General features: G+C 65.0%; 59 protein-coding genes (1 of these 59 running past the window's edge). 27 read left to right on the top strand and 32 right to left on the bottom strand.

Translation table 11 applies throughout. From position 1 onward, the window contains the following. On the top strand, positions 1-506 hold the 3' portion of the coding sequence (locus tag VJV41_RS18610; RefSeq protein ID WP_325336316.1) for a gamma carbonic anhydrase family protein. 22 nt of this gene lie to the left of the window's left edge; 506 of the gene's 528 nt are visible here — the last part of the coding sequence; its start codon lies off the left edge, out of view; it ends in the stop codon at positions 504-506. Between the two features lie 23 nt (positions 507-529). Beyond that, positions 530-1,522, top strand: a complete 993-nt coding sequence (locus tag VJV41_RS18605; protein WP_325336314.1) for an MOSC domain-containing protein — start codon at positions 530-532, stop codon at positions 1,520-1,522. Here the strand turns inward: VJV41_RS18605 and VJV41_RS18600 are convergent. Genes VJV41_RS18600 through VJV41_RS18580 form a run of 5 tightly spaced genes read right to left on the bottom strand, consistent with a single transcriptional unit; the run spans position 1,519 to position 6,070 of the window. Next, complete coding sequence (locus tag VJV41_RS18600; protein ID WP_325336313.1) at positions 1,519-1,935, bottom strand: nuclear transport factor 2 family protein; 417 nt, start codon at positions 1,933-1,935, stop codon at positions 1,519-1,521. The two genes, VJV41_RS18605 and VJV41_RS18600, sit on opposite strands and share 4 nt — an antisense overlap. Then, positions 1,932-2,810: a TIGR03619 family F420-dependent LLM class oxidoreductase gene (locus VJV41_RS18595; protein ID WP_325336311.1), complete on the bottom strand. Its 879-nt coding sequence runs from the start codon at positions 2,808-2,810 to the stop codon at positions 1,932-1,934. The genes VJV41_RS18600 and VJV41_RS18595 overlap by 4 nt, the downstream gene beginning before the upstream one ends. After that, on the bottom strand, positions 2,807-3,988 hold the full coding sequence (locus VJV41_RS18590; RefSeq protein WP_325336309.1) for a thiolase domain-containing protein: 1,182 nt from the start codon (positions 3,986-3,988) through the stop codon (positions 2,807-2,809). Before VJV41_RS18590 ends, VJV41_RS18595 begins: the two co-directional genes overlap by 4 nt. A 2-nt stretch (positions 3,989-3,990) precedes the next feature. Then, complete coding sequence (locus VJV41_RS18585; protein ID WP_325336307.1) at positions 3,991-5,058, bottom strand: thiolase domain-containing protein; 1,068 nt, start codon at positions 5,056-5,058, stop codon at positions 3,991-3,993. A 10-nt stretch (positions 5,059-5,068) separates the two neighbouring features. Beyond that, on the bottom strand, positions 5,069-6,070 hold the full coding sequence (locus VJV41_RS18580) for a Zn-ribbon domain-containing OB-fold protein (RefSeq protein ID WP_325336305.1): 1,002 nt from the start codon (positions 6,068-6,070) through the stop codon (positions 5,069-5,071). A gap of 68 nt (positions 6,071-6,138) precedes the next feature. On the opposite strand from VJV41_RS18580, the gene VJV41_RS18575 reads away from it, so the two are divergent. From VJV41_RS18575 to VJV41_RS18560, 4 genes are read left to right on the top strand one after another with little or no spacing between them, the layout of a single operon-like run. After that, a complete protein-coding gene (locus VJV41_RS18575; protein ID WP_325336303.1) occupies positions 6,139-7,170 on the top strand; it encodes an LLM class F420-dependent oxidoreductase in 1,032 nt (343 codons plus the stop codon). A 43-nt stretch (positions 7,171-7,213) separates the two neighbouring features. Then, a complete protein-coding gene (locus VJV41_RS18570; RefSeq protein ID WP_325336301.1) occupies positions 7,214-7,936 on the top strand; it encodes an acetoacetate decarboxylase family protein in 723 nt (240 codons plus the stop codon). Between the two features lie 13 nt (positions 7,937-7,949). Beyond that, positions 7,950-9,173, top strand: a complete 1,224-nt coding sequence (locus VJV41_RS18565) for a cytochrome P450 (protein ID WP_325336299.1) — start codon at positions 7,950-7,952, stop codon at positions 9,171-9,173. A 57-nt stretch (positions 9,174-9,230) separates the two neighbouring features. Further along, a complete protein-coding gene (locus tag VJV41_RS18560; protein ID WP_325336297.1) occupies positions 9,231-11,018 on the top strand; it encodes a fatty acyl-AMP ligase in 1,788 nt (595 codons plus the stop codon). A 126-nt stretch (positions 11,019-11,144) separates the two neighbouring features. Here VJV41_RS18560 and VJV41_RS18555 read toward each other — a convergent pair whose 3' ends face one another. Next, the gene (locus tag VJV41_RS18555; protein ID WP_414684992.1) at positions 11,145-11,951 is read right to left on the bottom strand and encodes a crotonase/enoyl-CoA hydratase family protein; all 807 of its coding nucleotides are present in this window, start codon (positions 11,949-11,951) and stop codon (positions 11,145-11,147) included. A gap of 72 nt (positions 11,952-12,023) precedes the next feature. On the opposite strand from VJV41_RS18555, the gene VJV41_RS18550 reads away from it, so the two are divergent. Together VJV41_RS18550 and VJV41_RS18545 are read left to right on the top strand one after the other, a co-directional pair. Further along, positions 12,024-13,685 carry an acyl-CoA synthetase gene (locus VJV41_RS18550; protein WP_325336293.1) on the top strand — a complete coding sequence of 554 codons (1,662 nt, stop codon included), beginning with the start codon at positions 12,024-12,026 and terminating at the stop codon, positions 13,683-13,685. Then, positions 13,685-14,815, top strand: a complete 1,131-nt coding sequence (locus VJV41_RS18545) for a nitronate monooxygenase family protein (protein WP_325336291.1) — start codon at positions 13,685-13,687, stop codon at positions 14,813-14,815. Before VJV41_RS18550 ends, VJV41_RS18545 begins: the two co-directional genes overlap by 1 nt. A 7-nt stretch (positions 14,816-14,822) precedes the next feature. Here VJV41_RS18545 and VJV41_RS18540 read toward each other — a convergent pair whose 3' ends face one another. The 4 genes from VJV41_RS18540 to VJV41_RS18525 form a co-directional block, all read right to left on the bottom strand. Beyond that, positions 14,823-15,539: an LpqN/LpqT family lipoprotein gene (locus tag VJV41_RS18540; protein ID WP_325336289.1), complete on the bottom strand. Its 717-nt coding sequence runs from the start codon at positions 15,537-15,539 to the stop codon at positions 14,823-14,825. Between the two features lie 347 nt (positions 15,540-15,886). Continuing rightward, positions 15,887-17,383: a long-chain-fatty-acid--CoA ligase FadD17 gene (gene fadD17, locus VJV41_RS18535; RefSeq protein ID WP_325336361.1), complete on the bottom strand. Its 1,497-nt coding sequence runs from the start codon at positions 17,381-17,383 to the stop codon at positions 15,887-15,889. Positions 17,384-17,407: 24 nt separating this feature from the next. Further along, positions 17,408-18,505 carry an acyl-CoA dehydrogenase family protein gene (locus tag VJV41_RS18530; RefSeq protein ID WP_325336287.1) on the bottom strand — a complete coding sequence of 366 codons (1,098 nt, stop codon included), beginning with the start codon at positions 18,503-18,505 and terminating at the stop codon, positions 17,408-17,410. A 9-nt stretch (positions 18,506-18,514) separates the two neighbouring features. Then, a complete protein-coding gene (locus tag VJV41_RS18525; RefSeq protein WP_325336285.1) occupies positions 18,515-19,693 on the bottom strand; it encodes an acyl-CoA dehydrogenase family protein in 1,179 nt (392 codons plus the stop codon). A gap of 136 nt (positions 19,694-19,829) precedes the next feature. On the opposite strand from VJV41_RS18525, the gene VJV41_RS18520 reads away from it, so the two are divergent. The 12 genes from VJV41_RS18520 to VJV41_RS18465 all read left to right on the top strand — a co-directional run bounded on the left by VJV41_RS18520 (position 19,830) and on the right by VJV41_RS18465 (position 31,750). After that, entirely contained in the window at positions 19,830-20,021 is a 192-nt protein-coding gene (locus VJV41_RS18520) for a ferredoxin (protein WP_325336283.1), read from the top strand. 4 nt (positions 20,022-20,025) lie between these two features. Next, positions 20,026-20,946: a 3-oxoacyl-ACP reductase gene (locus VJV41_RS18515; RefSeq protein WP_325336359.1), complete on the top strand. Its 921-nt coding sequence runs from the start codon at positions 20,026-20,028 to the stop codon at positions 20,944-20,946. A gap of 271 nt (positions 20,947-21,217) precedes the next feature. Then, entirely contained in the window at positions 21,218-21,982 is a 765-nt protein-coding gene (locus tag VJV41_RS18510; RefSeq protein ID WP_325336281.1) for an ABC transporter permease, read from the top strand. A gap of 61 nt (positions 21,983-22,043) precedes the next feature. Then, positions 22,044-22,886: an ABC transporter permease gene (locus tag VJV41_RS18505; protein WP_325336279.1), complete on the top strand. Its 843-nt coding sequence runs from the start codon at positions 22,044-22,046 to the stop codon at positions 22,884-22,886. 10 nt (positions 22,887-22,896) lie between these two features. After that, complete coding sequence (locus VJV41_RS18500; protein ID WP_325336277.1) at positions 22,897-24,099, top strand: MCE family protein; 1,203 nt, start codon at positions 22,897-22,899, stop codon at positions 24,097-24,099. A gap of 127 nt (positions 24,100-24,226) precedes the next feature. After that, positions 24,227-25,261, top strand: coding sequence for an MCE family protein (locus VJV41_RS18495; RefSeq protein ID WP_325336275.1), 1,035 nt, complete (start codon positions 24,227-24,229; stop codon positions 25,259-25,261). Further along, a complete protein-coding gene (locus VJV41_RS18490) occupies positions 25,254-26,312 on the top strand; it encodes a virulence factor Mce family protein (RefSeq protein ID WP_325336273.1) in 1,059 nt (352 codons plus the stop codon). Before VJV41_RS18495 ends, VJV41_RS18490 begins: the two co-directional genes overlap by 8 nt. Then, entirely contained in the window at positions 26,309-27,691 is a 1,383-nt protein-coding gene (locus VJV41_RS18485; RefSeq protein WP_325336272.1) for a virulence factor Mce family protein, read from the top strand. Before VJV41_RS18490 ends, VJV41_RS18485 begins: the two co-directional genes overlap by 4 nt. Continuing rightward, complete coding sequence (locus VJV41_RS18480) at positions 27,688-28,848, top strand: MCE family protein (protein ID WP_325336270.1); 1,161 nt, start codon at positions 27,688-27,690, stop codon at positions 28,846-28,848. Before VJV41_RS18485 ends, VJV41_RS18480 begins: the two co-directional genes overlap by 4 nt. Continuing rightward, the gene (locus VJV41_RS18475) at positions 28,849-30,564 is read left to right on the top strand and encodes an MCE family protein (RefSeq protein WP_325336268.1); all 1,716 of its coding nucleotides are present in this window, start codon (positions 28,849-28,851) and stop codon (positions 30,562-30,564) included. Then, positions 30,564-31,256 (top strand): mammalian cell entry protein, encoded by a 693-nt coding sequence (locus VJV41_RS18470; protein WP_325336266.1) that lies wholly within the window; start codon positions 30,564-30,566, stop codon positions 31,254-31,256. Before VJV41_RS18475 ends, VJV41_RS18470 begins: the two co-directional genes overlap by 1 nt. Continuing rightward, positions 31,256-31,750 carry a mammalian cell entry protein gene (locus VJV41_RS18465; RefSeq protein WP_325336264.1) on the top strand — a complete coding sequence of 165 codons (495 nt, stop codon included), beginning with the start codon at positions 31,256-31,258 and terminating at the stop codon, positions 31,748-31,750. Before VJV41_RS18470 ends, VJV41_RS18465 begins: the two co-directional genes overlap by 1 nt. Here the strand turns inward: VJV41_RS18465 and VJV41_RS18460 are convergent. The 5 genes from VJV41_RS18460 to VJV41_RS18440 all read right to left on the bottom strand — a co-directional run bounded on the left by VJV41_RS18460 (position 31,737) and on the right by VJV41_RS18440 (position 34,752). Next, positions 31,737-33,206, bottom strand: coding sequence for a trehalose-6-phosphate synthase (locus tag VJV41_RS18460; RefSeq protein WP_325336262.1), 1,470 nt, complete (start codon positions 33,204-33,206; stop codon positions 31,737-31,739). The genes VJV41_RS18465 and VJV41_RS18460 overlap by 14 nt on opposite strands. Continuing rightward, the gene (locus VJV41_RS18455) at positions 33,207-33,371 is read right to left on the bottom strand and encodes a hypothetical protein (protein ID WP_325336260.1); all 165 of its coding nucleotides are present in this window, start codon (positions 33,369-33,371) and stop codon (positions 33,207-33,209) included. 49 nt (positions 33,372-33,420) lie between these two features. After that, positions 33,421-33,780, bottom strand: coding sequence for an intersectin-EH binding protein Ibp1 (locus VJV41_RS18450; protein ID WP_325336258.1), 360 nt, complete (start codon positions 33,778-33,780; stop codon positions 33,421-33,423). A 128-nt stretch (positions 33,781-33,908) separates the two neighbouring features. Next, on the bottom strand, positions 33,909-34,256 hold the full coding sequence (locus tag VJV41_RS18445; RefSeq protein WP_325336256.1) for an intersectin-EH binding protein Ibp1: 348 nt from the start codon (positions 34,254-34,256) through the stop codon (positions 33,909-33,911). Positions 34,257-34,413: 157 nt separating this feature from the next. Beyond that, positions 34,414-34,752: an intersectin-EH binding protein Ibp1 gene (locus VJV41_RS18440; protein ID WP_325336254.1), complete on the bottom strand. Its 339-nt coding sequence runs from the start codon at positions 34,750-34,752 to the stop codon at positions 34,414-34,416. Positions 34,753-34,960: 208 nt separating this feature from the next. Between VJV41_RS18440 and VJV41_RS18435 the strand changes: the two genes are divergently transcribed. Together VJV41_RS18435 and VJV41_RS18430 are read left to right on the top strand one after the other, a co-directional pair. After that, a complete protein-coding gene (locus tag VJV41_RS18435) occupies positions 34,961-35,896 on the top strand; it encodes an enoyl-CoA hydratase (RefSeq protein WP_325336252.1) in 936 nt (311 codons plus the stop codon). 44 nt (positions 35,897-35,940) lie between these two features. After that, entirely contained in the window at positions 35,941-36,777 is an 837-nt protein-coding gene (locus VJV41_RS18430; protein ID WP_325336250.1) for an SDR family oxidoreductase, read from the top strand. A gap of 524 nt (positions 36,778-37,301) precedes the next feature. On the opposite strand, the gene VJV41_RS18425 is transcribed toward VJV41_RS18430, so the two are convergent. Continuing rightward, a complete protein-coding gene (locus VJV41_RS18425; RefSeq protein WP_325336249.1) occupies positions 37,302-38,198 on the bottom strand; it encodes an NAD(P)-dependent oxidoreductase in 897 nt (298 codons plus the stop codon). Between VJV41_RS18425 and VJV41_RS18420 the strand changes: the two genes are divergently transcribed. Next, on the top strand, positions 38,197-38,460 hold the full coding sequence (locus tag VJV41_RS18420; RefSeq protein ID WP_325336248.1) for a DUF1905 domain-containing protein: 264 nt from the start codon (positions 38,197-38,199) through the stop codon (positions 38,458-38,460). The two genes, VJV41_RS18425 and VJV41_RS18420, sit on opposite strands and share 2 nt — an antisense overlap. A gap of 4 nt (positions 38,461-38,464) precedes the next feature. On the opposite strand, the gene VJV41_RS18415 is transcribed toward VJV41_RS18420, so the two are convergent. The 6 genes from VJV41_RS18415 to VJV41_RS18390 form a co-directional block, all read right to left on the bottom strand. Further along, positions 38,465-38,779, bottom strand: coding sequence for a DUF732 domain-containing protein (locus VJV41_RS18415; protein ID WP_325336247.1), 315 nt, complete (start codon positions 38,777-38,779; stop codon positions 38,465-38,467). A gap of 72 nt (positions 38,780-38,851) precedes the next feature. After that, positions 38,852-39,328: a (2Fe-2S)-binding protein gene (locus VJV41_RS18410; protein WP_325336246.1), complete on the bottom strand. Its 477-nt coding sequence runs from the start codon at positions 39,326-39,328 to the stop codon at positions 38,852-38,854. After that, positions 39,321-40,196 (bottom strand): xanthine dehydrogenase family protein subunit M, encoded by an 876-nt coding sequence (locus tag VJV41_RS18405; RefSeq protein ID WP_325336245.1) that lies wholly within the window; start codon positions 40,194-40,196, stop codon positions 39,321-39,323. Before VJV41_RS18405 ends, VJV41_RS18410 begins: the two co-directional genes overlap by 8 nt. Then, positions 40,193-40,882: an SRPBCC family protein gene (locus VJV41_RS18400; protein WP_325336244.1), complete on the bottom strand. Its 690-nt coding sequence runs from the start codon at positions 40,880-40,882 to the stop codon at positions 40,193-40,195. Before VJV41_RS18400 ends, VJV41_RS18405 begins: the two co-directional genes overlap by 4 nt. Positions 40,883-40,893: 11 nt before the next feature. Next, entirely contained in the window at positions 40,894-43,221 is a 2,328-nt protein-coding gene (locus VJV41_RS18395) for a xanthine dehydrogenase family protein molybdopterin-binding subunit (protein ID WP_325336243.1), read from the bottom strand. A gap of 78 nt (positions 43,222-43,299) precedes the next feature. Further along, positions 43,300-44,418 carry an XdhC/CoxI family protein gene (locus tag VJV41_RS18390; protein WP_325336240.1) on the bottom strand — a complete coding sequence of 373 codons (1,119 nt, stop codon included), beginning with the start codon at positions 44,416-44,418 and terminating at the stop codon, positions 43,300-43,302. A gap of 125 nt (positions 44,419-44,543) precedes the next feature. Here VJV41_RS18390 and VJV41_RS18385 point away from each other — a divergent pair, with 125 nt between their 5' ends. After that, on the top strand, positions 44,544-45,164 hold the full coding sequence (locus VJV41_RS18385; protein WP_325336357.1) for a M15 family metallopeptidase: 621 nt from the start codon (positions 44,544-44,546) through the stop codon (positions 45,162-45,164). Between the two features lie 9 nt (positions 45,165-45,173). Continuing rightward, the gene (locus tag VJV41_RS18380; protein WP_325336239.1) at positions 45,174-46,043 is read left to right on the top strand and encodes a DKNYY domain-containing protein; all 870 of its coding nucleotides are present in this window, start codon (positions 45,174-45,176) and stop codon (positions 46,041-46,043) included. A 172-nt stretch (positions 46,044-46,215) separates the two neighbouring features. On the opposite strand, the gene VJV41_RS18375 is transcribed toward VJV41_RS18380, so the two are convergent. Together VJV41_RS18375 and VJV41_RS18370 are read right to left on the bottom strand one after the other, a co-directional pair. Further along, positions 46,216-46,689 (bottom strand): hypothetical protein, encoded by a 474-nt coding sequence (locus VJV41_RS18375; protein ID WP_325336237.1) that lies wholly within the window; start codon positions 46,687-46,689, stop codon positions 46,216-46,218. A gap of 4 nt (positions 46,690-46,693) precedes the next feature. After that, positions 46,694-48,214, bottom strand: coding sequence for a DUF4185 domain-containing protein (locus VJV41_RS18370; RefSeq protein WP_325336235.1), 1,521 nt, complete (start codon positions 48,212-48,214; stop codon positions 46,694-46,696). Between the two features lie 46 nt (positions 48,215-48,260). Here VJV41_RS18370 and VJV41_RS18365 point away from each other — a divergent pair, with 46 nt between their 5' ends. Both VJV41_RS18365 and VJV41_RS18360 read left to right on the top strand, forming a co-directional pair. Continuing rightward, on the top strand, positions 48,261-48,398 hold the full coding sequence (locus VJV41_RS18365; RefSeq protein ID WP_325336233.1) for a hypothetical protein: 138 nt from the start codon (positions 48,261-48,263) through the stop codon (positions 48,396-48,398). Next, positions 48,399-48,812 carry a hypothetical protein gene (locus tag VJV41_RS18360; protein ID WP_325336231.1) on the top strand — a complete coding sequence of 138 codons (414 nt, stop codon included), beginning with the start codon at positions 48,399-48,401 and terminating at the stop codon, positions 48,810-48,812. Positions 48,813-49,045: 233 nt separating this feature from the next. On the opposite strand, the gene VJV41_RS18355 is transcribed toward VJV41_RS18360, so the two are convergent. From VJV41_RS18355 to VJV41_RS18320, 8 genes are all read right to left on the bottom strand, one after another. Continuing rightward, the gene (locus VJV41_RS18355) at positions 49,046-49,414 is read right to left on the bottom strand and encodes a hypothetical protein (protein ID WP_325336229.1); all 369 of its coding nucleotides are present in this window, start codon (positions 49,412-49,414) and stop codon (positions 49,046-49,048) included. A 127-nt stretch (positions 49,415-49,541) separates the two neighbouring features. After that, the gene (locus VJV41_RS18350; protein WP_325336227.1) at positions 49,542-49,964 is read right to left on the bottom strand and encodes a hypothetical protein; all 423 of its coding nucleotides are present in this window, start codon (positions 49,962-49,964) and stop codon (positions 49,542-49,544) included. A 203-nt stretch (positions 49,965-50,167) separates the two neighbouring features. Then, positions 50,168-51,757 (bottom strand): peptide ligase PGM1-related protein, encoded by a 1,590-nt coding sequence (locus tag VJV41_RS18345; RefSeq protein WP_325336226.1) that lies wholly within the window; start codon positions 51,755-51,757, stop codon positions 50,168-50,170. An 8-nt stretch (positions 51,758-51,765) separates the two neighbouring features. Continuing rightward, the gene (locus tag VJV41_RS18340) at positions 51,766-52,863 is read right to left on the bottom strand and encodes an adenylate/guanylate cyclase domain-containing protein (RefSeq protein ID WP_325336225.1); all 1,098 of its coding nucleotides are present in this window, start codon (positions 52,861-52,863) and stop codon (positions 51,766-51,768) included. 11 nt (positions 52,864-52,874) lie between these two features. Next, on the bottom strand, positions 52,875-53,255 hold the full coding sequence (locus VJV41_RS18335; RefSeq protein ID WP_325336224.1) for a response regulator: 381 nt from the start codon (positions 53,253-53,255) through the stop codon (positions 52,875-52,877). Next, a complete protein-coding gene (locus tag VJV41_RS18330; protein ID WP_325336223.1) occupies positions 53,252-55,420 on the bottom strand; it encodes a GAF domain-containing protein in 2,169 nt (722 codons plus the stop codon). Before VJV41_RS18330 ends, VJV41_RS18335 begins: the two co-directional genes overlap by 4 nt. 166 nt (positions 55,421-55,586) lie before the next feature. Continuing rightward, on the bottom strand, positions 55,587-55,898 hold the full coding sequence (locus tag VJV41_RS18325; RefSeq protein WP_325336222.1) for a hypothetical protein: 312 nt from the start codon (positions 55,896-55,898) through the stop codon (positions 55,587-55,589). 141 nt (positions 55,899-56,039) lie between these two features. Next, positions 56,040-56,234: helix-turn-helix transcriptional regulator (locus tag VJV41_RS18320; protein WP_325336221.1), on the bottom strand; the 195-nt coding region annotated here is incomplete at its 5' end.

Raw genomic sequence — 56,234 nt, 5'->3', positions numbered from 1 at the left:
GCCGTTCACCGACGATCGACCCCGGCGCGTTCATCGCCCCTACGGCCACGCTGGTCGGCGACGTCCACGTCGAGGCTGGCGCGTCGGTGTGGTTCAACGCCGTCATCCGGGCCGACTTCGCGCCCATCATCGTTCGCGAGGGCGCCAACGTGCAGGATTGCTGCGTGCTGCATGCCCCGCCTGGTATCCCCGTCGACGTCGGGCCGGGCGCCACGGTCGCGCACGGCTGCGTGGTGCACGGGGTGCACATCGGCGCCCAAGCCGTGTTGGCCAACCACTGCACGGTGCTCGACGGCGCGGTGATCGGGGTGCGCAGCCTGATCGCCGCGCATTCGCTTGTGGTCGGCGGCACGAAGATTCCCGACGAGGTGTTGGTGACCGGCGCACCGGCCAAAGTCAGGGGTCCGATCGCCGGCACCGGCGCCGAGATGTGGGTGAACACCAACCCAGGCGCGTACCAAGACCTGGCCCGTCGCTACATCGACGGAATGCGGCCCGTCGGCTAACCGTGCGCCGTACCGTTGTCCGCATGCCGATTGGTCAGGTGGCCGAGCTGTGGCGCTATCCGGTCAAATCTCTGGGCGGCGAGCGGCTCGAACACGCCGAGGTCGGTGCCCGCGGAGTTCTGGGTGACCGGCTCTGGGCCGTTCGCGACCTCGAACACGACATCACTGCGTCAGCCCGTCGTCTTCCTAAACTCCTGAACGCCACGGCCCGATACAGCAGCCCAGTTTCATCGGATGCCGGCGCGGGCAACGTGCCGGAGGTTGAAATCACCTTCCCCGACGGCACGGTCATGTCCAGTAGCGACCCTGCGGTGAACGCCAAGCTGTCAGAACTCGCGGGCCGTGACGTCAAGTTGACCGCATTGCCGCCGGCTGAGGACACCAGCCTGCACAGGCTGCGTCGCGAGCACCAGACGGATGGCCTGTCGTCAGCTACGTTGCGCTCCGACTTCGGCGTCGGTGAGGGCGAGAGACTGCCCGACCTGTCGGTGGTGCGGATGGCGGACATCCTGACCCTTGGCCGTTATTCCACTCCGCCCGGCACGTTCGTCGACCTGGCGCCGGTGCACGTTTTGACGACGACCAGCCTGGCGACCATCGGCGCCGAGGTCGGTGACGATCTCGATGTACGCCGATTCCGGCCCAATATCTTTGTGGCACTCGACAATCCCGATGACGAGCTCCCGGAGTCGCAGTGGATAGGAGGTCATCTCGCGATCGGCGGAGTAGTTCTTGATGTCGCGATGCCGACAATTCGCTGTGTTGTCCCCAGCCGCGCGCAACCGGGACTAGAGGTCAATCGGCAAATCACGCGCGCGGTCGCCGCCAGGGCACAGCGGTGCCTCGGTGTCTACTGCGGCGTCACCAGTGGCGGCAGTGTTCGTGTCGGTGATGACGTGTCCGTCCAGTCTGTCTACACGCCGCGGACACGAAAGTTGCTTGGCGACGCCGCGCGCCGTACGAAGCGGCTGGCTTTTGGTCTGGCGACTGCGGCTGCGGATCGTCTGTCGCGCTAGATTTTGCGGGCGCTCGCGGTGGCGCGGTCGAGCTCCCAGTAGGCCCGCAGCGCGGTGATCTTGCCTTCGTCGTTGACCCGGTAGGTGAATACGCCTTCCGCGACGACTTGGTATCCGGCGGCTTTGATCACGATGTTGCCGACGTTGGCTTCCTCGTTGCCGCACTGGTATGTCTCGACGAAGTTGAACTCGAGCTCGCTGGGCGCAATCGCCTTGTCGTAGAAGGCCGCGATGGCCTCTTTGCCGCGATGGCCCTTGCCCTCGGGGTCGAAATGTGACGGTCCGATCGGGTCCTCGACGATCGCGTCGTCGGCGAAATTGGCAAGCCACGCCTGCTTGTCGTGGGCCATCGCCGCTTCACGCGAGCGCTTGCCGGCCACGTGTGCGGGATGGTCGGCATTGGTGACGGTCATTGCTGCCAACCCGAGTGGATGTAAGTGTCGGCGAATCGCTTCAGCGAATCCTTCTTCTTGTCCAGTGGCGCGTCGAAGCCCAGGCCGTCGAAGATCCACGGGATGACGATGTTGTCGGTGACGCCGGCCTCTGCGAGCTCGCGGTGCCCGTCGACGCCGAACTTGTCGATGCAGACCGCCTGGAACTCGAACGGCTCGTCGGCGCGGCCGTATTCGGCCCGCAGCTCGTTGAGCTCGGCGATGGTTTCGGCCAACTGAGCACCGGTCATCATCGCGCTGGTCCAGCCGTCGCCAATCCGGGCGGCACGTTTCAAAGCGACCTCGGTGTGCCCACCGACGTAGAACGGCACCGGCTTCGACGGCGCGGGACTCATCTGCAGCTTGTTGAAGTCGTAGAACTCGCCGTGGAATTCGACCATCCCGCCGTCCAGCACCAGCTTCATCACTTCGATCATCTCGTCGACGCGCTTGCCGCGCTTCGCATAGGGCACGCCGCACCACTCGAATTCCTCCGGCGCCCAGCCGATTCCGACACCCAACCCGAATCGGTTCTTGGTCAGGATTGCTACGGACCCCACCTGCCGTGCCAGCAGCAGCGGATTCCGGGAGCCCAGCTTCATCACATTGGTGTAGAACTGCAGCGTCGACGTCACCGCGCCCATCGCGCCCGCCACGATCAGCGGGTCGGCCCAGGGGGTGTCCTCATTCCACATCCGGGAGCCGTCGGCGGTGTACGGGTAATCTGCGGACTGCTTCTCCATGTAGAAGATCGAATCCGGCAGCGCGATCGAATCGAACCCGACTTCCTCGGCGGTCTTGGCGATTTCGATCAGGTCGTCGAGTGGGCTCATCGCCACGCTGCAGGTGTACTTCACGGCTTATCCGCTGGCTTGTCGGAGCTGACTACCCACATCGAGTAGTACTGCGACCCGCCGCCGTACGCGTGGCCCAGGGCCTTGCGGGCACCCTCGACCTGGTGGTCGCCGGCCTTGCCCATCACCTGGATCGCCGCCTCGGCGAACCGGATCATGCCTGAGGCGCCAATGGGATTCGACGACAGCACGCCGCCGGACGGATTCACCGGCAGTCGACCGCCGATCGCGGTCTCGCCGGCCTCGGTCAGTTTCCAGCCTTCGCCTTCGGGCATGAACCCCAGGTTCTCCAGCCACATCGGCTCGAACCACGAGAACGGCACATAGATCTCGGCCGCATCGATCTCGTCGATCGGGCTGGTGATCCCCGCCGCCTTCCACAACGCCTTGGCGGCGTCACGACCGGCCTGCGGGTTGACCTGGTCGCGGCCGGAGTAAGCCAGCGGTTCTGTGCGCAGCGCCGTGGCGTGGATCCATGCGACGGGGTGACCGTCGGCGACGCGCTTGTCAGCGATGTCCTCGTTGCCGATTACCAGCGCGCATGCACCGTCCGACGATGGGCAGGTCTCGTCGAAACGGATGGGGTCCCATAGCATCTGGGACGCCATCACCTTCTCCAGCGTGATGTCGGGCTGGTGTAGATGCGCCAGTGGATTCTTGGCGCCGTTGAGCCGGTCCTTGACCGCCACCATCGCGCCGATGTGGTTCGGAGCACCCGAGCGACGAATGTAAGACCGCACGTGTGGTGCGAAATAACCACCGGCGCCTGCGCCAACGGGCTTGGTGAACGGCACCGGAATGCTCAACGCCCACATGGCATTCGATTCCGACTGCTTCTCCCAAGCCATCGCCAGCACGCGCCGGTACTTGCCCGACTGCACCAGGCTGGCGGCCACGACGGCGGTCGAGCCGCCCACCGAGCCCGCGGTGTGCACGCGGATCAGCGGCTTACCGGTGGCGCCGACCGCGTCGGCCATGAACAGCTCGGGCATCATCACGCCCTCGAAGAAGTCGGGCGCCTTGCCCACCACGACGGCGTCGATGTCGGCCATCGTGGCGCCTGAGTCCGCCAGCGCCTTGTCGATGGCCTCGCGCACAAGGCCGTTCATCGAAACGTCCTGCCGCTTTGCAACGTATTTCGTCTGCCCAGTGCCCAGCACCGCGGCCAGTTGACCTGCCATGGCTACTTCCCTTCCAGGACGGCGACGAGATTTTGTTGCAGCGCAGGACCGCTCGTGGCATGCGCCAGCACACGTTGCGCCGAGCCGTTGAAGATGTGCTGCGCGGCAAAGCCGATGCGTTCCAGGCCCGCCGAGAACATCGGGTTGGCCGCAAGCGCGCCGCCGGACGGGTTTACCTGCGTCGACGCCGGCAAGCCGATCGCCTCCGTCAGGATGAGTTGCTGGTGGGTGAACGGCGCATAGATCTCGGCCACCTCGATGGAGCCGGCGTCGCCGCCGGTAGCGGCCTTGGCCGACGCTTCGGTCGACGGCGAGGTGGTCAGGTCCCGCGCGCCCAACACCGGGGTTTCGATGCGGTGTTCGAAACCGGTTATCCAGGCTGGGTTCTCGCGGAGTTCACGGGCCTTGTCACCCGCAGCGAGCACGATCGCGGACGCGCCGTCGGTGATCGGCGCGATGTCGTGGCGGCGGAGCGGATCCGCGAAGTACGGCCGGGCCAGCAGCTCATCGATGCTCTTGGCGGGTTTCTCGGAATCGGTGCGCTGGGCGACCGCGAACGAATCCAGCGCCACCTGAGCCATCTGCTCGGCCGTCCACTTGCCGGCGTCGAGACCGAACCGCGCCTGCAGCCCGGCGATCGACACCGAGTCGGGCCACAGCGGCGCGACGGAGTACGGGTCGGTCTGCAGGGCGAGCACGCGGCGCAGGGTGCCCGCCGACGACTTGCCGAAGCCGTAGACCAGCGCGGTGTCCACCTCGCCCGTCAGCAGCTTGATGTAGGCCTCATAGAGCGCCCATGCCGCGTCCATCTCGACGTGCGACTCGTTGATCGGCGGCACGGCACCGATCGAGTCGATCGCCGAGATGAACGAAAAAGCGCGGCCGGCAAGGTAATCCGACGATCCGGAGCACCAGAAGCCGATGTCGGTCTGCTTGAGCCCGAGCTCTTCGTAGATCGAAGCAAAGCACGGCATCAGCATTTCCACGCCGTTGGTGGTGCCCTCGGTGCGGCGCACATGCGGCGCGTGGGCAAAGCCCACGACTGCTACGTCTCTTCCGGCCTGTGTCATTGATCTGCCTTTACAGGTGGTGCTTGTAGGTGTCATAGTCCGCGTCGGGTTCGCCGGTGGGACGGAAGTAGTCGATGTTGTCGATGCCCAGGCCCCACTCCTCGCGGGGCTTCCACACCGCCTCGACCCGCATGCCCATCCGCACGTCGGCGGCCTCGATCTCCAGAATGAGATGCAGGAACGGGATATCCGCACCATCCAAAAGCACATATGCCGCGACGTACGGCGGTTTGATGCGCTGGCCGGCGAACGGGATGTTGATGATCGCGAACGTCGTCACCGTGCCCTTGTCGGGCAGCTCGATGAACTGGTCGAGCTGCTTGCCGGTGGCGGGATCCGCCTCACGCGCAGGGAAATAGACCTTCCCGTTCTTGCCTGTCCGCGCCCCGAGCAGCTTGCCCTCCTCGAGCCCCCGCAGGAACGTGCTCTCCGGAAGCGACGCGGTGTGCTGGATCTCGATGGTCGACGGCGTCACCTGCACGGTCACCGGGTCGCGTTCGTCCTTCGGCCCTCCCGGTTCGGCAACTGGGTCTTGCTGCGCGCCTAGCGCGAAGTACGCGATATCCGTGATCGCCCCGACCGGCTCGTCGACCCAGTGTGCGTGCACCCGTGCCCCGGCGCTGATCGCATCTGCCGACCCGGCGTCCACCGCGTGCAGCAGCGGAGTGTCCGCACCGTCCAGCTTGATCAGCGCGAATGCGAACGGCCGGTCCAGCGGTTGGCCCTCCAAGGGCTGCGGTTGCCAGGTCCAGGACACGACGGTGCCGACGCTGGCCACCGGTACGATTTCTGTCAATCGTTCATAGGTGACGGGGTCGAATTCGGCCGGCGGCACGTGCACTCGCCCATCCGAACCTCGCACGCCGACGATGCGTCGCTCGCGCAGGGCAGTGAAGAATTGGCTGAGGAGTGGTCCGACTGAACGGGTGTAGTCGAAGGACAGCTTCAGCGGCGCCGAAAGCGGCGGCTCATGCTGATCGATCTGCACCGGGCTGCTTTGGCTGGTGGTCACGGCATCGAGTAGAACAGGTTCTAAGAGCGGTTTCAAGCGACCGCCAAAAGGGTTAGAGAGGCGAGCTAATGAAGCTGGGACTTCAGCTGGGTTATTGGGGCGCACAGCCGCCGGAAAACGCGCCTGACCTGGTCGCCGCCGCCGAAGAGGCCGGCTTCGACGCGGTGTTCACCGCCGAGGCGTGGGGCAGCGACGCGTACACGCCGCTGGCCTGGTGGGGATCGCAGACCAAGCGCCTGCGGCTGGGCACGTCGGTGGTGCAACTGTCCGCACGGACTCCGACCGCGGCCGCGATGGCGGCTCTGACGCTCGATCACCTGTCGGGCGGGCGCCACATCCTCGGAATGGGTGTGTCCGGGCCGCAGGTCGTGGAGGGCTGGTACGGGCAGAAGTTCCCCAAGCCGCTGGCCCGCACCCGTGAGTACATCGACATCGTGCGCCAGGTGCTTCGCCGCGAAGGGCCGGTGGCCAGTGACGGGCCGCATTACCCGCTGCCGCTGACCGGTGAGGGCACCACGGGGCTGGGCAAGAGCCTCAAGTCGATCACCCATCCGTTGCGCGCGGACATCCCGATCATGCTGGGCGCGGAAGGACCGAAGAACGTCGCGCTGGCCGCCGAGATCTGCGATGGCTGGCTGCCGATCTTCTACTCGCCGCGGCTGGGTGAGATGTACAACGAGTGGCTGGACGAGGGTTTCGCCAGGCCGGGCGCTCGCCGCAGCCGTGAGGACTTCGAGATCTGCGCGACGGCCAACATCGTCATCACCGAGGACCGCAGCGCTGCGTTGGCGGCGATGAAGCCCTACCTTGCGCTGTACATGGGCGGGATGGGTGCTGAGGACACCAACTTCCACGCCGATGTGTATCGCCGGATGGGCTACGCCGAGGTCGTCGACGACGTGACCAAGCTGTTCCGCAGTGATCGCAAGGACGAGGCGGCCAAGATCATTCCCGACGAGCTGGTCGACGACGCGGCCATCGTCGGCGACATCGACTACGTGCGTAAGCAGGTCACGGCGTGGGAGGCGGTCGGCGTGACGATGATGGTGGTGGCCGGTCGTTCGCTCGAGCAGATCAGGGAGCTGGCGACACTCGTCTGATCGACTATTGCCGTGCGACTAGAACGCGTTCTAGATTGACCGGATGACTGCTTCGCAGCACACCATCGCCGGAACCGTGGTCACGATGCCGGTGAAGATTCGCAAGGCGAATCAACATATGGCGATGTTCTCCGTGGACGCCGGCGCCGCGCAGCGGATGATCGACTACAGCGGAATGCAGGTCTGCCGGTATCTGCCCGGCCGCGCGCTCGTGATCCTGATGCTCATGCAATACGTCGACGGCGACCTGGGCCCGTACTACGAGTACGGCACCAACGTGATGGTCAATCCGCCAGGGTCGAATGCGAGCGGCGTACGTGCCCTGCAGTCGGCCGGTGCGTTCATCCATCACCTTCCGGTCGACCAGTCGTTCACTTTGGAAGCGGGCCGGACGATCTGGGGTTATCCAAAGGTAATGGCCGACTTCACCGTGCGGAACGGCCGGCAGTTCGGATTCGATGTCAGCATCGACGGCCAGCTTGCCGTGGGCATGGAATTCCAACCGGGGTTGCCGGTGCCGTCGGCGTTCACCTCGCGCACGCAGGCGCACAACACGTACTCGCATCTCGACGGGGTCACGCGGGAGACACCGGGGGAGATGACGCTGACCGGGGTGCGGTACGGGCTGGGCGGTGCGCGCGTATGGCTGGGGGACCACCCGTATGCCAACGAACTGGCGGCGCTCGGCCTGCCCAAGCGGGCGCTCGTGTCGAGTTCCGCCGCGAACGTGGAAATGTCGTTTGGCGACGCGCAAGTCGTCCACTGAGAAAGGGCGGTCAATGACGGGAAGCTCGATCGCGGCTTCGCCTCCGGCTACGAAGCCGGACGTAGATCTGACCGACGGCGCGTTCTACGCCGGTGATTCGAGGTCGGTCTACAAGTGGATGCGCGAGAACGAACCGGTGTTCCGGGACCGCAATGGCTTGGCCGCCGCGGCGACGTACGCGGCGGTGATCGAGGCCGAGCGCCAGCCGGAGCTGTTCTCCAACGCCGGCGGCATCCGGCCCGATCAGCCGGGCGTGGAGATGATGATCGAGATGGACGACCCGCAGCATCTGTTGCGGCGCAAGCTCGTCAACTCGGGATTCACGCGCAAGCGCGTGAAAGATTTGGAGTCCTCGATCGGCTCGCTGTGCGACACGCTGATCGACGCGGTCTGTGAACGAGGGGAGTGCGACTTCGTCTGGGACCTCGCCGCGCCGCTGCCGATGGCGGTCATCGGAGACATGCTCGGCGTGCGTCCGCAGGAACGCGAGATGTTTCTCAAGTGGTCCGACGATTTGGTCAGCTCCTTGAGCAGCACTGCGGCCGATGCGGACGTGCAGGTGACGATGGACGCGTTCGCGGCCTACAGCGAGTACATGAACGGCATGATCGCCGAACGCAAGGAGCAGCCCAGCGACGACCTGGTCAGTGTCCTCGTGCACGCGGAGGTGGAGGGGTCGAAGCTCGAGGACCATCAGATCGTCACCGAGGTTCTCCTGCTGCTGATCGGTGGCGACGAGACCACTCGGCACACCCTGTCAGGGGGAACCCGGCAGCTACTGCTTCACCCCGACCAACACCGGCGTCTTGTCGATGACTTGAGCTTGTTGCCCAACGCAATCGAAGAGATGCTGCGCTGGACGGCGCCGGTCAAGAACATGGCTCGAACGATCACCGCCGACACGGACTTTCACGGCACTCGTCTCAAGGAGGGCGAGAAGATGATCCTGCTGTTCGAGTCGGCGAACTTCGACGAGAAGATTTTTGAGAGCCCTGAGTTTTTCGATATCGAGCGCTATCCCAACAACCACCTGGCGTTCGGCTTCGGCACGCATTTCTGCCTGGGCAACCAGCTCGCGCGGCTCGAGCTGTCGATCATGCAGTCGAAGCTGCTGAAGCGACTGCCGAATATGCGTCTGGCGTCCGACGACGAGTTGCCGCTGCGCCCAGCGAACTTCGTCAGCGGCCTCGAGTCGATGCCGGTGAAATACACCCCGACAACGCCACTCGCCAGCTAGCGCGAGGTCCGTCACAGGTCGCGGCGTCAGATCGCCGCCGATGCATACACTGCGGTCATGGCCGGGCTGTTGCAGATCGAGGACTGCCTCGACGCCGACGGCGGCATCGTGTTGCCGCCTGGGGTCACGCTCATTTCGCTCATCGACCGCAACATCGCGAACGTCGGCGACACGGTGGCCTACCGCTACCTCGACTTCACCCGGTCGGACGCCGGACAACCCAGCGAGATCACCTGGACCCAACTCGGGATCCGCCTGAGAGCTATCGGTGCGCGCATTCAGCAGGTTGCCGATCGGGGTGATCGGGTTGCGGTGCTGGCGCCACAGGGCCTTGACTACATTGCAGGGTTCTTCGCGGCGGTGAAGGCGGGAACCATTGCGGTGCCGTTGTTTGCGCCCGAATTGCCCGGCCATGCCGAGCGTCTGGAAACGGCGCTCAACGACGCCCAGCCCATCCTCGTGCTCACCACCGAGGCCGTCAGGGAACCGGTGCAAGCGTTCCTGGCGACGATTCCGCCTTCACGACGGCCGCACGTCATCAACATCGACGAGATACCCGACTCGGCGGCAGAAGCCTTCACCCCGGTGGCAATTGACGTTGCAGACGTCTCTCATCTGCAGTACACCGGGGGCGCGACGCGACCTCCTGTCGGCGTGGAGGTCACCCACCGGGCGGTCGGCATCAACCTGCTGCAGATGATCCTCGCGATCGACCTCCTTGACCGAAACACCCACGGCGTCAGCTGGTTACCGCTCTACCACGACATGGGCTTGTCGATGATCGGCTTTCCCGCGGTATATGGCGGCCACTCGACGCTGATGTCGCCCACCGCGTTCATCCGCAGGCCGCAACGGTGGATACGGGCGTTGTCGGCCGGATCCCGCGAAGGTCGCGTCGTCACCGCCGCGCCGAACTTCGCCTATGAGTGGGCCGCTCAGCGTGGGCTACCCGATCCCGGTGACGATATCGACCTGAGCAATGTCGTGTCGATCATCGGATCCGAACCCGTGAGCATGGACGCGATCCGCGCCTTCGATAAGGCGTTCGCGCCCTTCGGTTTACCGCGATCGGCCGTCAAGCCGTCCTACGGAATCGCCGAGGCGACACTCTTCGTCTCGACCATCGAGCCGAGCGCCGAGCCGACTGTGAGTTACTTCGACCGCGAACAATTGGCTGGCGATAGAGCGGTGCGGATTGCGGCCGACGCCCCCAATGCGGTGGCGCACGTGGCCTGCGGTCAGGTCGCGCGAAGCCAGTGGGCCGTGATCGTCGATGCCGAAACCGCCGAGGAACTGTCCGACGGCACTGTCGGTGAGATCTGGCTGCACGGCGACAATGTCTGTCGAGGCTATTGGGGCCGGCCCGATGAAAGCCGCGCCACCTTCGGCGCAAGGCTGCAGTCGCGATTGTCCGCCGGTAGTCACGCGGACGGTGCGCCGGCCGCAGGCGAGTGGCTCCGCACCGGGGATCTCGGGACGTATCTGGATGGTGAGCTCTACGTCATCGGCAGGATCGCCGACCTCGTGACCATCGACGGTGCGCATCACTATCCGCAGAACATCGAGGCCAGCGCGGCGGAGGCGTCGCCGATGGTGCGACGGGGCTACGTGGCGGCGTTCACCGACGAGCGCCAACGCCTGGTGATCGTCGCCGAACGCGCGGCGGGTACCGCCCGTGACGATCCGCAACCTGCGATCGAGGCGATTCGCAAGAGGGTGTCGCAGGAACATGGGCTAGCGGTGTTCGACATTCGGTTCCTGCCCGCGGGCGCCATCCCGCGCACGACCAGCGGCAAGCTTGCCCGGCGGGCGTGCCGCGCGCGCTACCTCAGCGGGAAATGTTGAAAGTGCCCGCCTGGGAGCGACAACTCAGCGACAACGGTCGACCGCAGCGGTTTGTCGCTCGAAAGTTGCGCCGAGGCGGGCAAAAAGTGGCCCGCGCGTTGCGGCGACGGATGTGGTTGAAGAGACCTAGCGCATCTTGAAGTTCGGCGACCGCTTCTCCTTGAAGGCCAGCGGGCCTTCCTTGGCGTCCTCGGAGAGGAACACCTCGATGCCGATCTTCGTGTCGATCTTGAAGGCGTCGTTCTCGTGCATGCCCTCGGTCTCGTGGATCGTCTTGAGGATCGCCTGCACCGCCAGCGGGCCGTTGTTGTTGATCACCTCGGCGATCGCCAGTGCCTTCTCCAGCGCTGAGCCATCCGGGACGACGTAGCCGATCAAGCCCATCTCCTTGGCCTCGGCGGCCGTGATGTGCCGCCCGGTCAGCAGCAGATCGCACGCCACCGTGTAAGGAATCTGGCGCACCAGCCGCACTGCCGAGCCGCCCATCGGGTACAGGCTCCACTTGGCTTCGGAAATGCCGAACTTGGCGCTTTCGCCCGCGATCCGGATGTCGGTGCCCTGCAAGATCTCCGTGCCGCCCGCGATCGCGGGGCCCTCGACGGCGGCGATCAGCGGCTTGGTGAGCCGCCGGCCCTTCAGCAGGGCGTCGATGCGCGACGGGTCGTAGCTGCCGTCCTTGAACGAGTCCCCCGGTGGTTTGGCCGTCGCTGCCTTGAGGTCCATGCCCGCGCAGAAGTAGCCGCCGGCGCCGGTCAGGATGCACGACCGGATCTCGGGATCGGTGTCGACGCGGTCCCACGCCTCGACCATGATCGAGAGCATCTCGGTGGAAAGCGCGTTGCGGGCCTCGGGCCGGTTCAGCGTCAAGATCAGCGTGTGTCCGCGCTGCTCAACGAGGGCGTCGGGGCCTTTTTCGGTGTTTTTTGGGTCGATCACGGACCGGCCGCCTTCCTGCCTCATTGCCACAGACTTGTCAGAAAATGTAACACGTTCTAATTTAGGGCCGTGGCCCTGAATATTGCCGATCTCGCCGAGCACGCCATCGACGCCGTGCCTGACCGCGTCGCACTGATCTGCGGTGACGAGCAAGTCACCTATGCCGAACTGGAGGAGAAGGCGAACCGCCTCGCCCACTACCTCCTCGACCAGGGCGTCAAGAAGGACGACAAGGTCGGGCTGTACTGCCGCAACCGCATCGAGATCGTGATCGCGATGCTCGGCATCGTCAAGGCCCGCGCCATCCTCGTCAACGTCAACTTCCGCTACGTCGAGGGCGAGCTGAAGTACCTCTTCGAGAATTCCGACATGGTCGCCCTCGTGCACGAACGCCGCTACGCCGATCGCGTCGCCAACGTCCTGCCGGAGACCCCGAGCGTCAAGACCATCCTGGTTGTCAACGATGAGAGCGCCGGCAGTGACGAAACATTCACGCGTTACGGCGGCGTCGAGTTCTACTCGGCGATCGCGCAGGGCTCTGGCGAGCGCGACTTCGGTGAGCGCAGCGCCGACGACATCTATCTGCTCTACACCGGCGGCACCACCGGCTTCCCCAAGGGCGTGATGTGGCGCCACGAAGACATCTACCGAGTGTTGTTCGGCGGCACGGACTTCGCGACGGGTGAGCCCATCAAGGACGAGTACGAGTTGGCCAAGGCCGCCGCCGAGAACTCGCCGATGATCCGCTACCCGATCCCGCCGATGATCCACGGCGCCACGCAGTCGGCCACCTGGGGCGCACTGTTCGCGGGGCACACCGTCGTACTCGCACCGGAGTTCAACGCCGACGAGGTGTGGGAGACGTGCGAGAAGAACAAGGCCAACCTGCTGTTCTTCACGGGTGACGCGATGGCGCGCCCGCTGCTGGACGCACTGATTGCGGCCCAGGCCAAGGGGAGGGAGTACGACCTCTCGTCGCTGTTCTTGTTGGCCAGCACCGCGGCATTGTTCTCGACCAGCATCAAGGAGACGTTCCTCGAACTGCTGCCGAATCGCGTCATCACCGATTCGATCGGCTCCTCGGAAACAGGCTTCGGCGGTACCAGCATCGTGGCCAAGGGTCAGTCGCACACGGGTGGGCCGCGGGTCACCATCGACAAAACCACTGTCGTCCTCGACGAGGACGGCAACGAGGTCAAGCCGGGGTCCGGCGTGCGCGGTCTCATCGCCAAGCGCGGTCACATCCCGGTCGGTTACTTCAAGGACGAGAAAAAGACCGCCGAAACGTTCAAGACGTTCAACGGCGTCCGCTACTCGATCCCCGGCGACTACGCCGAGGTCGAAGCGGACGGCAGTGTCACGATGCTTGGCCGTGGCTCGCAGTCGATCAACAGCGGTGGGGAGAAGATTTACCCCGAGGAAGTCGAGGCCGCGCTAAAAGGCCATCCAGATGTGTTCGACGCGTTGGTGGTCGGCGTGCCGGACGATCGATTCGGCCAGTGCGTCGCCGCTGTCGTCCACCGGCGCCCGGGCACCAACCCGACGCTGGCTGAACTCGACGCCTTCGTGCGTCAGGAGATCGCGGGATACAAAGTGCCGCGCAAGGTTTGGTGGGTGGATGAGATCCACCGCACCCCAGCAGGTAAGCCCGACTATCGGTGGGCAAAGGACACCACCGAGGAGCGGCCCGCCGATGATGCTCACGCCAGCCACGTAGGAACGCCGTCCTGATGCGAACCGAGCTGTGTGACCGCTTCGGCATCGACTATCCGATCTTCGTCTTCACGCCATCGGAAAAGGTTGCCGCTGCGGTCAGCAAGGCCGGCGGGCTCGGTGTGCTCGGCTGTGTGCGGTTCAACGAGCCCGACGATCTCGAGGCCGTCCTGAATTGGATGGACGACAATACCGAGGGTAAGCCGTACGGGGTCGACATCGTCATGCCCACCAAGGTGCCCACCGAGGGCACGGCCGTCGACATCAACAAGTTGATCCCGCAATCGCACCGCGACTTCGTCGCGAAAACCCTTGCCGATCTCGGGGTTCCGCCGCTGCCGGACGACGAGGCACGTAGTGAGGGCGTGCTGGGCTGGCTGCATTCGGTGGCGCGCTCGCACGTCGAGGTGGCGCTCAAACACCCGATCAAGCTGATCGCCAACGCGCTTGGCTCACCGCCGAAGGACGTCATCGACCAGGCTCACGAGGCCGGCGTCCCCGTGGCGGCGCTAGCCGGTAGCGCCAAGCACGCTCAGCGGCATGTCGACAACGGTGTCGACATCGTCGTCGCGCAGGGCCATGAGGCCGGTGGACACACCGGCGAAATCGGTTCGATGGTGCTGTGGCCGGAAATCATCGATGAGTTAGCCGCGCTTGGCCATAAAACTCCGGTACTGGCGGCAGGCGGCATCGGCACGGGCCGCCAGGTCGCAGCGGCGTTGGCCCTTGGTGCGCAGGGAGTCTGGATGGGCTCGGCGTTCCTGACGTCCGCCGAATACGACCTCGGCCACCGCAAGCCAAGCGGTGTCTCCACGATTCAAGAAGCACTGCTGCGCGCGAATTCCAGCGACACCGTGCGCCGCCGCATCTACACCGGAAAGCCGGCGCGGCTGCTCAAGACGCGCTGGACCGATGCGTGGGATGCGCCCGACGCGCCCGAGCCGCTTCCGATGCCGCTACAGAACATTCTGGTCAGCGAGGCCCATCAGCGGATGAACGAGTCCGACAATCCCGACACGGTCGCGATGCCCGTCGGCCAGATCGTCGGGCGCATGAACGAGATCCGCCCGGTTGCCGACATCATCGCCGAGCTGGTGGCCGGGTTCGCGGATGCCACCCAGCGCCTGGATGACATCCGCGACAGCTGACCCTGCGTCAGGGCGTGATCTTCGTCTGCTCGTCGATCACATCCGTTGCCGCGCCGATAATGTCGATCTGATCCTCGAGACTGTCGGCGTTGAGTTGAAGCACGTACAAACCGTCGTTGCCAGGGATCACGACCGTCTTCTGCGCAACGACCTTGGTCTGCCCGTCCTGCACCCAGGTACCGCCCAGCTGATACGCGGGATATTCGCCGAGCGTGCTGGTGGACCCGTCGTTCATCGCTTTCCAGCCGGGCAGGTTGTTCAGCTCGCCAGACGCCAGGTCGATGATCTTCTGCGGGTCGACATTGCCGGTCAGCTTGGACACCAGCGCGACGACGCTCGGCGTGTACTCGCCGGCGTTCGGCCCGGTGTAGATGATGGCGCCGTAGGCCCAGTCAGGAGTGTCCTCGCCGGCCGGCTCCCAGCCGTCGGGCACCGGCAGATCGATTGTGGGAGAACCGGGATCGCCGCGCTTGACCGGCGTTTCCTGAATCTTGTTCTCCGCGATGTAACTTGCGATCGTCGGGTTCGGCCCCGCGGCGTCCTCGTCACGCGGCGCCACCTTTGGCTTGGTCGACGGGGCCGCCTTCGTACTCGTAGAAGCGCTGGTCTTCGACGACGAGCTCGACGTGCTGGGCGCGGTCTTGCTGTCCGAGCCGCAGCCCGATAGCACGATCGCCAACGCCGCCGCTATCGCGGCAGTCCCAGTGATGGCTGTGCGTTTCACGAATTAACTCCTGTCCGTCTGATGTTCACGTTTGGGCAAACTTGTTGCGCCTTCATTGCCGTAGCGAAGCGTAGTGCAAAAGTGTGTTTGTACAGGGTGAGTAGATATACCTAATCTGCGGCAACGGCGATGACCGCAATTCTTCGGGAGCTCCCGACACCAATTTGCTTCGCATACTGTCCGACTTGTTCAGGACAGCACCGGTCGCGCCGCCCTACGGTGGCGACCATGGATACTCGCCTGACGTCGACCGTCTTTAGATCTTCACCCAGGACAAGTACCTCCGACGAGACTGCGGGCAGATCGCAAATATCGTTGATCTGACGATCTGTGCGCAGTTTGGGCGTTCAGCGGGGGATCGGCCACACCGCGTCGGTGCATTCGGTGCCCTCCGCTGAGAGCTGGCGCTTGATCACCTTGAACGTCTCGGTGCGTGGCAATTCGGTGCTGACCCGCACGAACGACGGCCACTGCTTAGGGCCGAGGTCGGGCTGGTCGGTGAGAAATACCCGAAACTTCTCGGCGTCGAATTCGGCACCCGCGGTCAACACCACCGCCGCCATCACCCGGTCACCGACGGCAGGGTCTGGGATGGCGTAGACCGCGACCTCCGCGATGTCGGGGTGACGCAACAGGACTCGTTCGATCGGTGCGGTGCCGAGGTTCTCACCGTCGACTCGCATCCAGTCGCCGATACGGCCGGCGAAGTAGGCGAATCCGTTCTCGTCGCGGTACGCCAGGTCGCCGCTGTGATACATCCCGCCGCGCATTCGTTCGGCTTCGGCGTCGGGGTCGTTGTAGTAGCCCTCAAAACGCCCTGCGTCCGCGACGTTTACCAATTCACCGGTCACGCCCGGCGGGCACGGCTCACCGGTATCGACGTCGACGATCTCGGTGCCCTGCGGCAGCGGGCCGAGAGCGCCCGGCGGAGTGTCCGGTGTGCGGGCGATCGCAATTCCGCCCTCCGTCGACCCGAATCCGTCGACGACCACAGTGCCGAACCGGCGGCCGAATCGCTCCAGATCGGCAGGCGCACCTTCGTTGCCGTACACCGCCCGCAGCGGATTGTCCGCATCGTCGGGCCGCTCAGGCGTGGCCAGGACATACGACAGCGGCTTACCGACGTAGTTCGCATAGGTCGCCCCGTAGTGCCGGACGTCCGGCAGGAATTGGGATGCAGAAAACTTGCGGCGCAACGCAAGCGAACTCCGCGACGCCACCGCCACCGCCCAACCCACCAACACTGCGTTGGAATGAAACAGTGGCATCGAGACGTAGCAGACATCGCTCGGTCCCAGCTCGAACCGCTGCGTCATCGTCATACCGGCGATCGCGACCTTGCCCTGACTGCACTTGACGGCCTTGGGTTCGCCGCTGGTGCCCGATGTGTAGATCAGCATGAACAGGTCAGCAGGGTCGGCGACCCGCGCCTCGACCGGGGCGTGCCGGGCCGCGGCCACTTCGGCAGCCCACTGCAGCGAGTCGACGTCGATGTAGTTCATGTCGCCGAGGACCGATGCGGATGCCGAATCGGCAAGTACCACTTGACAATCGGCGCGGGTGACGTCGCGGGCCAGCGCCGCGCCGCGGCGGACGGGATTGAGACCGACAGGGACGATACCCGAGAGCCCGGCGGCGACGAGCACTGCAGAGAAGAACGGCGTGTTCTGTAGCAGCACCCCTACATGCGGCGGCCGCGCCGGATCGAGACGTGCCCGCAGGGCGGTCGCCACCGCTGCGCCGTGCTGGATGTGGTCACGCCAGCTGGTGAAGGTGTCCTCGAAGTACACGCCCCGGTCGTCGATGTCGACCAGCGGGGTCAGCAGGTCTGTGACGGTGGGCAGCCCCGAGAGATCCGCGGCCACGAATCAGGCGGGTGTGTCGGCCAATTCGCGGCCGATGCGCAGCAGCTGTCCTGTCGCGCTGCCGACCGCGAACTCGGTCTGCTTGGCGGCCAGGAAGTAGCGGTGCACCGGGTGGTCGAGATCGATCCCGACGCCGCCGTGCACGTGCACCGTCGTGTGGGCCACGCGGTGTCCGGCATCGGCCGCCCAGAACGCCGCGGTGCCGACCTCGAGGTCGGCAGGCAGGTCCTCGGACAACCGCCACGCCGCCTGGGTCAGCGTCAGCCGCAGCCCCTTGACGTCGATGTAGCCGTCGGCCAGTCGCGAAGACACGGCCTGGAAGCTGCCGATCGGGCGGTCGAACTGCTCGCGCTCCCGCGCGTACTGCGATGTCAGCTCCAACGCGCGCTCGAGCACTCCGAGCTGAAAAGCGCTGCGGCCCAACGTGCCGTGCGTAGTGAGCCAGGCCGCTACCTCATCACCTCCGACGACACGGTCGCCGTCGACCTCGACGCCTCGCAACTCCAGATGCCCGACGCTGCCGTGTCCGGTGGTGTCGAGCGCGCTGACCGTCACACCCGAATCACCGGCGGCCACAACGAAAACCATGGTGCCCGAATCGGTTTCCGCCGGAACGAGGAAGGCGTCGGCGACGGCGCCGTACGCGATCTGGGTGCGTGAGCCTGTCAAGTTGTATCCACCACCACTTGCGGTGGCTTGCACCGGCCCCTCGCCCATCTCGCCGTCGAGCGCGATCGCGATGATCGTCGAGCCGTTGATCGCCGGCGTCGCCCACTCCTGCTGCAACGCCTGCGAACCGAACTTCGCCAGCGCGCCCGCGCCGAGCACGGCCGACTCCAGGTATGGCACCGCCGCCATCTGGCGGCCCAACGCAACCAGCACCGCCACTTGCTCCAGCACGCCAAAACCGCCGCCGCCCAGGGATTCCAGCGCGGCTGCTGAGAGCACGTCCGCCTCGATCAGCTTGCCCCACAAGTCGCGGTCGAACCGTTGTTCCAGCCCGTCGAGCTCACGATGATGCTCTGGCGTGCACACAGACTCGGTAATGGTGCGCACCAGGCCGCCCAAGTCGTCGGCGGCTTCCGTTGTCGTGAAATCCATTGTGTGTCCTTACCGGTTCACTCGGGGCAGGCCGAGCGCGATCATGCCGATGATGTCGCGCTGAATCTCGTTGGTGCCGCCGCCGAACGTGAGGATCAGGCAGCTGCGGTGCATCCGTTCGACGCGACCCCGCAACAGCGCGCCGGGCGAGTTCGGCCGAAGCGTCGCGGCGGTGCCGAGCACCTCCATCAGCAGTCGGTAGGCCTCGGTGGCCAGCTCGGTGCCGAACACCTTGGCGGCTGATGCGTCCGCGGGGGACGGGGCGTCCTCGGTGGAGGCGAGTTCCCAGTTGATCAGCTTGAGGACCTCTGCCTTGGCATGCACGCGCGCGAGGTTCAGCTGCACCCATTCGGAGTCGATCAGCCGATTGCCATGCACGTCCTTGGTGTTCTGCGCCCATTCGCGAACGCCGTTGAGCGCCAAGAAGATCGGCTGGGCAGACACCAGCGCGACTCGTTCGTGATTGAGCTGGTTGGTCACCAGCTTCCAGCCGGCGTTCTCCTCCCCGACCAGATTGGCGACCGGCACCCGCACATCCTGGTAGTAGGTGGCGCTGGTGTCGACACCGGCCATCGTGTGCACCGGCGTCCAGGAGAAGCCCTCGGCCGTCGTCGGCACGATCAGCATCGAGATGCCCCGGTGCTTCTTGGCCTCTGGGTTGGTGCGCGCCGCGAGCCACACGTAGTCGGCGTATGCGATGAGGCTGGTCCACATCTTCTGGCCGTTGATCACGTAGTCGTCGCCGTCACGTACGGCGGTGGTGCGCAGTGCGGCCAGGTCGGTGCCCGCGCCCGGTTCCGAGTAGCCGATGGAGAAGTGCAAGTCGCCCGAGGCGATCTTGGGCAGGAAGAACTTCTTCTGCTCGTCGGTACCGAACGCCATGATGGTCGGCGCGACGCTGTTGATCGTGAGGAACGGCACCGGGACGCTCGCGATGGCGGCCTCGTCGTTGAAGATGAGCCCATCCATCGGCGGACGCGCCTGGCCGCCGAACTCTTTCGGCCATGACAGCGTCAACCAGCCGTCCTTGCCCATCTGCGCGACCGTTTCGCGATAGACGTTGCCCCGCCCCATCTCGCCGTCGCTTGCGGCGAGCGCCTCGGCGCGTTCCGGGGTCATGAGCTTGGTGAAGTACGCGCGCAGCTCGCGGCGCAACTCCTCTTGCTCTGGGGTGTAGCCGATCCGCATGGCGGTGTCCTAACTTCTTCTGTGAGAGCCCGTCGTCTGACCCTGATTCACACCTGGTTGTAACACGTTCTAGTCTTGGGGTCCAGGGCGGTGCCGCACTGGTGCTCAGCGCGGCTCTGACTGCAAGGAGGTTGTCATGCGTGTGGAAGTGGACCGTGACCGCTGTGAGGGCAACGCGGTTTGCGTGGGAATTGCCCCCGACCTGTTCGAGCTTGACGACGAGGACTACGCGGTGGTCAAGGCGGACCCGGTGCCGGCCGACCAGGAGGACCTGGCGGATCAGTCGATCGCCGAATGCCCCCGAGCTGCCCTGATCCGCAGAGACTAGAGGTATTCATAAATTGACAAATCATTCCGACGCGGCTGATCTGTCTGGTCACGTCGCGGTGGTGACAGGTGCGGCCGCGGGACTGGGGCGCGCAGAGGCGATCGGCCTTGCTCGCGCGGGCGCGACGATCGTCGTCAACGACATCGCCGGTGCGCTGGATAAGTCGGACGTCATCGACGAGATCACCGCGGCTGGATCGAAGGCCGTGGCCGTCGCCGGTGACATCAGCCTGCGCTCTACCGCCGATGAACTCGTGCAGACCGCTGACGGCCTCGGCGGCTTGGCCATCGTCGTGAACAACGCGGGGATCACCCGCGACCGCATGTTGTTCAACATGAGCGACGAAGACTGGGACGCGGTAATCGCGGTTCACCTGCGTGGCCACTTCCTGCTGACGCGCAACGCCGCCACGTACTGGCGCGCGAAAGCCAAGGAATCCGACGGCACGGTTTACGGCCGCATCATCAACACGTCGTCGGAGGCCGGTCTGGCGGGCCCGGTCGGCCAGGCCAATTACGGCGCGGCCAAGGCCGGCATCACCGCGCTGACGCTCTCGGCGGCGCGGGCCCTCGAGCGCTACGGGGTGCGGGCCAACGCCATCGCCCCGCGGGCGCGCACGGCCATGACGGCCGACGTGTTCGGCGAGGCGCCCGAGCTCACTGACGGCCAGCTCGACGAACTGTCCCCCGAACATGTGGTGACCCTGGTGCGCTTTCTCGCCTCACCGGCGTCGGTAGGCGTGAACGGACAGCTGTTCATCGTCTACGGTCCTACAGTGACACTCGTTGCGGCGCCTACGGCCGAAAAGCGGTTCAGTGCGGATACCGATGCGTGGGACCCTGCAGAGCTCAGTGCAACGTTGCACGAATACTTTGCTGGCCGGGATCCTGAGCGGAATTTCTCGGCCACCGCACTGATGGGTTAGTAAGCCTGACTATCTTGGATGCCAACGTTTCGAGTGCACTAGAACACGTTTCAGAATGACTTGGGTCACACTGGCTTTGACCTGCACAAAGGTTACAGTTTTGAGTAGTTTTGTTGTTCTTTGACACTGCGAACGTGTTCTAGTTAGTATGATCCGGCTCACTAAGAGCAACGCTTAACACTGGGGTGGGAGAACCGTCGCGGCGAGCAGTCCCAAACTCTTCGCCATGGCGTACGGATCGCCAGCACTCCGCCCGAGAACGGAGCCGAGGTTGATCGAACAGCTTGCGGCACCGGCTCGGGCCGTGGGCGGGTTCGTCGAAATGTCCCTGGAGACTTTCGTCAAGATCTTCCGGCGCCCCTTCCAATTCCGGGAATTCCTCGACCAGACGTGGATGATCGCGCGGGTTTCGCTGATCCCGACGCTGCTGGTGGCCATCCCGTTCACGGTTCTGGTGGCCTTCACGCTCAACATCCTGCTTCGCGAGATCGGCGCCGCAGACCTGTCCGGTGCCGGCACCGCGTTCGGCACGATCACCCAGCTTGGTCCGGTCGTCACGGTGCTGGTGGTGGCCGGCGCTGGCGCGACAGCGATCTGCGCGGATCTGGGCGCGCGCACCATCCGCGAAGAGATCGACGCGATGCGCGTGCTGGGCATAGACCCGATCCAGCGCCTCGTGGTGCCGCGGGTCCTGGCCTCGACGTTCGTGGCGCTGCTCCTCAACGGTCTGGTCTGCCTGATCGGCCTGTCGGGCGGCTACGTCTTCTCCGTCTTTCTTCAGGGCGTCAACCCGGGAGCCTTCATCAACGGGCTCACGGTGCTGACGGGGCTGGGCGAGCTGGTGCTCGCGGAGGTCAAGGCTTTGCTATTCGGCGTGGTGGCCGGGCTTGTCGGCTGCTACCGCGGACTGACGGTGCAGGGCGGCCCGAAGGGTGTGGGGACCGCGGTCAACGAGACCGTCGTCTACGCGTTCATCTGCCTGTTCGTGATCAACGTGATCATGACGGCCATCGGCGTCCGGGTGCTCGTGCGATGACGGGATGCGTAGCGATGAGCCTCTTGGGCGAAGCGCCGAATGGTGAGAGCCGAGGCCGCCGATGAGTTACGACGTCACGCTCCGCTTCCGCCGCTTCTTCAGCGGCGTGCCCAAGGCCGTCGACACCGTCGGCGAGCAGGCGCTGTTCTACGGCGAGACGATCCGATACCTCCCCAACGCGATCAGGCGCTACCGCAAGGAGACGATCCGGAACATCGCCGAGATGACCATGGGCACCGGCGCGCTGGTGATGATCGGCGGGACCGTGGGCGTCGCGGCCTTCCTCACCCTCGCCTCCGGCGGTGTCATCGCCGTGCAGGGTTACTCCTCGCTGGGGAACATCGGCATCGAGGCGCTGACCGGATTCCTGTCTGCGTTTCTGAACGTGCGAATCGTCGCGCCCGTAATTGCCGGCATCGCGCTGGCGGCAACTATCGGTGCGGGCACCACCGCACAACTCGGAGCGATGCGCGTCGCCGAGGAGATCGACGCCGTCGAATCGATGGCCGTGCACTCGGTTTCGTATTTGGTGTCCACCCGGCTGATGGCGGGCATGGTCGCGATCATCCCGCTGTACTCGCTGTCGGTACTGGCCGCGTTCTTCGCCGCGCGGTTCACCACCGTCTTCATCAACGGACAGTCCGCCGGCCTCTACGACCACTACTTCAATACGTTCCTGGTACCGACCGACCTGCTCTGGTCGTTCCTGCAAGCCATCGTGATGGCGGTCGCCGTCATGCTGGTGCATACGTACTACGGCTACAACGCTTCTGGCGGTCCGGTCGGCGTCGGGATCGCGGTCGGTCAGGCGGTGCGCACCTCGCTGATCGTTGTCGTGACCATCACCTTGTTCATCTCACTCGCCGTCTACGGCGCGTCCGGCAACTTCAACCTCTCCGGATAGGCGGGGGAGAATGTCCGACGGTGACGCCAAGCGCAGCCACGTAAGGATCGCTGCGGCGATCCTGGCTGCGATTCTGGTGGCCGCCACTGTGTTCACCTACCTGGCCTACACCGCTGCGTTCACCGACACCGACACGGTGACCGTGACGTCCCCACGCGCCGGCTTGGTGATGGAGCAGGACGCCAAGGTGAAATACCGGGGCATCCAGGTCGGCGAGGTGAAGAACATCGAGTACGCCGGTAATCAGGCGAAGCTCACGCTGTCGATCAACAGCAATGAGATGCGATACATCCCGGCGAACGCGACGGTGCGCATCGCGGGCACAACGGTTTTCGGTGCCAAGTCGGTCGAGTTCGTGCCGCCTGACAAACCGTCGGGCACATCGTTGCGGCCGGGTGCGCAGGTGGAGGCCTCGGCGGTGCAGCTGGAAGTCAACACGCTGTTCCAGACGCTCACCGACGTGCTACACAAGATCGATCCGATCAATCTGAACGCGACGCTGTCCGCGCTCGCGGAGGGACTGCGCGGCAACGGCGATGATCTCGGCGCCACTCTGTCCGGGCTGAATTATTATCTGCAGCAGTTCAATCCGAAGCTGCCGACATTGCAGGACGACTTCCAGAAGACCGCAGTGGTGGCCAACATCTATGGCGACGCCGGTCCCGATCTGGCCCGTATCTTCGACAATGTGCCGACCATCAACAACACGCTCGTCGATGAGCAGGACAACCTCAACGCGACACTGCTCGCGGCGACGGGGCTGGCCAACAACGGCACCGCGACGCTGCAGCCCGCCGAAAACGACTACATCGCGGCCATTCAACGGCTGAGAGTGCCGCTGAAGGTCGCGGGCGACTACTCACCCGAATTCGGTTGTGTCCTGCAGGGCGTGGCGAAGGCCATCGACACGTTCGCCCCGGTCATCGGTGGCACCCGGCCGGGCCTGTTCGTGTCGTCCAACTTCATTCCGGGCGCGCCCGCATACACCTACCCGGAGAGCCTGCCGATCGTCAACGCTTCCGGCGGTCCGAACTGCCGCGGGTTGCCCGACGTTCCGACCAAGCAGTTCGGCGGCTCCTGGTATCACACGCCGTTCCTGGTCACCGACAACGCCTACGTCCCTTATCAGCCGAACACCGAATTGCAGTTCGACGCGCCGTCGACGCTGCAGTTCCTGTTCAATGGCGCGTTCGCGGAAAGGGACGACTTCTGATGAGCGCTTGCGCGAAGAGGCGAGGGCACTGATGAGCGCTTGCGCGAAGAGGCGAGGGCACTGATGAGCGCTTGCGCGAAGAGGCGAGGGCACTGATGAGCGCTTGCGCGAAGAGGCGAGGGAACTGATGCGCCGCGACAGGACGCTGCTCAACGTCTCCATCTTCACGGTGGCGATGGTCTTGGTGGCCGCGTTCCTGGTAGTGGTGTTCGGTGAATTCCGGTTCGCGTCGGATAACACCTACCACGCCACCTTCACCGACGCGTCCCGGCTGAAGGCAGGGCAGGACGTGCGCATTTCCGGTGTCCCGGTCGGGACCGTCAACGGCGTCAAGCTGAATCCGGACAACTCGGTCGATGTCACGTTCGACATCAACAAGCGCTACCAGCTCTATACCTCGACGAGGGCGGTCGTCCGCTACGAGAACCTGGTGGGTGACCGCTATCTCGAGATCACTTCCGGCCCAGGCGAACTGCGGAAGTTGCCGGCGGGTTCGACGATCCCGAAGCAGAACACTCAGCCGGCATTGGATCTCGACGCACTGCTCGGCGGCCTTCGGCCGGTGCTCAAGGGCCTCGACGGCGCGAAGATCAACGAGGTGAGCAACGCCGTCATCGAGTTGCTGCAGGGGCAGGGCGGTGCGCTGTCCACCTTGTTGTCGACGACGAGTGCATTCACTCAAAACCTCGCCGCCCGTGACCAACTCATCGGCGATGTGATCAACCACCTCAACGAGGTGCTGGGAACCGTCGACGACAAGGGCGCGCAGTTCAACGCCAGCGTGGATGAACTGCAGAAGCTCATCACTGGGCTGGCGGAGGGCCGCGACCCGATCGCCGGCGCGATTCCGCCACTGGCGACGGCGGAGAACGATCTGACCGACATGCTGGCCCAGTCTCGGCGCCCGCTGCAGGGCGTTATCGAGAACACCCGCCCGCTGGCGCAGCGGCTGGACGAGCGCAAGGCGGACGTCAACAAGGTCATCGAGCCTCTCGCCGAGAATTACCTGCGCCTCAACGCGCTTGGCGCCTACGGGTCGTACTTCAACATCTACTACTGCTCGATCCGGATGAAGATCAACGGCCCGGCAGGCAGCGACATCCTGATTCCGTTCGGCGGCCCGCCGGACCCGTCGAAGGGGAGGTGCTCGGAGAATGGCTAGACCTGACGGCGGCAATCCGTTACGCACCGGGATCTTCGGCATCGTGCTGGTGGCGTGCCTGGTGCTGGTGTCGTTCGGCTACACGCAACTGCCGTTCTGGCCGCAGGGCAAACCCTATGAGGCGTATTTCACCGACGCGGGCGGCATCTCGCCGGGTAGCGATGTGAACGTGTCCGGTATCCGGGTCGGGAAGGTCACCGGCGTCGCGTTGGCGGGAGACGCCGCCAAGGTGGCGTTCACCGTCGACCGGGACATCAAGGTCGGTGACCAATCCCTTGTCGCGATCAAGACCGACACCGTGCTCGGCGAGAAGTCTCTGGCTGTCACCCCTAAGGGTTCCGGAGAGTCGACGGTTATCCCGTTGGGCCGCACCACAACTCCGTACACCCTGGCTACTGCTCTGCAGGACCTCGGCCAGAACGCCAGTGAATTGGACAAGCCGAAGTTCGAGCAGGCGCTGCAGACGCTGACCGACACCTTGCGTGACGCGACGCCGCAGCTCCGCGGCACACTCGACGGTGTCGCCAATCTGTCGCGCAGCCTGAACAAACGCGACGAGGCGCTCGAACAGCTTCTGGCACACGCCAAGAAGGTGTCCGACACGCTGGCCCAACGCTCCGGACAGGTCAATCAGCTGATCGTCGACGGCAACATGCTGTTCGCCGCACTTGACGAACGCCGTCAAGCGCTGAGCAATCTGATTGCGGGCATCGACGATGTGTCGCACCAGATTTCGGGCTTCGTCGCCGACAACCGAAAGGAGTTCAAGCCAGCGCTGGAGAAGCTGAACGCCGTCTTGGATAACCTCCTCGAACGTCGTGAACACATCGGTGAGGCTTTGCGCCGGCTGCCGCCGTACGCGACCGCCCTCGGTGAGGTGGTGGGCTCCGGACCCGGCTTCCAGATCAACCTGTACGGCCTGCCGCCTGCCACTCTGTCGGAGGTGCTGCTGGACTTCTACTTCCAGCCGGGCAAGCTGCCGGACAGTCTCGCCGACTATCTGCGCGGATATATCTCCGAGCGGCTGATCGTTAGGCCGAAGTCGCCATGACATACGCCAACCCGTCTGCCGCACAAAGCCGGTGGCTGCGCATAGCGCTTGCCGCCGTGCTGGTCATCTCCCTGGTCGTCGGCGTCTATCTGGTGTGGCCGTCACGCGCCGGCCACAAGGTCGTCGGTTACTTCACCTCGGCGGTCGGTCTATATCCGGGTGACGACGTGCGCATCGTCGGCGTCCCCGTCGGCAAGGTCGACTCGATCGAGCCGCGGGCCACCGACGTCAAGATCACCATGACAGTGCAGGGTGACGTCAAGGTGCCTGCCGATGCCAAGGCATTGATCATCGCGCCAAATCTGGTGTCCGCCCGCTTCATTCAGCTGACTCCCGCCTACACCGGAGGCGCAGCCATGGCCGACGGCGCCCAAATCGGCTCGGACCGCACGGCGGTGCCGGTCGAATGGGACGAGGTCAAGGAGCAACTCACGCAGCTGAGCGCCCAGCTTGGGCCGCAACAGGGATCCATGCAGGGGCCGTTGTCCGCGTTCGTCAATCAGGCCGCCGACACCTTCGAAGGCAATGGCGACTCGTTCCGACAGGCGCTGCGGGAGTTGTCACAGACGGCGGGACGGCTTGGCGACTCGCGCACCGATTTGTTCGGCACCGTCAGGAATCTGCAGGTGCTCGTCAACGCGCTCTCCAACAGCAACGAGCAGATCGTGCAGTTCACCAACCACGTCGCATCGGTGTCGCAGGTGCTCGCCGACAGTTCGGCCGACCTCGACAACACGCTGGGCACGCTCAACCAGGCGCTGGCCGATGTCAAAGGGTTCTTGCACGAGAACAATCCGGCATTGATCGAGCAGATCGGCAAGCTCGCCGACTTCACGAAGATCCTGACCGACCACAGCGACGACATCGAGCAGATCCTGCACATCACGCCCAACGGCCTGGCCAACTTCTACAACATCTACAACCCGGCCCAGGGCACCGCCGGCGGACTGCTGACACTGCCCAACTTCGGCAACCCGGTGCAGTTCATCTGCGGCGGCACGTTCGACACCGGCGCGAACCCGGATAACTACAAGCGGGCGGAAATCTGCCGCCAGCGAATGGGCCCCGTGTTCAAGCGCATCGCGATGAACTTCCCGCCGTTGCTGTTCCACCCGATCAACAGCATCACGGCCTACAAGGGGCAGATCACCTACGACACCCCGCAGACCGAGGCCAAGGCCGAAACCCCGGTGCCGTATCTGCAATGGCAGAACGCGCCAGGAGTTGCGCCGCCGCAGCTGCCGCCAGACGCCGACCTCACGTCGCTGATCCTTCCGCCGGCACCACAAGCCGCATCGACGTCACACGCTGGGGGACCTGAAGCAGCTCCTGCACCAGCACCGGCCGCACCGTTGCCAGCCGAGGGGGCAGGCGGATGATGCGCAAAGCGTTGGCCGTCTCGTCGGGCATGATGCTACTGACGGGGTGCTCTTTCGGCGGCCTGAACTCACTCAACATGCCGGGCACGGCGGGTCACGGCGACGGCTCCTACAAGATCACGGTCGAGCTGCCTGACGTGGCGACGCTGCCGCAGAACTCGCCGGTGATGGTCGACGATGTCACCGTCGGCAGCGTGTCGGGCATCGACGCCGTGCAGCGACCCGACGGCACGTTCTACGCGGCAGTTCAGCTGTCGCTGGACAAGAATGTGAACCTGCCCGCCAATTCCATCGCGAAGGTTGCGCAGACGTCGCTGTTGGGTTCGCAGCACATCGAGCTCGCGCCGCCCGAAGGCGAGCCGGGCGCCGGGAAACTGACCAACGGCTCCGAGATACCGGTCGCTCACACGGGCCGATATCCGACCACCGAGGAAGTGTTGTCCTCGCTGGGTGTCGTGGTGAACAAGGGCAATCTCGGTGCGCTGCAAGACATCACCGACGAGACCTTCAACGCGGTCGCCGGCCGCGCCGGAACCTTCACCGACCTGATCCCGCGGCTGGCTGAGCTGACGACTTCGCTGGATCGGCAGACCAACGACATCATCGCGGCGGCAGAAGGCCTCGATCGGTTCTCCGGCATTCTCGCTCGCAGCAAGGACAGCCTGGGCCGAACGCTGGAGTCCCTGCCCGCTGCGCTGAAGGTCCTCAACGACAACCGCGCCAACATCGTCGATGCCTTCGGCGCGCTGCGCAGCTTCGCGACCATCGCGGCGCGAGTTCTCGAGCAGACCAAGGACGACTTCGCCGCGGACTTCAAAGACCTGTACCCGGTGATCAAGTCGCTCAACGACAATGCCGATACCTTCATCAAGGATCTGGAGTTCTTGCCGACGTTCCCGTTCCATTACAAGTACCTGCGCAACGCGGTGCGTGGCGACTATCTCAACGTGTTCGTGACGTTCGACCTGACGTTGCGGCGGCTGGGCGAGACGGTCTTCACCACCTCGCTCGGGCTGGATCCGAATATGAAGCACCTCGACGAGGTGGTCAATCCGCCCGACTTCCTGACCGGCGCGATGTCGAACCTGTCCGGCCAGGCCGCCGATCCGTTCAAGATTCCGGTGGGAACCGCCACCCAGCACGGGGGGACGCCCTAGATGCTGGCCCGGCTGACCCGAATCCAACTGTCGATCTTCGCGATTGTCACGATTATCACCGTCAGCGCGATAGCGATCTTCTATCTGCATGTGCCCGCCGCGGTCGGTCTGGGCGCGTACAACGTCACAGCGAATTTCGTTGCGGGCGGCGGTCTTTACCAGAACGCCAACGTCACCTACCGCGGCGTGACCGTCGGGCGGGTGGAATCGGTCGGACTGACCGACAACGGCGTCGTCGCCCACATGCGGCTCAACAGTGGTACCGCCGTGCCCGACAACGTCACCGCGACGGTCAAGAGCGTGTCGGCGGTCGGTGAGCAGTACATCGACCTGGTGCCGTCCGATCAACCGTCGAAGTCCAAGCTGCGCAACGGGTCGAACATCGACCAGCAGCACACCGCGATCGGTCAGGACGTCGCGGGGCTGCTTCGCGAGGCCGATCAGCTTGTCAGCAGTGTGGGCAACAGCCGCCTGCAGGACGTGCTGCGCGAAACGTTCAAGGCGTTCAATGGTTCTGGGCCCGAACTGGCGCGATTGATCCAGTCGTCGAGACTGCTCATCGACGAGGCGAACTCCAATTACGGACAGATCACCCAGCTGATCGATCAGGCCGGCCCGTTCCTCGACGCGCAGATCCGCGGCGGGGACGACATCAAGTCGCTAGCCGGGGGGCTGGCCCGGTTCACCGGGGAAGTCGCGAATGCTGATCCGCAAGTGCGGTCGGTGCTGCAGAACGTGCCGGGTGCGGCGGCCGAAGCCGATACGACGTTCGAGGGCATCCGGCCCACCTTCCCGATGCTGGCCGCCAACCTGGCCAACTTCGGGCGCATCGGCGTGATCTACCGCAAGTCGCTCGAACAGGCGCTGGTGATTTTCCCCGCGTTGATTGCCGCGTTGGAGACGGTGGCCGGCGGTGTGCCTGTTGACGAGGGCGGCAAGCTCGACTTCAAGATCGACCTGCAAGATCCCCCGGGCTGCTCGACGGGTTTCATCCCGCCGCCGTTGATCCGCTCGCCCGGCGACACCACGCTGCGTGAGCTGCCGACGGACCTGTACTGCAAGACGCCTCAGAACGATCCCACCGTGGTGCGTGGCGCGCGTAACTACCCGTGCCAGGAGTTCCCCGGCAAACGTGCGCCCACGATCCAGCTGTGCCGTGACCCGCGTGGCTACGTGCCGATCGGCAGCAACCCGTGGCGCGGGCCGCCAATCCCGGTCGGCACGCCGATGGACGAACGCGAGGACAACCACTACGAGCCGCCCGGGCGAAACATCCTGCCGCCCAATAAGTTCCCGTACATCCCGCCGCAGGTGGATCCCGATCCGGGTCCGCCGGTCGTGCAGCTGCCGCCGGGTGTGCCGCCTGGGCCGGGGCCTGCGCCGCACGCGCCGTTCCCGCTGCCGGTGCCGCCGAACGAGCCGGGTACACCACCACCGCCGTGGCCGTTCTATGCGCCGCCGGACCAGGTCGTGCCGCCGTATGGCAGGACGCCTCCTGAGGCACCTGCGCCACCACCGGCCGCACCACCGGCCGACGGGGGAGCGCCGCTGCCTGCGGAGGTGCCGATGGCCAGTGGGCCGTCGGTCGCGACGTACGACCAGAACGGCAAGTTCGTCGACCCCTCCGGCGGAACTGGCGTGTACGCGCCCGGTGATGCCAAACTGGCGCCCGCGGAGAATTGGGTTGATCTGATGTTGGCTCCAAGGCAGGCGTGATGGCAGAAGACACGGTTTCGACGCCGACGGCGCTGAGACCGGGGCGGCGCCGTGCGTCGCGACCGGCCGGGCCGACCGGTGCGGCAACGACAACAGCCACCGGCGTTGCCGTCGACAAGGCGGCGCCGGTCAAGGTCCGGCTGGCTCGGCCCGCGAGTCCGCCGCCCCGCCGACAGCCGCACCGCACGCTGGTCGCGGTCGTCGCGTTGGTGACCGTGTTGGTTTCGGCGGCGATCTTGGCCGGCGGGGTGGCATGGATGCTCGTCCAGCAGCGGCATGCGGTGGCCGGTCAGGACCGCGACCAGCGCTTCGTCGATACCGCGTCGCAGACCGTGGTCAACATGTTCAGCTACAACCAGAACAACATCGACGAGAGCGTGAACCGGTTCGTCAACGGCACCAGCGGCCCGCTGCGCGACATGATGAGCCAGGGCAACAACGTCGACAATTTGAAGGCGATCTTCCGCGACACCAACGCGAACTCCGAGGCCGTGATCAACGGCGCCGCGTTGGAAAAGGTCGACGACATCGCGAAGAATGCGGCGGTGCTGGTGTCTGTACGCGTCACCGTGACTGACATCGACGGCGTCAATTCACCGTCGCGCCCGTACCGGCTTCGGGTGATCGTGCACGAGGACGACAACGGCCACATGACCGCCTACGACCTCAAGTACCCCGACGGGGGCAACTGATGCGTCGTTGGGCGGGAAGGCTTGTCGGCGCCGTAACGGTATTGCTGGCCGTGGGATTCGTCGGGCTGGCGGGCGTCGGTGGCTGGCTGTACTGGAATCGCGTGGAGATGCGCGGCGAGCAGACCACACGGGCCGAAGTCGCTCCGTTGGCGGCCAAGCAGATTCCGCAGGTATTCGGCTACGACTACCAGACCGTCGAGCGCAGCCTCAACGAGGTGTATCCACTGCTGACTCCGGATTACCGCCACGAGTTCGAGGACCGCGCCACCAAGGACATCATCCCGCAGGCGCGGGAGCGGCAAGTCGTCAGCCAGGCCAACGTGGTCGGAGTCGGAGTGCTTAGCGCCCAACGGAATTCGGCATCGGTGATGGTGTACATGAACCGCACGGTGACCGACAAGTCCAAGCAGCCCGTCTACGACGGCAGCCGGCTGCGTGTCGACTATCAGAAGATCGACGGCAAGTGGCTGATCAAGTACATCACCCCGATTTAGCGGCGTCGTCCGTGCGGGTGGATGCCAGCGCATCCAAGAACGATCGCGCCCAGCGGTCGACGTCGTGGGCGAGTACCTGCCTGCGCAGGGCGCGCATCCGCCGCCGGCCCTCTTCCGGTGTCTGATTCAGCGCGGCCTCGATCGTGTCTTTGACACCTTCGAGGTGATGCGGGTTGGTCAGATAAGCCTGACGGAGTTCGGCTGCGGCGCCGGTGAATTCGCTGAGCACCAGCGCGCCGCCGAGATCGCTGCGGCAGGCCACGTATTCCTTGGCCACCAGGTTCATACCGTCGCGTAACGGGGTGACGAGCATGACGTCGGCCGCGACGAAGAACGCGATCAACTCGTCGCGCGGGACGGGCCGGTGGATGTAGTGCACGATCGGATGGCCGACTTCACCGTATTCACCGTTGATGTGGCCGACCTGCCGTTCGATGTCTTCCCGCATCTCGATGTAACTCTCGACGCGTTCGCGGCTCGGCGTTGCGAGTTGCACCAACACGGTGTCGTCACGCTTGGCGCGGTGTTCGGCCAGCAGCTCCGAAAAGGCCCGCAGCCGAACGTCAATGCCCTTGGTGTAGTCCAACCGGTCGACGCCGAGCAGGATCTTGCGTGGGTTGCCGAGCTCGTTGCGAAGCTCGCGTGCCCGCTGCCGGATAGCACGCGAGCGCGATTGCTGGTCAAGCGCCGCCGAATCGATGGAGATCGGGAATGCGCCGACCTTCACGGTCCGGAAGCCGACGTTCACCTCGCCGAAGCGGGACCGCACACCGATCGTCGCGCGTGAGGTATTGGCGCCGACGAGTCGCCGCGCCAAGATCAGGAAGTTCTGCGCACCGCCAGGCAGGTGAAAGCCGACGAGATCGGCGCCGAGCAGGCCCTCGATGATCTCTGTCCGCCAAGGCATCTGCATGAACAGCTCCACCGGCGGAAACGGGATGTGAAGGAAGAAGCCGATCGTCAGGTCGGGCCGCAGCATCCGGAGCATCTTCGGAACAAGCTGCAGCTGGTAATCCTGCACCCACACCGTCGCACCGGGGGCCGCCACCTTCGCCGTAGCCTCGGCGAAGCGCCGGTTGACATCGACGTAGGCGTCCCACCACTCGCGGTGGTAGATCGGCTTGACGATCACATCGTGGTACAGCGGCCACAGCGTCGCGTTCGAGAAGCCCTCGTAGTAATTGGCTACGTCGTCGGCGGACAACCGGACCGGGCAGAGGAGCATGTCATCCTGTGCGATCGGGTCGTCATCGGCGTCGGGTATGCCCGGCCACCCGATCCATGCGCCGCGCCGGCGCCGCAGCAGCGGCTCAAGAGCAGTAACCAGCCCGCCGGGGCTGCGTTTCCACTCCAGGCTGCCGTCGGGCAGTCGCTCCATGTCGATGGGCAGCCGGTTGGCCACCACGACGAAGTCGGATTCCCCGGAGCCGGCCGGCTGGCCGCCCTCCGGAGTCATTTACGCCTCGAGCTTTGCCGGTCCAATGCCGAGCATCGACAAGAAGATCCGGCACTCATCCGCGTCGGTTGCATACGCGGCGACGACGCGCCGGGCCTGGCGTGCAGTGCTGTCGGCTAATGGCTCGACGTCGCCGAGCTCGGCGGGGTCAGATTTCGCAGGCATACGACAACTCTAGGCGACAGCGGCGTCGCTCTGCTGCTCGGTAGTGGAGCTAAGGGCTCGAACTGACGCTCGAATGCGGTATGGCTTGAGGTCCAGCCGCCTCGGCCTCTTCGGATAGCCCGATGCACTGGCCGGAGTTCGCCCCAGTGCATGGGATGGAGCCGCCACCGCCCGGCACGCTGACGGCGGGCAGGCTGGGATTACCGGAGATGCTGGTCAGGGGCGAATTGGGGACGGTGTGCGGCAGGCACTCGCCGGTATAGAGGTCTTCTTCTTCCCCCGATGGGCAGGCAAGCGGAACGGAACCGCTGGGCATGGTGACGACGGCGATCGCCGGGGCGGTGGCAACTGCGAGCGCAAACCCTCCGGCAATGATCAGTCGTCGTGCTGAAAGCTCAAAAGTCGCCATCGTCACGCTTTCTCTAGTTATTGACTAGGTCGTCGAACGGATTGTAGGGAAGCTTGCAGAAATCTGCATAGATTCCACCAGTTCCCTGGGAATTCGGCTCGACGACTTGCGGCCGACGGCGTGGCCCACTAAGGGCTGGAGCTGATGGTCGAGCGTGGTACCGGCTGAGGCCCTTCGGCCGCCTGATCTTCGGCCAGGCCAATGCAGGCGCCAGAGTCGTGGCCTGTGCACGGAACGCCCTGGATTTCCGGAATGTCGGGATTGGCCGCTGTCGTCGTGAAACCCGACGGCGAGTTAGGCACCACGAATGGGGTGCAGCTCGTCGTGAAAACGTCCTCTTCCTCACCGGTATCGCAGGCCGCCACAGCAACGACGTGATGGGGTTGTGCCAGCAGAGCTGCGGCTGGCGCGGCAGCGACCGCTAGAGCAAACCCGCCCGCGAGGACGAATCGTGCGGAGATCGGATATGTCGCCATTGCGCCGCCTTCTGATTGGTTTGTTTGTCTGCGCAATTGTATGAAGGCTGAAAGGTGTCTGTGCGCATTCGGCGGGTTCACTGAAACCGTGTCGATTCAACGCATGAAAAAAAGCCGGGGCACATTCATGCGCCCCGGCTTTAATCGAAGGATCGGGTTACGGGCTCGAGCTGACCGAAGAGTGCGGTACCGCGATCGGCCCCTCGGATTGCTCCTCCTCGGACAGGCCGATGCACTGTCCGGAATTGGCGCCGGTGCACGGAATGTTGTCGACCTCGGGCAGTCCGCCGGGTGAGGTCTCGGGTGAGTTGGGCACGAGCTCAGGGGTGCAGACTCCGGTGAAGGTGTCTTCGGATTCGCCGTTGGGGCATGCAGTGATCGACGGGGTTCCAGCGGTCGGTACCGCAAGGACGGCGACCGCCGGCGCTGCGGCCACTGCGACCGCAAATCCACCCGCAAGGAGCAGTCGTCGTGCTGGAAGCTTCAAGGTCGCCATCGTCACGCTCTCTGTAGTTATTGCTGGTAGCGCAGACATTACGCCGAGCACAGGGAAACCGCCGTGTCATCGTCAATAAAAGTGGTTCGGGTGTCCCATTTCTGGAAGCTTGCTGTCAGCTTGCTGTGGCACTACGTCACGTGCGCTTATCGGGGCACCGTAATGTGCGTGGCGTAGATAGTTTTCCAAGCGAACGAGGTGGTCCGCTGTGGCGAGCCCTGATCTGACAACTACCGAACAGGCCGAGGGTGATGCGCCCCGGCAGGCGACCTACGAGACGCTCGACGAAGGGCGCATCGCAAGGATCTGGCTGAATCGCCCACACGCGCAGAATGCCCAATCGAGAACGCTGCTCGTGCAGTTGGACGAGGCGTTCGGCCGCGCCGAGGCAGACGATCAGGTGCGGGTGGTGATCCTTGCGGCTCGCGGCAAGAACTTCTCGGCGGGGCACGATCTGGGCTCCGAGGAAGCGCTGCTCGAGCGCAAACCCGGCCCCGCGCAACATCCGACCTTTCGTTCGCACGGTGCCACGGTCCCGGCGATCGCGGAAAGAACGTATCTGCAGGAGTGGCATTTCTTCTTCGAGAACACCCGTCGCTGGCGGGATTTGCGAAAGATCACCATCGCTTCGGTACAGGGCAACGCGATCTCGGCTGCGCTGATGCTGATCTGGGCCTGCGATCTGATCGTGGCCGCCGACGACGCCAGGTTCAGCGATGTCGTCGGTGTGCGAATGGGTATGCCGGGCGTTGAATACTATGCCCACCCATGGGAATTCGGCCCTCGCAAGGCCAAAGAACTTCTGCTGACCGGTGATTCGATCGATGCCGACGAAGCGCATCGGCTTGGCATGGTGTCGAAGATCTTCCCCCGGGCCGAACTCGAGGACAAGACGCTGGAGTTCGCCCGCCGTATTGCAGAGCGGCCGACGATGGCCGCGCTGTTGATCAAGGATTCCGTCAACGCGGCCAGTGACGCGATGGGTTTCACCGAGGCGCTGCGGCACGGCTTCCACATCCACGAGCTCGGTCATGCCCACTGGGCGGCACACAACGAGAACCGCTATCCGATAGGGCTGCCGCCCGACGTTCCGGACTGGCGGTCGCTGGGAGCGCCGAAGCTTGCACGCCGCGACGAGCCGTGACGTATAACTAGAACCTGTTCTAGTTATCGGACGAAGGGGTCGCGGTGCAGCTGTCGTTGGCGGATCGAACATTCCTGGTTACTGGCGGTGGCAGCGGGATCGGCAAAGGTGTCGCCGCGGCCGTGGTCGCCGCGGGCGGCAACGCGATGCTCGTCGGGCGCAACGCCGACCGGCTGTCGGCCGCTGCTGACGAGATCAAAGCTGCCGGTGGATCGGGGTCGGTGCGCTACGAACCCGCCGACGTCACCAACGAGGACGAGGTCGCGCGGGTGGTGGACGCCGCGACGGCTTGGACCGGCCGGCTGCATGGTGTGGTGCATTGCGCCGGCGGCAGCGAGACCATCGGCCCGATCACTCAGGTCGACTCTGATGCGTGGCGGCGCACCGTCGATCTGAATGTCAACGGAAGCATGTACGTGCTGAAACATTCGGCGCGTGAGATGGTCCGCGGCGGCGGCGGATCGTTCGTCGGGATCTCGTCGATCGCGGCGAGCAACACACACCGGTGGTTCGGCGCGTACGGGGTGAGCAAGTCGGCGCTCGATCACCTGATGATGCTCGCGGCCGACGAGCTCGGACCGTCGTGGGTGCGGGTCAACTGCATCCGGCCGGGTCTCATCCGTACGGATCTGGTTGCGCCCATTCTGGATTCACCAGAGATCAGCGCGGACTACGCGTCGTGTACTCCGTTGCCGCGGCCCGGCGAGGTGGAGGACATCGCGAACGCGGCGGTGTTTCTGCTCAGCGATGCGGCGAGCTGGATCACCGGTCAGGTGATCAATGTAGATGGTGGGCATTGCCTGCGCCGCGGGCCGGATATGTCGGCGATGCTCGAACCGGTCTTCGGCGCCGAGGGTCTGCGCGGCGTGGTGTCGAGCTAAGCCCGTTTTCTCCACAGTCGCTTCGTCGCAGGACAGGGCCCCACCCCCAGCTAAGTCGCAGCGCGGTGACAGCCTTTCTCAAGCATCAAGGCGTCCACTCTTAGCAATTGGGGGCACTTCAGGATCGCCAAAGGTTGGGGGCAACATGGCGCAGTCGACAGCTGGTGAACGTACCAAGCTCTTGTTCGCAATAGTCGGTGGCAGTGCAGTGGTGGCGATGGCGGGATTTTCCGTGGCTATGGGCACGAGTGGTAGCTCGGACCCGTTACCTGTGGCCCACCCAGTCCTGGTCGGCCCAATGACCCAGGGCGACACAGCTACCACTACCATTCCGCCTACCGCATTGGCTACGGAGAAGGCCGTGCCAACAGTCAAAGCTCCGCATCGCTGACCGGTGGCTCGTGGGCACAAGGTCCCATGGCGTGCAAGGAGTGCCGGACCCGCGACGTACGGCAACAGCGGAACTGAGGCGCTTCTCAGCATCACCGGGCGTATCGAAGCCGAACGCACCAACCTCAGCAGTTCTAAGCCCGACCGGTCGGGCTCGGACCGCCGGCCTCCCAGGCCGACAGCGCGCCGACCGCCGCCCAATCCAAATCGGCGCCACCGTTGGCCAGCAGTGTCAGGAAGCGATCACGCAGTAGGCTGGCGATCGGCAATGGCACTGCAAGACTTTCACCTGCGGCAAGCACAAGCCGGATGTCCTTGAGGCCAAGCGCGGCGGCGAAGCCGGCCGGTTCGAACTCCCCACGCGCAACGATCTCGCCATACGTCTTGTAGACCGGTGCGCCGAACAGGGTCGACGTCAGGACCTCCAGATAATCCTGCTTGTCCACTCCGGCCTTGGCGACCAATGCCATTGCCTCGCCGAGTGATTCGATCACCGAGGCGATCAGGAAATTGCCACTCAGCTTCACCAGGTTGGCGGCCTTCGGTTCGTCCGATGCGACAAACGTCCGCTGCCCTATCGCGTCGAACACCGGTGAGATGGCCTGCACCTTCTCGCGCATCCCTGCTGCGACGACGAAAAGTTTTGCCGCAGCCGCCGCTTCCGGTCGGCCGAAAACCGGTGCTGCCACAAAGGCTTGGCCCGCTTCGGCGTGTGCCTCGGTCAACCGCTCGGCAAGCGCGACGCTGATCGTGCTCGACGAGACATGCGTCGCATCCGGTCGCAACGACGCGACGATGCCGTGGTCGCCGAACGTCACCGCCTCCACCGCCTCGTCGTTGGCCAGCATCGAGATCACAACATCACCGCCGCACGCCTCCGCGACGCTCTTCGCAGCCTTCGCGCCCTGCTTCGCAAGTGCCTCGACCTTGTCCTGCGACCGGTTGTACGCCGTCACCTCGTGCCCGGCCTTCAGCAGGTTCGCCGCCATGCCGGCACCCATGTTCCCCAGTCCGATGAACCCAATCTTCATGGCGTCCACGATGCCCGGTATTCCTGTGTGTATGAAGTTCTCTTCGACGATGCAGCAGATGGGCAACAACACCGGCATCGAGGTGCCCGCCGATATCGTGGCCGACCTCGCCGCTGGCAAGCGGCCGCCTGTCGTGGTCACTGTCAACGGCTACGAGTACCGCTCGACCGTCGCACCCATGGGTGGCAAATGCCTGCTGCCGTTTTCCGCCGAGCGGCGCGCGCAGCGCATCGCCGCGGTCGTCGCAAAGCTCGAGGGCTAACGCCCTACTGCGGAAGCTTGTCCCTGCAAAAGGCGTACAGGGCCAGGCCGCCGAAGTTGACCGACTTCTCGTCGGACCACTTCGTCTTGGCCTTGATCTGGTAAAGCGCCTTCTCGACAGTGCCGCCGCCGTTGAGCAGATCGCACGTCGAATGGGCCAGGTCAAGGGCAAAGGCGTCGGACTTCACGGCGATGCCCTTGTCCTTGAGTGCCTGCAAGAACGCCTGGTCAAGCTGATCGTCGGCAGAGGCCGGCGCCGCAACAACGGTCGCAGCGCCGACGGCGACCACCATCGCCGCCAACACGTGCCTTTTTCTCATCCGTCTCCCCAGTAACGTCCCCGGCCACCACGAAGAGTACGCCAGCAAACGAAACTCTGCCTAGAGAGGGGGTCAGGTGCGACTGATCTCGGCGGCGCGGTGCACCGCGTTGACGATGCCTTGATAGCCGGTGCACCGGCAGAAGTTCCCCGACAGCCCTTTGCGGATCTCCTCGTCGGTGGGATTCGGGTTATCCCGCAGCAGTGCGGTGATCGACGTGACGAAGCCGGGTGTGCAGAAGCCGCATTGCAGTCCGTGGCACTCCTTCAACGCGGCTTGCACCTGCGACAGCTCACCGTCCGCGGAGGCGATGCCCTCGACCGTCGTGACCTCCGTGCCGTCGGCCTGCACAGCGAAGATCAAGCACGAACGGACCGCCTGGCCGTCCAGCAGCACCGTGCAGGCACCGCACGCGCCATGCTCGCAGCCGAGATGGGTGCCGGTGAGGCCGCACTTCTCGCGCAGATAGTCGGCGAGAGTCAGCCGTGGTTCCACGGTTTCTTCGGTGTGCTGCCCGTTGACGGACACCTGAACCGGCCACTCATGCATTGCTTGCCTCCGTTGTCGCAGATTCCCACGCACGGGCCACCATGGTGGCTCCGATCTTGGCTCGATAGGCGGCAGACCCCTGGAGGTCGGCCGGTATGTCGTTGAGCCCACTGATGGCAAGGTGGCCGACCTCCTCGGGGGTGATGTCGTCCACCGGACGGCCGAGGATGGCCCGCTCTGCGGCCGATCCGCGCAGCGGTGTCGATCCCAGGCCTAAAAGCCCTATGCCGCAACGGCTCACACGCGCTTGATCATCCAATTCGACCGCGATAGCGGCGCCCGCGATGGCGAAGTCCCCGTGCCGGCGGGCGAACTCCTCGACGGCGAAGCCCGACGGTGCGCCCCATACCGGAAAGCGCACGCCGGTCAGGATTTCGTCGGACGCCATCGAGTTTTCCCACAGTCCGGTGAAATACTCACTCGCAGGGATATCGCGGGACCCCCGGGGCGACACCGCTTCCATGCGCGCGTCGAGAGCCAGTGCCACCGCGGCATATTCGGCCGCGGGATCGGCATGCGCGATAGCGCCTCCCAGCGTGCCGCGGGTGCGGATCTGGAAGTGGCCGATGTACGGGGTTGCCAGGGTCAGCAGCGGCGCCGAGTCGGCCACCTCGTCATCCATCCCGACGAACGCGTGCGGTGTCGCCGCTCCGATCCGAATTTCGCCGTCGCACAGGTCGATACCAATCAGTTCGTCGATCCGCGAGATGTCGATGAGGTTGTCGAAGTGCGTGAGGCGCATCGCGAGCATGGGCACCAGGCTCTGACCGCCGGCGAGGATCTTCGCGTCGTCACCGTATTCGGCGAGCAGGTCGACGGCCTCCTTCACCGAGTCAGGGCGGTGATAGGCGAACGGGGCGGCTTTCATGAGACGAGCCGCGACAGGGCGGCCAGAAGATCCTCGGGCAGCTGGTGTGCGCGCGCCCGGCGGTTGCGTCGGCCCAACAGGAATCCGACCAGCGCGCCGACGGTCAGCGCGGCGATCGCCGGGGCGGCGCGCTTGGCCGTCGGCACGGCGACGACCTTGAGCAGGTCGACGGAGTCACCAGCTCCGGGTTGGCTTGCCGCCGAGATGGTTTCGGCCGTCGGTGCGGCAGTGGCAGCCGACGGGCCACCGGTCAGATCGGCCTCCAGCGCCTTGGCGAACTGCGCGATCAGGTTGCTCGCGACGTCGGCGAGTACACCGCGGCCGAACTGAGCGGCCTTGCCGGAGATGGTCAGATCGGTGGTGATCACCACACTCGTGGCGTCGCCTTCGTCCTTGAGCTGGGCGGTGACGACGGCCGCCGCGTTGCCGCTACCGCGGGTCTCTTTGCCGTTGGCCTTGAGTACTACGCGCTGCGCCGCTGCGTCCTTCTCGACAAACGCCGCATCTCCGTTGTAGGACACGGTGATCGGACCGACTTTGACCTTGACGGCCCCGGTGAACTCGTCGCCGTCGACAGACAGCAGCGTGGCGCCGGGAAGGCACGGGGCGACGCGCTCGACGTCGGTGAGCACCTCCCATGTCTTGGCCGCAGGCACCGCGACACGAAATTCGTTGTTCAGTTCCATGTTCGGTGTCCTTACTTCTGCGCCTGTTCCAGCAACCCGACGATCGCCGCGGGTGTTGCCGGCAGACGGGTCAGGGTCACACCGAGTGGCGCCAACGCGTCGTTGATCGCATTGATCACCGCGGGCGTCGCGCCGATCGCGCCGCCCTCACCGACGCCCTTGTAACCGCCGATGCCGGGGCCGGGGATCTCGATGTGGCCGTATTCGATGGGCGGAACGTCGGTCGCGGTCGGCAGCAGGTAGTCGACAAACGTTGACGACAGCGGGTTTCCGTCGTCGTCGTAGACCATGTTCTCCAGTAGCGCGCCGCCGATGCCCTGGACAGTGCCGCCCGCGATCTGGCCCTCGACCACGTTCGGGTTGATCATCGCGCCGACGTCCTCGCTGACGATGTAGCGCGTCAGCGCGACGTCCCCGGTCTTGACGTCGACCTCGCACGTGCATGCGTGCGTTGCATTCGCCCAGTGGATCATTGCCTGTGACGTGAAGCGTGCCGTCGCTTCGAGCGTGGCAGCCATCCCTGGCGGCAGCTGCTGCGGCTCGTAGTACGAGCGGTAGGCGAGCTCGGCGAAGGTCACGCTCTTGGAATCTCCAGCTCGGTCATTCCTTACGTATGCTTTCGAGCCGCCCAGTTCGATCTCGTCTTCCCCGACGCCCAACCGGGCCGCGGCCATCGCCACGATCTGCGTGCGCAGAATCGTCCCCGCCTCGTTCACCGCGCCGGCCGTCATCGGACCGGACCGGCTGCCCTGGGCTCCGGCGCCATACGGTGTCACCGCGGTGTCGCCCTGGATGGTCGATACGTCCTCGATGTCGGCGCCAAGCACGTCGGCGGTGAGCTGCACGACTGTGGTCTCGATGCTGTTGCCGGTTGATCCGCCGTTCACGTACACGTTGATCTTGCCCGTCGGCTCCATGCGGATGGTCGCGCCTTCCGTGGCAAGGTGACCGGTCGCGGCGCCCGTCGGCTCGATGTAGGCCGAAAAGCCAAGACCGATGTAGCGGCCCTGCTCCAAGGCTTCACGTTGTTCGCGGCGGAAGCCCTCGTGGTCGAGGATCTTGACGGCCTGATCAAACGTGTCCGCCGGAGCGACGTGGTCGTAGGGCATGCCGTTGGGATTGACGTACGGCATCTCGTCGCCACGCAGGATATTGCGCCGGCGCAGCTCGACGGGGTCCATGTTCATCTTGCGCGCGGAGATGTCGAGAAGTATTTCGCGCGTGAGGGTTTCGTACTGCCACGGACCACGATAGGCCGCCAGGCCCGCGGTGTTGGAGAACACCGTCTTGTAGTTGAAGCTGGCCTTCGGCACGCGATACGGGCCGGGGAAGAACATGCCGACCGCGGCGGTCGTCAGCACGGGGTATGGCGTCGGATATGCACCGATGTCGTAGGAGAAGTCGATGTCCGCCGCGAGGATGTTGCCCTCGTCGTCGAACGCCATCCGGGCCTTGCCGTCGACGTGGCGAGCCTGGCCCGCCGACATCAGGTTCTCGCGCCGGTCCTCGATCCATTTCAGCGCGAAGGGCACCTTGCGCGCGGCAAGCAGGATGCACATGTCCTCGCGCATCGGGACGACTTTCTGGCCGAATCCGCCGCCGGTGTCGCGCATGATGACACGGACGCCCTGCGCTGGGATGCCGAGCAGTCGTGCGGCGAACGCCCGCAGCTCGTGCGGGGTCTGGGTGGACGCCCACACCGTCAGTTCCTCCGATGACGCGTCCCACTCGGCGACCATGCCTCGGGTTTCCATCGGCACCGGCGCGTAGATCTGTTGGTAGACATGGGCCTCGACAACGTGAGTCGACGTGGCGAATATGTTCTCGTCCGGCGGCGCTCCGGCCATCCCGCCCGCGACGTTGTCGGGGTACGCGTCGTGTACGACCACATCGGCGTTCACGGCTTTGGTGAAGTCGGCGATGGCGGGCAGGGGCTCGTAGTCGACGTCAACCAACTCGACGGCGTCTTCGGCGATATAGCGGCTCTCGGCGACGACGAGCGCGACGGGGTCGCCGACGAATTTCACCGTGCCCTCGGCCAGCGGCGGGCGTGGAGTGTCCGGGATGTCCTTGCCCGCGACCGCGTGCCAAGCCTCCTTGACGTCAGGGTTGAGGTCTTCGGCGGTGAACACCGCGCGCACCCCGGGCAGCGCGAGGGCCGCGGCGGCGTCGATGCCGTTGATCTTCGCGTGCGCGAACGGGCTGCGCACGAAGCAGGCATACAGCATGCCGGGCCTGGTGACGTCGTCGACGAAGGTGCCGCGGCCGGTGAGAAGGCGGTTGTCCTCGACGCGAGCGACCCGGGTGCCTGCGTATCGGGTCGCCACCGTGTCAGTCACGCAATCACTCCCTCATACGACTGAAAGTGACGTTATCGCATCTGAGAGCGACATTTCCACCCTATTTGTCTCATCTAATCAATCGTGGTGGATTGGGCCGTCTACCTGGGTCAACGGCCGGCCGCGGCCGCCCCAACGGCGCGCGATGATCTCGGCGGCGATGGATACAGCGGTTTCCTCCGGCGTGCGCGCGCCGAGGTCGAGCCCGATCGGGCTGGCCAGTCGGCTCAGTTCGCGGTCCGTCACGCCTGCCTCCCGCAGCCGCTTCACCCGCTCGTCGTGCGTGCGTCGTGACCCCATCACCCCGATGTAGTCGACCTGAGGGAGTTGTAGTGCGACTTTCAGGGCTGGCACGTCGAATTTCGGGTCGTGGGTCAGCACGCAGATCGCAGTGCGGGAATCGATCGCGCCGTTCTCGGCTTGCGCAGCGAGGTAGCGGTCGGGCCAATCGACGACGACCTCGTCGGCGCCGGGGAACCGGGCGGGGGTTGCGAAGACCGGGCGCGCGTCGCACACGGTCACGCGGTATCCGAGGAGGGCGCCCTGCCGCACCAGGGCCGCGGCGAAGTCGATGGCGCCGAAGATCAGCATCCGCGGCCGAGGCGCGTGGCTGGCCACGAAGACCTCCATGCCGGCTTCCTGGCGCTGGCCGTCGGGCCCGTAGGTCAGCACCGCGGTGCGACCGGCGCCGAGCAGCCCGCGGGCGTCGTCGGCGACGGCGTCGTCGGCCCGATCCGATCCGAGCGACCCGTCGACGGAGTGCGGGCCGATGACCAGCCTGCGTCCGACCCACTGCGGTTCGGGATGTGCGATGACAGTCGCGATCGCGGTCGGCCGGTGGGCGGCGATGTCGTCGGCGACGGCTTGCAGCTGAGGGAAGGTATCCCGCGACATCGGCTCGGCGAAGATATCGATGATCCCGCCGCACGTGAGCCCGACGGCGAAGGCGTCGTCGTCGCTGAACCCGTAGCGATGCAGTTCGGGCCGCCCGGTTTTCACGACCTCGTTGGCGAGTTCGTAGACGGCCGCCTCGACGCAGCCTCCGGACACCGAACCGGCGACCGTTCCATCGGGGGAGACCACCATCGTCGCGCCGGCCGGACGCGGCGCCGATTTGATCGTGCGCACGACGGTCGCCACGCCAGCCGTACCGCCGGCCTGCCAGACCGTGAGCAACTTGTCCAGTACGTCACGCACGTGCCTGATCCCTTCCGCTGTGCGGCTGCTCAGCGCTCAGCGTAGTGGAGTCTTTCGTGACGCCGAGTGCCGATCTCCGCGAAAATGCTCTCGTGCGACAAGTCGTGGCGGGGGTTCTGGTAGCGATGTACAGCGCGTCCTGTGGCATGGCCTCCGCGGCGCCGCCCCCGGTGCCGCCCGTGTCGGACGCCGCGCGTCGCGCGGGGTTGGTCGACGTCTTGACCGTCGTTCCGGACGCGATCATCGATCTGCGCTACGCAACTCCGAACAACTTCGTGGGCATACCGCTGTACCCGGCAGGCGCCCGCTGTCTCGTGCACGAATCGATGGCGCAGGGCCTGGCCGCGGCCGCCGATGCGTTGCGGCCCCAGGGTGAGGTGCTGGTCTTCTGGGACTGCTACCGGCCACACGACGTTCAGGTGCGGATGTGGGAGGCCGTCCCCGATCCGAACTGGGTGGCGCGACCGGGATCGTATGCGCGCAGCCACGAGGCCGGCCGATCGGTTGACGTGACAATCGCTCGCGGCGGCGCACTCGTCGATATGGGAACCGATTTCGACGACTTCACCCCAAAGGCACTGGCATTCGCGACCGACGGCGTCAGCGCAGCAGCTCAGGCGAACAGGGCGGCCTTGCGCGACGCCATGAAAGCCGGTGGGTTGACGGTCTACAAGGGCGAGTGGTGGCACTTCGACACCGATGATGCCGACGTCAAACGCCCGATTCTCGATGTGCCCGTGAATTAGGTTCGGTTGATGCGGAGATGTATCGCTGCGCTGTGTGTGGTGGTTGTGGCGCTATTGCCGGCCTGTAGTCGCAACAAGCCGCCCAACTCGCTGTTCGACGCCGCCGGCTATCACGTTCGCGGCGAGAAGGTCTATTACCTGAACGCCTTCCCCGGCAACGCATTCGAGATCAATGGGGCCGACGCGGCGTCGTTTCATGCTTTCGATGCGACCTATGCGCGAGACAGCTCGGCCGTCTACTTCGACGGTCATCCGATTCCCGATGCAGACGCCTCGAGTTTCCAAGTGCTCGACCGCCCCGGCTTCGCGAAAGATCGGCGCCACGTGTACCAACTCGACCGCCCGATCAGTGACGATCCCACTCACTTCGAATTGCTCGACGCCTCGCTGTCCAGGGACAGCGCGGTGGTGTACTGGTCCGATGGTGGGGTGCTATCCGATGATCCGGCGCACTTCGTGATCCTCTCGAACACCGACCACTACCTGTTCACCAAGGACAGTCACACCGTCCACGTCAACGGCAATCCGATCGCCGGTGCCGACCCTGCGACCTTCCACGTGCTGGCTGGCGCGTATGCCCAAGACCGCCAACGCATTTACTACTTCTCCGATTCGGTCGCGGACGTCGATGCGCCGTCGTTTCGCGCACTCGATGGGCCGTACGCGGTCGACGTGCGCCGCGCCTACTGGATGGGCAAGGCGATCCAAGGTGCGAACCCCGCCATGTTCCGCGTGCTGAACGCCGCGTTCGAGTGCTCAGCCGACGCCGAGCATGCGTACTACCGGCAATCCGTCATCACGAATGCCGATCCGCACAGCTTCCCGCCCGACCGCGCCGTCACCGGCTGCACTGAAACGTCAATCTCGTTCGCGGATTAGGCGGCCGGCGGATCTTCGCCGAGCAAGCGATCGCCGGTCAGCACAGTCAGCCGTTGGCAGAAAGCGCACATGGCCTGTCCCAGAGTCGGATACCCACACCCGGCGCAGACACGGATGCATGTGGGCTCGTCCGCTGTTGGCATGTGCGCTGACATACCCGATTTGAGGCGATTCAATCCTGCCTGGCCCACTCGCAGTATCCGCTTAGTTGAATTGAGAACAATCTCGGAAGCAGCTGAACCTCGAGAGGTTGGCCCGGTTTTCCTTCCGCTACTTGCGGAGCACCGAGGACGCCCGGGCCCACCACGGTCTGCTGCTCTGCGCGGCACTGGGCGTTCGGGTCCTGCGGCGTCGCGGTCCAGTCACCGGACTTGACGCTGGGATTTCGCATTCCTTCGCCGTGCAACAACATCGGCGGATCGAAGCTCAACCACCGGTCGCTGGGAGGTTGGGGAGTCGTGACTTCCTGCCATTGCCGGTTGGCGCATACCAGCGGCATCTTGGCCCCCTGTGGCCAGGTCATCACGCCGGCAAGATCCGCGGTACACGGTGCATCTTCTTGTGGGACAACAGGATCCGCGGATGCGATGGGCGCCAGGGGCAGCGCGACGGCTAGCGTGCCGATGACGAACGCCTTTGCGTGCACAGGCTTACACCTTCGTCAGGTCGGTCTTCATCAACATCACGTTGTACTCAGACCACAGCGATAGGTTCCAGTACAGGTCGGTGCCCTGTCCGAGGGTGGACGGCGACCACGGATGCATCATCGGCGCGTAGATGCCGCCGCTCTGCTGACCCATCAACACTTTGGCCGATCCCCAGGTGCCCTGCGGGGTGTCCGACGTACGCATCACGATGTTGTTGAACTGGTCGCCGTAGAGCACGACGTACTTCTTGAGTTGTTTGTTGTACTGGACCGACATTTCGCTGACTTGGTTGCCCGCATTGGCCACCCCGCAGGCGCCGGTGTCCACTCCGAATACGGGTGTGGCCGCGGTCGGGTTGTTCCGGTACCAGCCCGGTGGTGTGCTCCAGAACCAGCCCTGCTGGCCGCCGCTGTAGTAGTCGTACTTGGTCACGTCGAGGATGTCCTTCTCCGCGACGCGTGACAAGTACGCGGCGCCCTGCCGGCCGTTGGGTGTGCCGTACATGTAGACGTAGCCGTCGCCGGGGCGCACGAAGGCCGACTGCTGGAAGTTCTGGTTACCGCTCCACGAGTTGTTGTAGCGCACGGACGTCGGAGCGACCTTCCAGTTCTCCCCGTTATCCGTGGAGTACGCGATCGCCGAATAGTTCGTCGTCCACTGGCCTGGTGAGCCCCACTGCGTTACAGACATGAAGCTGACGTACTGGGTCGCCCCGAACTGCGTGCCCGAGGTGGGCACGGAGATGCCTGCCGTCGGGATGAGGGTGACGCCTGCGGGCAGTCCGTCGGGGAAGATGATCTGCCTCGCGGTGGTGGAATTCGGGCCCAGCGGCGCTCCGCCGAACATATTGCCGTTGAACCACTGGCCATTCGGGATGGTCATTCCATCGGCAAGGGTGGTGTCGGAGCTGCGGAACAACGTGTTCGAGCGCCACAGACCCGTCATGCCGGGGCCGCTGAACGTGTCGCCGACCGCGATCAGGATCTGGTGCTCGTTGATCGGTGTGCTGGGATCGTCGGGAATCCCGTTGTCCCACATGGTTCCGACGTCGGTGCCCCATACCGAGTAACGCGTGGAGGTGTTGGCAAGCGTTGGATCGCTGGCGTATTGGTAGTTGCCGGTGACCCATCTGACGAACTGCGTCGACGGGCTCAGCTGCTGACCCGGCGCCGGGAACGCCGGCGGCGGGTTGGTGACCACCGCGGTCGCGGCAGCTGCTAGCGCGAGGCTCGTGGTCGCCGGGGCCGCCAGCGTGCTGGTCGGCGTGGACCGACCGCCCAGCGCGTTGAAGAAGTTCTCGAATTCGCGTCGGGCGAACGCGAGCAGGCTCCATAACACCGGCGCCCCGGCGGGTGTGGTCGGGCTCGTGCCCGCGGTGAACGGGCTGAGCACCATGTTGACGAAGCTCGACACCAGGTTCGCCACGGCGGTCAACGGGTTCGGCGGTGTCTGGGCCACGGGTGCCATCGGCTGGATGGTCGAGGCCTGCACGAGGTCGGTCGCCGATGGGTCGGTCGCGGCCATGCTGAAGGTCAAAATGCGCGGCGTGGCGGTGTCGTTCGACTGAGCCGTGGCGGAGGCGGTCGCCGAGGGGCTGTTGGTGGCCGTCGGGGCGCTCGATGCAGCCGTGGAATTGGATGCGGTATCCGTTGCGGTCGCTGTGGCGGTCGAACTCGATGAGTGCTTGGAAGTTTCGTCGGCGGTTTGAGTGGCCGTGGGCTGGGTGCTCGGCTCGGGCTCAGCGGTGGGCGTCGCGGTCGCGGTGGCTGACGGCGTGGGCGTTGAGGCTTGCGTCGTCGGAGTCGGCGATGCCGTTGCGGTCGCGCTCGGCGTTGCGGCCGTCGACGTCCCCGCTGAGGTCGCCGTCGACGTCCCCGTTGAGGTCGACGTGTTGGTCTGCGCACTCACCACGACGCCGGGGGCAACCTCTGTCGCGGTGGACGTGGCACCCTGTGTCCCCGTCGTCGTCGTGGTGGTGGACGGCTCGGTCGTGGACTGTGTCGTCGACCCTGACGTGGGCTTCGGGTTAGGGGTGCCCGTTGAACCCGTCGACGTCGAATCGGACGTCGACGAGCTGGATGAGGATGTCGAATCGGTGGTGTCGGCCGATGCCACGCCATAACCCGTGGCCACGGCGGTGCCGACGCCGAGGACGACGGCCAAACCGCCGACGCGACCGATGAAAGCTGATGCGGGCATGGTTCTCCCCTACGACGTTTCCCCCGACGTCAATACTTGGTTATTAAAGCGAACCCTACAGCGCCTCACAGCAAAAGGGAGAAAAGTCTCATAAACAACAGCTGTCGCTGTGGTGATGATCTTGTTGGGCTTTTAGTCGACTATCCAAAAAACGAGCTACGGCGTTAGCCCGGCTTTCCGGAGGGCCTTCTCGTAGAGGCCGGTTGCCTCAGAAAGCCCCTCGTCGACCCATGCGTCGACCATTCCGACCCGGTCGGCGACGAGCTGGACCTGGTTGACCCAGACCTGGAAATCCTCGTCACGGCGAAGTGTGTCGATCTGCGGTTGGGTGCCCTGGATGAGGATGAAGCCGCCCAATTCAATGGTTTGAGGTTTGAGAATTGCCGTGTCGAAGCGCTCGATACGGCCGTCCTGGACGAGCCGCTTGAAGTAGTCAGTCGTCGTCTCTTTGAGCAGATCGAGTGCTTGCGTTTCGCGTCCGCTGGTCGGCAGTCCCCACGCAACCCACAATCCGGCTTCAGCCATGGGGCCCATCATGCGCCGTCGGCTACGTCGGCCGCGTGTCGACACTGCGGACAGATCGCGATCGGCGTCGAAATGACGGTCTGGCTGGGCCCACGCGAAGCCGGGGACAGTGTCGGCGAAGGAGATGTCACCCTCGGCCATTGCACAACTCGACGAGCCGGTTGGCGTTCCATGCCGGTGCGACGCCCGGCGCACGCAACAAATACCGCACCCTGGCATGCACAGCCCAGTCGAACGCCTCGCCGAGCCCATCGAGCATGACGCGAAGGTAGGGCCCCGACGGCGTCGTGGCATCGACCTTCTGCAGAGACGTGAGGGTGAACATCGGTAAACCGTCGCGGTCGTCCAGGCGTAGAAGCGTTTCGTAGGTACGGGAATTCGTTGCCCACCGTCGGTCTGCTGCTCTGCCGAGCGGCAGGTCGCTGCCAACTGGGCGCCTGATCTCCTGTGCGACCACATCGCTGAGCTGTCCGAACGTCAGCAGGTAAGCCCGCGCCGCAACCTCGCCATCGGCGTGAGGCTGGTAGACGGCGATGCCCCCGCCCCACACTCTCGAATTGCCCGCAAAGATGAGGCCACCGGCCAAACGGATCCCAATATCGCGTCGGGGTGGCGACCGATCGCGGCATCCGGCGTATGTGCGGCGCGCACCGCGTGGTCTTCCACCCGCGATGTAGCAATTGAAGCGCGCGGAGTGAAGATTGGATCCGTAGGCGACGTACCAGACGTGATCCTTGCTCGCCAAACGCAGACTCAACCGACGACGCATCCTTCCTCTAACGCCAGCGCCGCCTCTCTGAGGACTTCGGATTGAGCCTCCTGGTAGATCTGCCACGCGTCCTCGGGGGTGTCTCCGACGGCGGTCAGCCCGACGCGGCCGCATTCGGTGAGGCAGCTGATCATGTGGAAGACAACTCCCGTGCGCCGGGACTGATCGAAATGCAGACCGTGGCGGACGACGATGTCGAACAGTTCCCTGACGGTGAGTGCCTTGAGCCGTTCGTCCTCGAAGTGGTCGGTCGCGACGAGATATTTTCTGCTGCCACTTGGCGTCAGGAAGACTCCTTGGGCGCCGTCGTAGGTCCCGTCGGTGAGGAACTGCAGGGTGAGGAACGGATGCGTGGTTCCACCCTTGCGCAGGTTCAGTTCGATCGCATACGGCGTCCACACGCCGCTTTCATCTTGTACGACAACAAAATCCACCGCGAACCGGCCGAGCACCCCGAGCCTCGACAGGTGTCGTCCGATCACCATCGCAGGCTCTGCGATCGCCGCGGCGTATCCGGGATCGGCTGGGAACACACAGCCGAGGTACTTCTGACCGCTCGCGCCGCCGAGAAGCTGGTCGTGCGTGGACAGCAGCTCGACCGTGCCGTCCGGCAGTGCCCGCATCTGGACACTTGGACTGGTCAGTGCCACTCCAGTGATCCGCTCCTCGACGATCCCGCCGTGCTTCTCGAAGGCGGCCAGGTAGACGTCGACGGCAAGGTTTTCGCTCTCCGGTTGCACGCGCAACACACGTTCTCTGATTTCGGCCGCCTCGCTCGGCGAGCCAGGGGCCGGCAGCCCTTGTAGGTCCAGCGAGGCGTTGCCCGCACCCGAGACGCCCTCGTTGAGCTTCACGATCGCTTGAGTGAGCGACGCCCGTCGCGCGCGCATGCTCTGCACGCCGGCCACGATGTCGTCGACGGTGTGGAGGTCCTCGGCCCCGACCGGGCACGGCACCCCGAGCTCTTCGAACATCCGGCGGCAGCCGGTCTTGCTGCCGAGATCCGCGAGCCGCGGGTCCGAGCCGTACATCGGGATCTGCAGGCTCAGCGCGACATCCCGCTCGAGCGGTGTGGTGTTGTAGGGGATGAGGTGACTGCGGGCCGGGTTGGGAATCAGGGACCGGATCTCCCGCAGAAGTCGCGGTCGCGCAAGCAATTTCGCACTCAGCGACACCCCTGACGCATCACCGACCGGGACCAGGGTGAGCCGGGCACGGGCATGACTGGGAATCACCCCGGGAAGCAACCCGAGGTAGTACTCGATGATGGACTCCGACACCGGCTGCGAGGTCACGTAGATCATGCGCAGCCGCGGTTGGCGAAGCAGCAGCAGCAAGAACAGGGCCCGCTCCTCTAGCGCCTGCGTGACGGTGCCACTCCCAGGCGTGGTGCGTTCGATGCTGATCGACGGGATCACGACGACGGATTCGTCGTCCAAGTCGAGCCTCATCGACTCCCAGACGGTCGGCATCGCCAGCTGCAGATCGTCGAAGCAGCGGTAGCGCTCCGTCTCGTCCAGACTTGACAGTTGGCGGCCCGAGGCTCGTTGATCGGCGACCGTTAGCTGTGTCATGTCCTCACCTACTCGTCGTTTAGCGCGTTGATGTTGTGGACCCGCACCGAGCGGCTGAATCCCTTGGGCTGTACGTCGCCAACCATTTCCGCGACAACCAGGTGCTCGGTGCGTGCGAGCACACGGTCGGTAACCAATACCTGCCACGGACCGGCGTCCGAACACAGCCGGGCGGCTAGATTCGTGACGCTGCCGATGGCGGCGTAGTCGAAGCGGCCCTCGAAGCCGATCCTGCCCAGCGTCGCGTAACCCTGGGCGATTCCGATTCCCAGGGCGAGGTCATGGCCGTCGCGAAGCCATTGCACGGCAAGCTTTTTCACGGCGTCTCGGATGTCGAGGACCATCCGGACCGCACGCTCCGTGTAGTCGTCGCACGGAATGGGGTCGTTGAAGAACACCATGACCCCGTCGCCCGTGAACCGCTCGAGCGTGCCTCCGTATTCATGAACCAGCGTCCCGATGACCTCGTGATAGTCGCCCAGCACACCCATCACTTCCTCGGGCTCACTGGTTTCGGCGAACGGTGTGAAGTTCCTGAGATCGGTGAATACGACGGTTATTTCGCGGCGATGGCTCCCTAGCAGGGTTTCGTCGCCAACGACCAGATCGGCCAGTTGCGGTGACAGGAAGCGGCGCAGCCGATTGGTGCGCTCCAACTCGGCAACCTGCCTGGCGACGCGAGTCTCGAGCTCCGTGTTCCACTTGGCCAGCTCGTCGGCCTGTCGACGGATCGTGTCGTGGTATCGCTTGATTCGCGCCAGCGACGCCACCCGGGCCAGCAATTCGGTCTGGTCGAAGGGCTTGGTGACGAAGTCGTCGGCCCCCGACTCGAGCGCGGCCAGACGCTGCTGACTTCCGCTGGCGGTGATCATCACGACGGGAAGGAATTCGGTAGCCGGCGCAGACCGGATCTTTCGGCAGACTTCGTGACCGTCCATCCCCGGCATCACGATGTCGAGCAGGACAATGTCCACGTCTTCGGTTTCTAGCAACGCCAGCGCTTCTGCCCCTGTCGCCGCGCTGAGAACCCGGTACCCGCGAGGCGTGAGCACCGCGTCGAGAAGCCTCACGTTGGCAGGCTCGTCGTCGACAGCCAACACGGTCACCGGGATGTCCATCAGTTCGCCCGCCTGTCGAGAAACGCCTCGATCCGGCCGGGCAGATCTCGCACGCTGATCGGCTTTTCGATGTATCCGTCGAAGCCGGCCAGAGCCGCGCGCTCCCGATCCTCGGCCATTGCGAAAGCGGAAACAGCGACGACGGGCACATCGCGTCCGAGGTTGCCCTGCCTCAACTTTCGCAGCGTCTCTGTTCCGTCGATGCCGGGGAGCTGGAGATCCATCAGCACCAGATCGGGCGGATCGTCCTCGGCGGCGCACAGGCCTTCCTCGCCCGAATTGGCCGCGATGACGTGGTACCCGGCGAACTCGAGGACGTCCCGAACCAGTTTGAGGTTCAACGGATTGTCTTCTACCACAAGGATTCTGCGCGGCGTCACGGCGACTCCAGGGCGCCCACGCGTCGCAGCGAATCGATGAGGTCGTCGCGACGAACCGGCTTGAGAAGGTAGGCATCAGCGCCGAGGGCAAGGCCGCGGGGACGATCGTCGACGACTGAGGCGATGACGACGGGGATCGCGGCGGTGGCGGGGTCAGCCTTCAGCTCGGTCAAGACCTTCCAGCCGTCTACCTGTGGCAGCTTGATGTCGAGCACGATCGCGGCCGGCTGTACCTTGCGCACCACCTCGAGAGCCTCCACGCCGTCACGGGCCCGCAGCACCTGAGTCGGTGACCCGTCCAAGTAGGCCGCGAGAAGATCGAGCGACGCCCGATCGTCGTCGACGAGGACGATCGCCGGAAACTCGTCACTCCCGGGCGAGGTGACGTCCTCCGCCACCGGGGTGAGCGGCACGGAGAAGCCGAACGTGCTTCCAACGCCGGGGGTGCTCTCGAGCCACATCCGCCCTCCGAACAACCCGACGAGGCGTCGTGACAACGTCAGCCCAAGACCGGTGCCCTCCTCCTTCGGAGCACCCCGGCGGCCCTGCTGGAAGGACTCGAAGATCCGCTCCTGATCCTCGGGAGGCACCCCGATGCCGGTGTCGGTCACCGTGACAATGAGCTCGGTCCCCTTGCGGCAGGCGCGGACGGAAACGCGTCCGCCATCGGGCGTGAACTTCACGGCGTTGGCGACCAGGTTGAGCACCACCTGCCTGAATTTCCGCTCGTCAGTCTCGATCGTCCCGACGTCTTCCGCGACCTCGCATGTCACTGTGATGGCATGCGCGTCTGCGCGCCCACGCTGCAGTCCCGCCGCCCACTCCACGGCGCTGCTGACCACGAACGTGCTGGGCTCGAGCACCTCTTGACCCGCCTCGACCTTCGATAGATCCAGGATGTCGTTGAGCAGCGCCAGGAGGTGTCTGCCCGAACTCAAGATGTCGCGCAGGTACTCGTCCTGGCGCGCGTTGATCTCCCCGAACATGCGATCCAGCAGCACCTCGGAGAAACCGATCACCGCGTTGAGCGGGGTCCGCAGTTCGTGGGACATGCTGGCCAGGAACTCCGATTTGTGGCGGCTTGCGATCTCCAGCTCTTTGGTCTTGGTCTGCAACTCCCTGAACAGGCGTGCGTTGACGATGGCCAGCGCCGACTGGCTGGCGAAGGTCTGGAGCAGCTCGGTCATATCGGCTGGGAACGTGCCCGTGCCCCGGCGCCGGATCACCAGCACACCCACCAGCTTGTCGCCGCGCAGCATGGGAACCGCGAGCACCGAGCGCCATCCGTCCCGGAACAGAATCTCGAGATGGGGGTCGAGCTCCGTCTTGGCAAGGTCGGAAACCTCGGCCGGCTGATGAGTGAGTGCGGTCCGACCAACCAGGGTCGATTCCCGGTGGATCGTGATCGCCCGCAGCTGATCGAGTAGCTCGGGGCTGCTTCCGGACGCGGCACGGACGTGGAACGAATCGGCCGACTCGTCGTACTCCATGATCGATCCGCCGTCGGTTCCGGTGAGCCGCACGGCGTTGCTGACGATCCTGTCCAGGACTTCGTCGAGGTCGAGGCTCGATCCAACGACCTCATCCAGCTCCCGAAGCGCCTCGAGCTGTGCGACCTTCCTCGCCAGCTCCTTGCCCTTGGAGTCGAGCGCGAGCATGAGGTCGCGCTGTCGCAACGCGATCGCCCCCTGAACGGCGAATTCCTCGAGGAGCTCGCGTTCGCGCGCATCGAAGGGCTTGACGTCGGTCCGCCACATGGACAGCACGCCAACGAGCTCGTCCTGCAGGATCATCGGCGTGGCGAGCATGGTTCTGAAGCCGGCTCGTTGCTGGAGATCCGTGCGCCCGTATTCCGCGTCGTTGAGCACGTCGCGGATCTGATGGGTACGCATGTCCTCCGCCGCGCGCCCGACGGCGGAGGAACGGTTTCTGAGAACCGGGTGGTCGTGCAGGTACTTGCGATACTCCTCCGGGATTTCGCCGGAGACTTGGGAGAGGCGGAACACGTCGCCCTCAAGGAGGTACAGCTGGGCGACCTGTGCTTCGCACAGTCTCGCGGCCTCTTCAAGGACGGTGTCCAGTACGTCCCCGGGGTTCGCGACCGCACGGCCGAGTGCCGCGACGATCTTCCGGCTCGCCGCCGACTGGCTGCGGGCGTCTTTCAACTCCTGTCGGAAAGAGGCTCTCGTAACGCGCGCAGTGCGGGACGAGTGTTCGCTCGGTTCGGCCACAGTTCCCCTTTCGTGCCTGATGACAGTCTGTGCCCTTGTTGCTGGTCGGGGCATGAAAACTGTGGATTCGCTGAGATAGCCGACTGGGTCCGATCGGATATCAGCAGACGATGTCGACGTAGACCGTCTTGCCTGTCACCGTGGTGACAATGTCGCCCCAGGATCCGGGTAGACCGGACCCGGTGTCGCTGCGCGAAAACGTCTGGCCGGGGCGAACCGAGCTGAGCGTGCACTGCGCCGACGGAGCGGTGCCGATTCGGTTCACGACGACGTCATAGCCTCGCGCGGTCAGCTGGTCGATCACGGCGTCGACGGACGATGGGCCCGCCGGGGCGGCGTTGGCGGTGGCAGTGAGGCCGAGCGCCGCGGCGGCCAGCGAGCCCGCTGCGAGGGAAGTAACGAAGCTCTTCATGGTTTTGTCCTTCTTGCGTTCCTGTGCGGATTCAGTTGGTTCCGCATTGGAATCGTCACTCGCATTCGCGGCGGCGAGCGCAGTAGCGCGCCACTGCAATCCCGCCTGGTTAGGCGCAGTACTACGTAGCCGCGAAGGTGTTTACTGTGTCTTCGGCTTGCGGTGTCGTAGCAGCGCGGCGAGTTCCTCGCGGGTGCTGGTTCCGGTCTTTGCCATTGCCCGGTAGATGTGGCTTTCGACGGTGCGCACCGAGAGCGTCAGTCGCTCGGCGATAGCGCGGTTCGATTCTCCGTCGGCGATCAGCATGACGATCTCCAGTTCGCGATCGGTGAGCGG

Origin of the sequence: Mycobacterium sp., assembly GCF_035274705.1 — a bacterium.
In the GTDB taxonomy this organism is placed as follows: domain Bacteria; phylum Actinomycetota; class Actinomycetes; order Mycobacteriales; family Mycobacteriaceae; genus Mycobacterium.
This window is presented reverse-complemented; position numbering and strand designations above follow the sequence as displayed.

What these genes read in the sequence shown, in the direction of transcription:
- VJV41_RS18445 (WP_325336256.1), bottom strand. Translation starts at nt 34,256, where the DNA reads ATGGCGACATATCCGATCTCCGCACGATTCGTCCTCGCGGGCGGGTTT.
- VJV41_RS18570 (WP_325336301.1), top strand. Translation starts at nt 7,214, where the DNA reads ATGACTGCTTCGCAGCACACCATCGCCGGAACCGTGGTCACGATGCCG.
- VJV41_RS18605 (WP_325336314.1), top strand. Translation starts at nt 530, where the DNA reads ATGCCGATTGGTCAGGTGGCCGAGCTGTGGCGCTATCCGGTCAAATCT.
- VJV41_RS18400 (WP_325336244.1), bottom strand. Translation starts at nt 40,882, where the DNA reads ATGGAACTGAACAACGAATTTCGTGTCGCGGTGCCTGCGGCCAAGACA.
- VJV41_RS18450 (WP_325336258.1), bottom strand. Translation starts at nt 33,780, where the DNA reads ATGGCGACTTTTGAGCTTTCAGCACGACGACTGATCATTGCCGGAGGG.
- VJV41_RS18495 (WP_325336275.1), top strand. Translation starts at nt 24,227, where the DNA reads ATGCGCCGCGACAGGACGCTGCTCAACGTCTCCATCTTCACGGTGGCG.
- VJV41_RS18575 (WP_325336303.1), top strand. Translation starts at nt 6,139, where the DNA reads ATGAAGCTGGGACTTCAGCTGGGTTATTGGGGCGCACAGCCGCCGGAA.
- VJV41_RS18600 (WP_325336313.1), bottom strand. Translation starts at nt 1,935, where the DNA reads ATGACCGTCACCAATGCCGACCATCCCGCACACGTGGCCGGCAAGCGC.
- VJV41_RS18370 (WP_325336235.1), bottom strand. Translation starts at nt 48,214, where the DNA reads ATGGCCGCGACCGACCCATCGGCGACCGACCTCGTGCAGGCCTCGACC.
- VJV41_RS18345 (WP_325336226.1), bottom strand. Translation starts at nt 51,757, where the DNA reads ATGACACAGCTAACGGTCGCCGATCAACGAGCCTCGGGCCGCCAACTG.
- VJV41_RS18590 (WP_325336309.1), bottom strand. Translation starts at nt 3,988, where the DNA reads ATGGCAGGTCAACTGGCCGCGGTGCTGGGCACTGGGCAGACGAAATAC.
- VJV41_RS18460 (WP_325336262.1), bottom strand. Translation starts at nt 33,206, where the DNA reads ATGACTCCGGAGGGCGGCCAGCCGGCCGGCTCCGGGGAATCCGACTTC.
- VJV41_RS18425 (WP_325336249.1), bottom strand. Translation starts at nt 38,198, where the DNA reads ATGAAGATTGGGTTCATCGGACTGGGGAACATGGGTGCCGGCATGGCG.
- VJV41_RS18475 (WP_325336268.1), top strand. Translation starts at nt 28,849, where the DNA reads ATGCTGGCCCGGCTGACCCGAATCCAACTGTCGATCTTCGCGATTGTC.
- VJV41_RS18560 (WP_325336297.1), top strand. Translation starts at nt 9,231, where the DNA reads ATGGCCGGGCTGTTGCAGATCGAGGACTGCCTCGACGCCGACGGCGGC.
- VJV41_RS18505 (WP_325336279.1), top strand. Translation starts at nt 22,044, where the DNA reads ATGAGTTACGACGTCACGCTCCGCTTCCGCCGCTTCTTCAGCGGCGTG.
- VJV41_RS18545 (WP_325336291.1), top strand. Translation starts at nt 13,685, where the DNA reads ATGCGAACCGAGCTGTGTGACCGCTTCGGCATCGACTATCCGATCTTC.
- VJV41_RS18415 (WP_325336247.1), bottom strand. Translation starts at nt 38,779, where the DNA reads ATGAGAAAAAGGCACGTGTTGGCGGCGATGGTGGTCGCCGTCGGCGCT.
- VJV41_RS18465 (WP_325336264.1), top strand. Translation starts at nt 31,256, where the DNA reads ATGCGTCGTTGGGCGGGAAGGCTTGTCGGCGCCGTAACGGTATTGCTG.
- VJV41_RS18485 (WP_325336272.1), top strand. Translation starts at nt 26,309, where the DNA reads ATGACATACGCCAACCCGTCTGCCGCACAAAGCCGGTGGCTGCGCATA.
- VJV41_RS18530 (WP_325336287.1), bottom strand. Translation starts at nt 18,505, where the DNA reads ATGGATTTCACGACAACGGAAGCCGCCGACGACTTGGGCGGCCTGGTG.
- VJV41_RS18385 (WP_325336357.1), top strand. Translation starts at nt 44,544, where the DNA reads ATGTACAGCGCGTCCTGTGGCATGGCCTCCGCGGCGCCGCCCCCGGTG.
- VJV41_RS18410 (WP_325336246.1), bottom strand. Translation starts at nt 39,328, where the DNA reads ATGCATGAGTGGCCGGTTCAGGTGTCCGTCAACGGGCAGCACACCGAA.
- VJV41_RS18325 (WP_325336222.1), bottom strand. Translation starts at nt 55,898, where the DNA reads ATGAAGAGCTTCGTTACTTCCCTCGCAGCGGGCTCGCTGGCCGCCGCG.
- VJV41_RS18585 (WP_325336307.1), bottom strand. Translation starts at nt 5,058, where the DNA reads ATGACACAGGCCGGAAGAGACGTAGCAGTCGTGGGCTTTGCCCACGCG.
- VJV41_RS18470 (WP_325336266.1), top strand. Translation starts at nt 30,564, where the DNA reads ATGGCAGAAGACACGGTTTCGACGCCGACGGCGCTGAGACCGGGGCGG.
- VJV41_RS18380 (WP_325336239.1), top strand. Translation starts at nt 45,174, where the DNA reads ATGCGGAGATGTATCGCTGCGCTGTGTGTGGTGGTTGTGGCGCTATTG.
- VJV41_RS18355 (WP_325336229.1), bottom strand. Translation starts at nt 49,414, where the DNA reads ATGGCTGAAGCCGGATTGTGGGTTGCGTGGGGACTGCCGACCAGCGGA.
- VJV41_RS18440 (WP_325336254.1), bottom strand. Translation starts at nt 34,752, where the DNA reads ATGGCGACCTTGAAGCTTCCAGCACGACGACTGCTCCTTGCGGGTGGA.
- VJV41_RS18565 (WP_325336299.1), top strand. Translation starts at nt 7,950, where the DNA reads ATGACGGGAAGCTCGATCGCGGCTTCGCCTCCGGCTACGAAGCCGGAC.
- VJV41_RS18525 (WP_325336285.1), bottom strand. Translation starts at nt 19,693, where the DNA reads ATGCGGATCGGCTACACCCCAGAGCAAGAGGAGTTGCGCCGCGAGCTG.
- VJV41_RS18500 (WP_325336277.1), top strand. Translation starts at nt 22,897, where the DNA reads ATGTCCGACGGTGACGCCAAGCGCAGCCACGTAAGGATCGCTGCGGCG.
- VJV41_RS18490 (WP_325336273.1), top strand. Translation starts at nt 25,254, where the DNA reads ATGGCTAGACCTGACGGCGGCAATCCGTTACGCACCGGGATCTTCGGC.
- VJV41_RS18405 (WP_325336245.1), bottom strand. Translation starts at nt 40,196, where the DNA reads ATGAAAGCCGCCCCGTTCGCCTATCACCGCCCTGACTCGGTGAAGGAG.
- VJV41_RS18520 (WP_325336283.1), top strand. Translation starts at nt 19,830, where the DNA reads ATGCGTGTGGAAGTGGACCGTGACCGCTGTGAGGGCAACGCGGTTTGC.
- VJV41_RS18420 (WP_325336248.1), top strand. Translation starts at nt 38,197, where the DNA reads ATGGCGTCCACGATGCCCGGTATTCCTGTGTGTATGAAGTTCTCTTCG.
- VJV41_RS18480 (WP_325336270.1), top strand. Translation starts at nt 27,688, where the DNA reads ATGATGCGCAAAGCGTTGGCCGTCTCGTCGGGCATGATGCTACTGACG.
- VJV41_RS18455 (WP_325336260.1), bottom strand. Translation starts at nt 33,371, where the DNA reads ATGCCTGCGAAATCTGACCCCGCCGAGCTCGGCGACGTCGAGCCATTA.